This window comes from Paenibacillus sp. MZ03-122A, from assembly GCF_024213325.1.
In the GTDB taxonomy this organism is placed as follows: Bacteria; Bacillota; Bacilli; order Paenibacillales; family Paenibacillaceae; genus Paenibacillus; species Paenibacillus polymyxa_B.
The window spans coordinates 1-57,671 of the sequence record NZ_JANAVI010000002.1 but is presented as its reverse complement, the minus strand read 5'-3'; the positions used below and the strand labels follow the sequence as shown (position 1 = coordinate 57,671).

55 protein-coding genes, 1 tRNA gene and 1 rRNA gene (1 of these 57 running past the window's edge) are annotated in these 57,671 nt (G+C 46.4%); 12 read left to right on the top strand and 45 right to left on the bottom strand.

Translation table 11 applies throughout. The features are described from left to right. The 30 genes from NLX74_RS04255 to rpsF all read right to left on the bottom strand — a co-directional run. On the bottom strand, nucleotides 1-210 hold the start of the coding sequence (locus tag NLX74_RS04255; protein WP_254328010.1) for a YycH family regulatory protein. It extends 1,131 nt beyond the left edge of the window; only the first 210 of its 1,341 coding nucleotides appear in the window; it begins with the start codon at nucleotides 208-210; the stop codon falls past the left edge of the window. Beyond that, nucleotides 207-1,961, bottom strand: coding sequence for a cell wall metabolism sensor histidine kinase WalK (gene walK / locus NLX74_RS04250; protein ID WP_413466305.1), 1,755 nt, complete (start codon nucleotides 1,959-1,961; stop codon nucleotides 207-209). The genes NLX74_RS04255 and walK overlap by 4 nt, the downstream gene beginning before the upstream one ends. A 71-nt stretch (nucleotides 1,962-2,032) precedes the next feature. Next, complete coding sequence (yycF, locus tag NLX74_RS04245) at nucleotides 2,033-2,764, bottom strand: response regulator YycF (protein WP_023991124.1); 732 nt, start codon at nucleotides 2,762-2,764, stop codon at nucleotides 2,033-2,035. A 231-nt stretch (nucleotides 2,765-2,995) separates the two neighbouring features. Then, nucleotides 2,996-4,519: a M23 family metallopeptidase gene (locus NLX74_RS04240; protein WP_254328009.1), complete on the bottom strand. Its 1,524-nt coding sequence runs from the start codon at nucleotides 4,517-4,519 to the stop codon at nucleotides 2,996-2,998. A gap of 323 nt (nucleotides 4,520-4,842) precedes the next feature. Then, nucleotides 4,843-5,502, bottom strand: a complete 660-nt coding sequence (locus NLX74_RS04235) for a hypothetical protein (RefSeq protein WP_254328008.1) — start codon at nucleotides 5,500-5,502, stop codon at nucleotides 4,843-4,845. 147 nt (nucleotides 5,503-5,649) lie between these two features. Then, nucleotides 5,650-6,366, bottom strand: coding sequence for a GntR family transcriptional regulator (locus tag NLX74_RS25775; RefSeq protein WP_165178314.1), 717 nt, complete (start codon nucleotides 6,364-6,366; stop codon nucleotides 5,650-5,652). A gap of 27 nt (nucleotides 6,367-6,393) precedes the next feature. Beyond that, entirely contained in the window at nucleotides 6,394-7,401 is a 1,008-nt protein-coding gene (locus NLX74_RS04225; RefSeq protein WP_235306814.1) for a CehA/McbA family metallohydrolase, read from the bottom strand. After that, a complete protein-coding gene (locus tag NLX74_RS04220) occupies nucleotides 7,394-7,861 on the bottom strand; it encodes a hypothetical protein (protein WP_254328007.1) in 468 nt (155 codons plus the stop codon). Before NLX74_RS04220 ends, NLX74_RS04225 begins: the two co-directional genes overlap by 8 nt. Next, nucleotides 7,858-9,372 (bottom strand): hypothetical protein, encoded by a 1,515-nt coding sequence (locus tag NLX74_RS04215; protein WP_254328006.1) that lies wholly within the window; start codon nucleotides 9,370-9,372, stop codon nucleotides 7,858-7,860. Before NLX74_RS04215 ends, NLX74_RS04220 begins: the two co-directional genes overlap by 4 nt. Before the next feature lie 31 nt (nucleotides 9,373-9,403). After that, entirely contained in the window at nucleotides 9,404-10,246 is an 843-nt protein-coding gene (locus tag NLX74_RS04210; protein ID WP_069290739.1) for an ABC transporter permease, read from the bottom strand. Between the two features lie 2 nt (nucleotides 10,247-10,248). Further along, the gene (locus tag NLX74_RS04205; RefSeq protein ID WP_025723151.1) at nucleotides 10,249-11,418 is read right to left on the bottom strand and encodes an extracellular solute-binding protein; all 1,170 of its coding nucleotides are present in this window, start codon (nucleotides 11,416-11,418) and stop codon (nucleotides 10,249-10,251) included. Between the two features lie 98 nt (nucleotides 11,419-11,516). Then, nucleotides 11,517-12,548 (bottom strand): ABC transporter ATP-binding protein, encoded by a 1,032-nt coding sequence (locus NLX74_RS04200; RefSeq protein WP_254328005.1) that lies wholly within the window; start codon nucleotides 12,546-12,548, stop codon nucleotides 11,517-11,519. A gap of 53 nt (nucleotides 12,549-12,601) precedes the next feature. Further along, nucleotides 12,602-13,426: an ABC transporter permease gene (locus tag NLX74_RS04195; protein WP_254328004.1), complete on the bottom strand. Its 825-nt coding sequence runs from the start codon at nucleotides 13,424-13,426 to the stop codon at nucleotides 12,602-12,604. A 203-nt stretch (nucleotides 13,427-13,629) separates the two neighbouring features. Beyond that, on the bottom strand, nucleotides 13,630-14,916 hold the full coding sequence (locus tag NLX74_RS04190) for an adenylosuccinate synthase (protein WP_029518946.1): 1,287 nt from the start codon (nucleotides 14,914-14,916) through the stop codon (nucleotides 13,630-13,632). A 376-nt stretch (nucleotides 14,917-15,292) separates the two neighbouring features. Continuing rightward, nucleotides 15,293-16,651 carry a replicative DNA helicase gene (gene dnaB, locus NLX74_RS04185; protein ID WP_013373892.1) on the bottom strand — a complete coding sequence of 453 codons (1,359 nt, stop codon included), beginning with the start codon at nucleotides 16,649-16,651 and terminating at the stop codon, nucleotides 15,293-15,295. A 2-nt stretch (nucleotides 16,652-16,653) separates the two neighbouring features. Next, nucleotides 16,654-17,097 carry a 50S ribosomal protein L9 gene (rplI, locus tag NLX74_RS04180; RefSeq protein WP_013312788.1) on the bottom strand — a complete coding sequence of 148 codons (444 nt, stop codon included), beginning with the start codon at nucleotides 17,095-17,097 and terminating at the stop codon, nucleotides 16,654-16,656. Next, nucleotides 17,094-19,082: a DHH family phosphoesterase gene (locus NLX74_RS04175; protein ID WP_254328003.1), complete on the bottom strand. Its 1,989-nt coding sequence runs from the start codon at nucleotides 19,080-19,082 to the stop codon at nucleotides 17,094-17,096. Before NLX74_RS04175 ends, rplI begins: the two co-directional genes overlap by 4 nt. 11 nt (nucleotides 19,083-19,093) lie before the next feature. Beyond that, nucleotides 19,094-20,011, bottom strand: coding sequence for a DUF2232 domain-containing protein (locus tag NLX74_RS04170; protein ID WP_302058496.1), 918 nt, complete (start codon nucleotides 20,009-20,011; stop codon nucleotides 19,094-19,096). A 5-nt stretch (nucleotides 20,012-20,016) separates the two neighbouring features. Continuing rightward, nucleotides 20,017-20,319: a MazG-like family protein gene (locus NLX74_RS04165; protein ID WP_235308305.1), complete on the bottom strand. Its 303-nt coding sequence runs from the start codon at nucleotides 20,317-20,319 to the stop codon at nucleotides 20,017-20,019. Nucleotides 20,320-20,440: 121 nt separating this feature from the next. Continuing rightward, entirely contained in the window at nucleotides 20,441-20,869 is a 429-nt protein-coding gene (locus tag NLX74_RS04160) for a CBS domain-containing protein (protein WP_013312792.1), read from the bottom strand. Nucleotides 20,870-20,914: 45 nt separating this feature from the next. Continuing rightward, nucleotides 20,915-21,973, bottom strand: coding sequence for an LCP family protein (locus NLX74_RS04155; protein ID WP_039272111.1), 1,059 nt, complete (start codon nucleotides 21,971-21,973; stop codon nucleotides 20,915-20,917). A gap of 236 nt (nucleotides 21,974-22,209) precedes the next feature. Continuing rightward, nucleotides 22,210-23,151, bottom strand: a complete 942-nt coding sequence (locus NLX74_RS04150) for a D-alanyl-D-alanine carboxypeptidase family protein (RefSeq protein WP_061830438.1) — start codon at nucleotides 23,149-23,151, stop codon at nucleotides 22,210-22,212. 159 nt (nucleotides 23,152-23,310) lie between these two features. After that, the gene (locus NLX74_RS04145; protein WP_254328001.1) at nucleotides 23,311-24,276 is read right to left on the bottom strand and encodes an ABC transporter ATP-binding protein; all 966 of its coding nucleotides are present in this window, start codon (nucleotides 24,274-24,276) and stop codon (nucleotides 23,311-23,313) included. Continuing rightward, nucleotides 24,273-25,256 carry an ABC transporter ATP-binding protein gene (locus NLX74_RS04140; protein WP_149034876.1) on the bottom strand — a complete coding sequence of 328 codons (984 nt, stop codon included), beginning with the start codon at nucleotides 25,254-25,256 and terminating at the stop codon, nucleotides 24,273-24,275. Before NLX74_RS04140 ends, NLX74_RS04145 begins: the two co-directional genes overlap by 4 nt. A 13-nt stretch (nucleotides 25,257-25,269) precedes the next feature. Next, a complete protein-coding gene (gene opp4C / locus NLX74_RS04135) occupies nucleotides 25,270-26,193 on the bottom strand; it encodes an oligopeptide ABC transporter permease (protein WP_039272121.1) in 924 nt (307 codons plus the stop codon). Between the two features lie 11 nt (nucleotides 26,194-26,204). Beyond that, nucleotides 26,205-27,167, bottom strand: a complete 963-nt coding sequence (locus NLX74_RS04130; RefSeq protein ID WP_061830440.1) for an ABC transporter permease — start codon at nucleotides 27,165-27,167, stop codon at nucleotides 26,205-26,207. A 68-nt stretch (nucleotides 27,168-27,235) separates the two neighbouring features. Beyond that, a complete protein-coding gene (locus tag NLX74_RS04125) occupies nucleotides 27,236-28,975 on the bottom strand; it encodes an ABC transporter substrate-binding protein (protein ID WP_165178321.1) in 1,740 nt (579 codons plus the stop codon). A 526-nt stretch (nucleotides 28,976-29,501) separates the two neighbouring features. Beyond that, on the bottom strand, nucleotides 29,502-29,774 hold the full coding sequence (rpsR, locus tag NLX74_RS04120) for a 30S ribosomal protein S18 (RefSeq protein WP_013312800.1): 273 nt from the start codon (nucleotides 29,772-29,774) through the stop codon (nucleotides 29,502-29,504). A 21-nt stretch (nucleotides 29,775-29,795) separates the two neighbouring features. Beyond that, the gene (ssb, locus tag NLX74_RS04115) at nucleotides 29,796-30,287 is read right to left on the bottom strand and encodes a single-stranded DNA-binding protein (protein WP_013312801.1); all 492 of its coding nucleotides are present in this window, start codon (nucleotides 30,285-30,287) and stop codon (nucleotides 29,796-29,798) included. Between the two features lie 49 nt (nucleotides 30,288-30,336). Further along, nucleotides 30,337-30,621, bottom strand: coding sequence for a 30S ribosomal protein S6 (rpsF, locus tag NLX74_RS04110; protein WP_013312802.1), 285 nt, complete (start codon nucleotides 30,619-30,621; stop codon nucleotides 30,337-30,339). A 318-nt stretch (nucleotides 30,622-30,939) separates the two neighbouring features. On the opposite strand from rpsF, the gene NLX74_RS04105 reads away from it, so the two are divergent. Next, nucleotides 30,940-31,134 carry a YjzC family protein gene (locus NLX74_RS04105; RefSeq protein ID WP_013312803.1) on the top strand — a complete coding sequence of 65 codons (195 nt, stop codon included), beginning with the start codon at nucleotides 30,940-30,942 and terminating at the stop codon, nucleotides 31,132-31,134. Nucleotides 31,135-31,500: 366 nt separating this feature from the next. Next, a complete protein-coding gene (locus NLX74_RS04100; RefSeq protein WP_013312804.1) occupies nucleotides 31,501-31,818 on the top strand; it encodes a hypothetical protein in 318 nt (105 codons plus the stop codon). A 223-nt stretch (nucleotides 31,819-32,041) separates the two neighbouring features. Here NLX74_RS04100 and NLX74_RS04095 read toward each other — a convergent pair. The 3 genes from NLX74_RS04095 to NLX74_RS04085 form a co-directional block, all read right to left on the bottom strand. Continuing rightward, a tRNA-Ser gene (locus tag NLX74_RS04095) sits at nucleotides 32,042-32,132 on the bottom strand. A 77-nt stretch (nucleotides 32,133-32,209) separates the two neighbouring features. Then, nucleotides 32,210-32,434, bottom strand: a complete 225-nt coding sequence (locus tag NLX74_RS04090; protein ID WP_025723137.1) for a DUF951 domain-containing protein — start codon at nucleotides 32,432-32,434, stop codon at nucleotides 32,210-32,212. Beyond that, nucleotides 32,424-33,374, bottom strand: coding sequence for a mechanosensitive ion channel family protein (locus NLX74_RS04085; protein WP_254328000.1), 951 nt, complete (start codon nucleotides 33,372-33,374; stop codon nucleotides 32,424-32,426). Before NLX74_RS04085 ends, NLX74_RS04090 begins: the two co-directional genes overlap by 11 nt. 251 nt (nucleotides 33,375-33,625) lie before the next feature. Here NLX74_RS04085 and yyaC point away from each other — a divergent pair, with 251 nt between their 5' ends. Next, the gene (gene yyaC / locus NLX74_RS04080; RefSeq protein WP_254327999.1) at nucleotides 33,626-34,231 is read left to right on the top strand and encodes a spore protease YyaC; all 606 of its coding nucleotides are present in this window, start codon (nucleotides 33,626-33,628) and stop codon (nucleotides 34,229-34,231) included. Here yyaC and NLX74_RS04075 read toward each other — a convergent pair. From NLX74_RS04075 to rpmH, 11 genes are all read right to left on the bottom strand, one after another. After that, nucleotides 34,185-34,706 (bottom strand): DUF4446 family protein, encoded by a 522-nt coding sequence (locus NLX74_RS04075; protein ID WP_061830444.1) that lies wholly within the window; start codon nucleotides 34,704-34,706, stop codon nucleotides 34,185-34,187. The two genes, yyaC and NLX74_RS04075, sit on opposite strands and share 47 nt — an antisense overlap. A 198-nt stretch (nucleotides 34,707-34,904) precedes the next feature. Beyond that, entirely contained in the window at nucleotides 34,905-35,747 is an 843-nt protein-coding gene (locus NLX74_RS04070; RefSeq protein WP_254327998.1) for a ParB/RepB/Spo0J family partition protein, read from the bottom strand. Then, nucleotides 35,740-36,501: a ParA family protein gene (locus tag NLX74_RS04065; RefSeq protein WP_013312810.1), complete on the bottom strand. Its 762-nt coding sequence runs from the start codon at nucleotides 36,499-36,501 to the stop codon at nucleotides 35,740-35,742. The genes NLX74_RS04070 and NLX74_RS04065 overlap by 8 nt, the downstream gene beginning before the upstream one ends. Nucleotides 36,502-36,687: 186 nt before the next feature. Then, nucleotides 36,688-37,506, bottom strand: a complete 819-nt coding sequence (noc, locus tag NLX74_RS04060) for a nucleoid occlusion protein (RefSeq protein ID WP_235306826.1) — start codon at nucleotides 37,504-37,506, stop codon at nucleotides 36,688-36,690. A gap of 431 nt (nucleotides 37,507-37,937) precedes the next feature. After that, nucleotides 37,938-38,660 (bottom strand): 16S rRNA (guanine(527)-N(7))-methyltransferase RsmG, encoded by a 723-nt coding sequence (gene rsmG / locus NLX74_RS04055; protein ID WP_235306827.1) that lies wholly within the window; start codon nucleotides 38,658-38,660, stop codon nucleotides 37,938-37,940. Continuing rightward, the gene (gene mnmG, locus NLX74_RS04050; protein WP_235306828.1) at nucleotides 38,660-40,549 is read right to left on the bottom strand and encodes a tRNA uridine-5-carboxymethylaminomethyl(34) synthesis enzyme MnmG; all 1,890 of its coding nucleotides are present in this window, start codon (nucleotides 40,547-40,549) and stop codon (nucleotides 38,660-38,662) included. Before mnmG ends, rsmG begins: the two co-directional genes overlap by 1 nt. Before the next feature lie 97 nt (nucleotides 40,550-40,646). Further along, complete coding sequence (mnmE, locus tag NLX74_RS04045) at nucleotides 40,647-42,023, bottom strand: tRNA uridine-5-carboxymethylaminomethyl(34) synthesis GTPase MnmE (RefSeq protein WP_039272137.1); 1,377 nt, start codon at nucleotides 42,021-42,023, stop codon at nucleotides 40,647-40,649. A gap of 128 nt (nucleotides 42,024-42,151) precedes the next feature. Beyond that, a complete protein-coding gene (gene jag / locus NLX74_RS04040) occupies nucleotides 42,152-42,913 on the bottom strand; it encodes an RNA-binding cell elongation regulator Jag/EloR (RefSeq protein ID WP_235306829.1) in 762 nt (253 codons plus the stop codon). Further along, nucleotides 42,910-43,776, bottom strand: coding sequence for a YidC/Oxa1 family membrane protein insertase (locus NLX74_RS04035; RefSeq protein ID WP_254327997.1), 867 nt, complete (start codon nucleotides 43,774-43,776; stop codon nucleotides 42,910-42,912). Before NLX74_RS04035 ends, jag begins: the two co-directional genes overlap by 4 nt. 71 nt (nucleotides 43,777-43,847) lie before the next feature. Continuing rightward, complete coding sequence (rnpA, locus tag NLX74_RS04030; protein WP_254327996.1) at nucleotides 43,848-44,198, bottom strand: ribonuclease P protein component; 351 nt, start codon at nucleotides 44,196-44,198, stop codon at nucleotides 43,848-43,850. Nucleotides 44,199-44,461: 263 nt separating this feature from the next. Next, complete coding sequence (gene rpmH / locus NLX74_RS04025) at nucleotides 44,462-44,596, bottom strand: 50S ribosomal protein L34 (protein WP_007433250.1); 135 nt, start codon at nucleotides 44,594-44,596, stop codon at nucleotides 44,462-44,464. A gap of 1,071 nt (nucleotides 44,597-45,667) precedes the next feature. Here rpmH and dnaA point away from each other — a divergent pair. The 6 genes from dnaA (at nucleotide 45,668) to gyrB (ending at nucleotide 51,988) form a co-directional block, all read left to right on the top strand. Then, the gene (dnaA, locus tag NLX74_RS04020; RefSeq protein WP_254327995.1) at nucleotides 45,668-47,014 is read left to right on the top strand and encodes a chromosomal replication initiator protein DnaA; all 1,347 of its coding nucleotides are present in this window, start codon (nucleotides 45,668-45,670) and stop codon (nucleotides 47,012-47,014) included. A gap of 186 nt (nucleotides 47,015-47,200) precedes the next feature. Further along, nucleotides 47,201-48,343: a DNA polymerase III subunit beta gene (gene dnaN / locus NLX74_RS04015; RefSeq protein ID WP_029518977.1), complete on the top strand. Its 1,143-nt coding sequence runs from the start codon at nucleotides 47,201-47,203 to the stop codon at nucleotides 48,341-48,343. Nucleotides 48,344-48,390: 47 nt separating this feature from the next. After that, nucleotides 48,391-48,609, top strand: coding sequence for a S4 domain-containing protein YaaA (gene yaaA, locus NLX74_RS04010; RefSeq protein WP_023986416.1), 219 nt, complete (start codon nucleotides 48,391-48,393; stop codon nucleotides 48,607-48,609). Nucleotides 48,610-48,663: 54 nt separating this feature from the next. Next, nucleotides 48,664-49,779: a DNA replication/repair protein RecF gene (recF, locus tag NLX74_RS04005; protein ID WP_013308098.1), complete on the top strand. Its 1,116-nt coding sequence runs from the start codon at nucleotides 48,664-48,666 to the stop codon at nucleotides 49,777-49,779. Between the two features lie 16 nt (nucleotides 49,780-49,795). Beyond that, on the top strand, nucleotides 49,796-50,047 hold the full coding sequence (gene remB, locus NLX74_RS04000) for an extracellular matrix regulator RemB (protein WP_007433255.1): 252 nt from the start codon (nucleotides 49,796-49,798) through the stop codon (nucleotides 50,045-50,047). Nucleotides 50,048-50,077: 30 nt separating this feature from the next. Beyond that, nucleotides 50,078-51,988 (top strand): DNA topoisomerase (ATP-hydrolyzing) subunit B, encoded by a 1,911-nt coding sequence (gene gyrB, locus NLX74_RS03995; RefSeq protein WP_061830445.1) that lies wholly within the window; start codon nucleotides 50,078-50,080, stop codon nucleotides 51,986-51,988. Nucleotides 51,989-52,128: 140 nt separating this feature from the next. Here the strand turns inward: gyrB and NLX74_RS03990 are convergent, their stop codons facing one another. After that, complete coding sequence (locus NLX74_RS03990) at nucleotides 52,129-52,956, bottom strand: YheC/YheD family protein (RefSeq protein ID WP_103049701.1); 828 nt, start codon at nucleotides 52,954-52,956, stop codon at nucleotides 52,129-52,131. A gap of 464 nt (nucleotides 52,957-53,420) precedes the next feature. Here NLX74_RS03990 and gyrA point away from each other — a divergent pair, with 464 nt between their 5' ends. The 3 genes from gyrA to NLX74_RS03975 all read left to right on the top strand — a co-directional run. Further along, entirely contained in the window at nucleotides 53,421-55,985 is a 2,565-nt protein-coding gene (gene gyrA / locus NLX74_RS03985) for a DNA gyrase subunit A (RefSeq protein ID WP_254327994.1), read from the top strand. A gap of 215 nt (nucleotides 55,986-56,200) precedes the next feature. After that, complete coding sequence (locus NLX74_RS03980; RefSeq protein WP_254328326.1) at nucleotides 56,201-57,289, top strand: HD-GYP domain-containing protein; 1,089 nt, start codon at nucleotides 56,201-56,203, stop codon at nucleotides 57,287-57,289. A 318-nt stretch (nucleotides 57,290-57,607) separates the two neighbouring features. Continuing rightward, nucleotides 57,608-57,671: ribosomal RNA gene (locus tag NLX74_RS03975) — 16S ribosomal RNA — on the top strand; the annotation flags it as partial.

Sequence of the window (57,671 nt, the reverse complement as noted above, 5' to 3'; positions counted from 1 at the left end):
CTTCTTCTCACCTTGGTGAATGAGCATTTTATCAGGAAACACGAGGTTCTCAATTTTTTTCTCCTGCCCCATGCTTTCGGTTTTGACATAGTTCGTTTCTGAAGTGAGTACAGAATCACTGCCCGGAAGGCGGTAAATCAAAAAATAAGTCTGTACCAGGCTGGAAGCAACCAGCAAAATAAGCGTCCAGGACTTCAAACGTTCCTTCACTGTGCTTCCCTCCCTTCACTCGACATGGGTAGCGTAAAGGTCGTACAGGTTCCCTGACCGTATTCCGACTCCAGAAAAATTTGGCCCCCATGCGCCTTTACAATTTCCCGGGCAATCGACAGTCCCAGTCCCGTGCCACCCATATTGCGCGATCTCGCCTTGTCTACACGATAAAACCGTTCAAAAATCCGGTCCAAATCTTTTTTGGGAATACCAATTCCGGTGTCCTGTACCGAAATAGATAGCATCCCCTCACTGTTGCGGCGAGCTTCAATCCGAATACTCCCGCCATCTGGCGTATATTTCAATGCATTGGACATCAGGTTGTCCAACACCTGCTCAATTTGGTCCCGGTCGATCACGACCTTACCGATTCCCTGCTCTACGAACATCCCTGAGCGAATGTGCTTTTGCTTCATTTGAAAAGAAAACCGATCTGCGACCTCGTCCAGCATCTCCATCACATCTGCAGGCTGCATCCGCAAAGGTGCCTCATTGGAATCGAGCCGTGACAGATGCAGCAAATCCGTAACCAACCGGATCATACGCTCTGTCTCGTTGCGGATCACGCCTACAAAACGCTCCGCGAGCTGCGGTTCAGCCATCGCGCCGTCATCCAGTGCCTCAGCATAGCTGCGGATGGTCGTCAACGGAGTGCGTAGCTCATGTGATACATTCGCTACGAATTCCCGCCGTGTCGTCTCCATTTCCTCCTGCTCCGTCACGTCCTGGAGCACGGCAATCGTCCCCGTAATGCCAATTTCCCGCCGATGAATCGGCGTGAATGTCACACGGATGACGATGGGTTCATCCTGACCGGCTGGCTCCAGCTGCAAGAGCGTGGAGGCCGAAGATCCGCTATACAGGGCCTCGGTTTCCTCCGGGTCGATCCCCAGCAGTACCGCGATATGCCTGCCGGTCATTTCGTTTTCGTTCACGCCCAGCATGGCGCTGGCCCGACGGTTGACCAGAATGACCCGGCCGTTATCATCGGTAGCGACCACACCGTCGCTCATATTGGTCAAGATGGAGGAGAGCTTCTCCTTCTCCTCTTCATTTTGAGACAGTGCCTCACGCAGACGGCCTGTCATATAGTTAAAGGCCACGCTGAGCCTGCCGATCTCATCATCCCCAAATACAGGCATCTGCTGATCGAATTTGCCCTCGGCAACCTCTGTTGCATGACGTGTCATCACCTTAATCGGGTGCGTAATCGTGTGGGCCAATACCACGCCCAGCACAGCCGTTAGCGCCAGCGCAATGAGCATACCTGAGAGAAATACATTGTTAATGCGTTTCATCGTATCGTAGAGCTCGGTCATCGAAGCGGCGATGTACACTGCGCCGACAATCTTGCCTTGGCTGATGACGGGCTTGGCGACGACCTTCTTGCGGACGTTATCCTCGTCCACCATGTATTCCTCGTTATCACGGATACCTTGGAGTGCGCGGCTAACCACTGTCTGCGTATTTTTGCGTCCAACATAATCGGCGTGTGAACCTTGAGAAGTAATTAACACTTTGCCGCTGGCATCCAGCACCTGAATTTCCGCGCCGCTGAAATCAAACAAATTATTCACGCGTGCACGCAGGCTTTCCACGCTGTCTTCTTCCATTTTGCCGTCACTGCCACTCAGATCCTGCTCCGCCAGCACGGACAGCATTTCCGCCCGTGCTTGCAAATCCTGCGTAAAATTACTCGTGAGAGAGTTCTTCATCGAGCTGACAAAATAGACCCCAATCAGCTGCATAGCCACCAAGATAAGCAGCACATAGATAATAATCAGCTTTGCATGAATGGTACGAAAGAAAGACAGCCATCTCATGCCCGCAGGCCACCTTTGCCCCCGCTCACGATATATCCAAGACCACGGCGCGTCAGGATGGTCTCCGGCTTGCTCGGGTTCTCCTCAATCTTCTCGCGCAACCTCCGAATGGTCACATCTACTGTCCGCACATCCCCGTAGTATTCGAAGCCCCATACCGCCTGAAGCAAATGCTCCCGCGTCATGACTTTTCCAGCATTCTTCGCCATATAGTGCAATAGCTCATATTCGCGGTGCGTCAGGTCAAGCGGTGTTCCGTTTTTGTATGCTGTATACATATCTGTATCAAAAAAGAGGTCGCCCACGCGCAGCCCCTGCTTATCCTCCTGCGGTCGGCTTTCCGACGTGCCTGCCCCGCCACGTTGCTGTCTGCGCATCTGTGCCTTCACTCGTGCCAGCAATTCCCGTGTGCTGAACGGCTTTGTCACATAATCGTCCGCACCCAGCTCCAGCCCCAGCACTTTGTCGATTTCGCCGTCCTTGGCGGTCAGCATAATAATCGGCGTCTGGAGCTGATGCCCACGTACCTCGCGGCATACGTCCATGCCATCCATGCCCGGCAGCATCAGATCCAGCAGAATCAGGTCAGGCTGCTGCTTGACCGCGATATCCACCGCGCTGATTCCATCGAAGGCGCAAATCACCTGGTAGCCCTCTTTTTCCAAATTAAATTTCAAAATATCAGCGATGGGCTGTTCATCATCCACTACCAGAATCGTTCCCTGCATATAGCGTTCACCTCTCTTCACGGATCATAATCTATAATTAACTTTCGTTTGCAGTACCTATAAGATGTTTATTCTATTCTATCATACCCGTGCGCCATTCCCTTACTTCTCCAGACCCTTTTCTTTACGCAGAAAAAAACCATGTCTGCACCTACTGTTAAGCATGCAGAAAAACATGGCCTTTCCCCTTGATCTTCATAAATCATGTAACTCTCGATATAAACATCCAACCTATCTTAAATACGTCATTGGGTTGCGTGGCGTATTATCTTTACGAATTTCAAAATGCAGATGCGTTCCGGTCGAGCGTCCTGTGTTCCCCATGACCCCGATCGACTCGCCTTGCTGAACCACCTGTCCTACATGAACGCCAATGCTGCTCAAATGCCCGTACACGGTTTGGTAGCCGTTACGATGATCGATCATAATGACATTGCCGTATCCATTCTGCTGACCTGCAAATGTTACCACACCTTCATCTGATGCGTGAATGTCAGCACTACCGACCAAATCGACACCCTCATGCATACGTCCCCAGCGTGCGCCAAAGCTACTCGACATCGATGCACCGGACACCGGCCAAGCGAACTGTCCTGAGCCTTCTCCCACAACCTTCGTTCCTCTAAGAACCACCTCAGTAACAGACGGCTGCAGCACCTTTTGACCGAGCCATTCCTCTTGCACAACCTCACCGTTCTCCTTGGTCAAACGATAGTCCATCTCTTTAAGGCCTGCTTGTCCCGGTCTGACCACTTTGGTAACTCCTGCCTTCAGTTCATCGCTCTGGCGAATCTCAACCTCAGGCTCGATGGCAATCTGTTCGACGACCTTCTCTACTGTTCGCACTGTAACTGGAGCCTTCGGAGCAGTGAGCTTCAATTCGTCTCCAATTTGCAAATACAGCTCACGCGAGCCGGGATTGTTCTGCTTAATCTCCCAAGCGGTCATATTAAATTTAGTTGCAATCGACGACAAAGAATCGCCTTCTTGCACTGTATACGTGATAGGAGCCTCACGCCCCTCAGTCAACACTTTGACTGCTTCAGCCTCTGTCAGCACCTTGTTCGGGTCTGCTTTCACAGGCTCATAAGCGATTTTCTCACGGATACTGGCAGACTCCAGCCATGCCTTAGGCGTTTTAGTACTAGCACTCGCATGACTACTGCCCACAGATGTTTTGCGAACCAGCCCCTTGATGCCTGTAGATGTACCCTCACCCACAGGTGTGTACTTCTTCTGTACTTGCTTTAAAGCTGCCTGTGCAGTCGCTTTATCCTTTACAATGCCAACCGTCTGTCCGTTGACCTTCACTTCTACCCCTTTGGCATACGCTGTCAGCATACCATCCAGCTTCTTCAGCGTGGCTGCGCTGTCGATATCCGCTTTATATGCCTTCTCAATGTCTGTCGTTACCGCGCTCGTATTGAGCACCATATCGACGCCGGGATACTTATCCTTATACTGTTTGCTCTTCGTTGCGTACAGCTGTTTAAGTTGTTGCTCATTCAAGATATTTCCGACCTCGACGCCTTTTACATACACTTTATAATAAGGAACTGTGTTAGCTCCGACATACTGATTACTCGCAAAAATAAGACTGCCTGCAATCACCACACCGCCTGCCGTCCAGCTCAACCATTTTCTCCGACCGCTCCACCACTTTGCTATTTTCCCCGCTTCCACAGCAGGCTTGTCTGCAACGTTTGAAACTGCATTCCTGCTGCCTGGTGAATCCTGCTCCTTCAAAACCTTCATGACTCTCTCCTTTTCAGCATATCCTATCTCTATATAAATGCGTTCGTTATTGGTCTTTCACACTATGAATTTAGCCTGTATTCACAAGCATCTATGATATTAGTCGCTATCTACCATTGCATAGTTGCGTAAAAGGTTTCAAAAATTTAACCTTTTCACAACACTGTTTACTTTAACATAGCCTTTACAAAGAATTCAACTACACTCCAATTCCTTCCTGGCACGCAAAAAAATCCGCGCATGGCGCGGATTCTGCAGTCCTATTTTGAGCATAAACATTTCCCCTGAATTCAAGGTTATTTATTCAGGATTTTGCAAAATACTCATTTAAGCAAATCCATTAACTTGTTGTATTCCTCTTTGGTCAAATACTTCGCTAGCACCTGCTGAATATTCTGAAGCTCCTGCTCGGTGAGACCGCCTTCCATCGCAGCTGATATCTTCTGCATCTCCTCCGGCGGCAGCTTATTCATCAGAATCGCAAAAATCTCCTGCTTCTGTGCCGCTGGTAAATTGTTCTTCTTTTCCGTCAAATGGTCGGGCGTAATAACCAAATCATGGCCTTCAATACTCGTTTCGGGTGTAGCTGTTGTACCTTCTGCCTGCTTCCGAGACTCATTGCCTGATGTTCCCGCCGACGTGGCACCCTCCTGAGATGCCTTGCCATTGGCTGCGCCACCAGCCTCACTTCCGCTTTCTTCTAAGCCCTGTCCCATGACAGGCAACGCATCATCAGGCGGTGTTACACTTCCCGAGTCACTTCCCGTCGTCTTGTTCTTCCCCGTGTCTGTGCTTTGATCCGTACCCGCACTGCCCTTTAGCCAACCCAATCCCCATATGGGCTGATGATCAAGCTGAATGTTAAACTGCCGCAGCAGCGATTGAACATAAGCATTAACGACTACACCTGTCACTGCCAGCGTTAGTGCGCTAACCAACACGACCGTCATTCCTTTTTTGAGCAGCCATCCAAGCCACCTCATATCCCGTTACCTCCTTATACGCATCCTGCCATGTGTGTATCATCATGAAGTGCATATAGATCAGTATTGACGAGATATGACGATTTTTAACCCATGGAATATGTAAAACTAGCACAATTCAATAGGAGATGCCACCTTCTGATCGAATCAGCGCGTACGACGCACCCAGAAACGGAAAATGTCACTGCGGACGTAATCCAGAGAATACAGCACCTGCCTGTTCATTTCATCATAGTGAAGCTGCTTTAATAGTAATACCGTGGCCTGTGGATGCTTCAACAGACGCGTCATATGTGCATCGTCATAGTTGGGAACGGTAAGCTCGGAATACGCTCCGACAATTCGTACCCCCGCCTTGAACTCAAGACTCTGAAAAAGCGAGCCTGAAAAAGAGTCACCTTCCAGAATGGGTCCGGCTAATTTCTCTGGCATCCAGTTGATAGAGTGGGCTACAGCCTCTCCGTTGGCAGTGCGTGTACGCTCTAGAGCAATCATGGGCTCATTCTCGGAAAATCTCATCTGTTCGGCAATATCAGGAGGACAAACCGAGATTCTCTGAATGGATTCTAGCTGCTCGTCTTCCCGTAACCCTGCCGAACGAATCATGTCCCCGATGCTGTACAGGCGGTCGAGGGAGCTTGGAATACTCGGCAGCGGGCAAGTCGCAAACGTGCCACTCCCGTGTTTTACAAGCAGCTTACCTTCCGATTCCAGTTGGCGAATAGCTCCCCGTAGCGTCGTACGCGAGACACGAAACGATTGGGAAAGTGCAGTTTCCGACGGCAGCCGATCCCCCGGACCCATTTGATTAACCTTCATATATTCTTCTATACGCTGCTTTATGTTCTCTTGTTTTGTTGACACCGTCCGAAGCCCAGCCTTTCTATTGTGTTAAGCCATATAAATCGGATTCGTAAAAGCAATCATCATCACGCAGTCTTCCATGCAGCCGTAAAGCTCAGCTCGTATCCAGCCCTTACCTAGCGGATCTTGCAATGATAGCGTATATTCTCCTGTGTGAGCAGGGATCTGAATCTCGGAGCATATTCCGTGACTACTTGTCAGCAGAAGACGAAGATTCTGAGGCTTGAGGTTGTAATGGGCTGCTCTTGCTTCCACATCCAATTGAACCGTCACCGATAGTGAATCTTCTACAGTCAGCTCTATGCATTCGCCGATGTGATAACGATGTTCTCTGCCCTTAATCTGTGCCCACATCGTCAGTAACGGTCCCATCGTAACTGACACTGAACCGTGGCGAATCGCCTCAACTGCCCGGTCTGCTAAACCTTCTCGCTCTTCTGCCTCATCATGAACCCCCAGATACGTAACAGCCGGAAGCGCATCATCCGGTTTAGATACATGCCAGTCCCGACCGCTTACCGCAGTGATGCGATACCCCTGATTCAACAAGTCGGTCCACATGGCAAACGCCCGCTGGCTATCCCGCTTAATAGATGGCATAAGCGTTGACCAGACTTCTATATAATCCACCTCATGCCAATCCTGAATCGTGTATTCCCAAAAGCACCCCGTACAGATCGGACTTCCGATCCTGAACGGATGGGCAATCCCTGCAATGCCTCCCTGCTCATGCACCTGCCGAATCCCCTCATAGATGTCATCTGGTCCCAGCACACGCCAGTCGATAAAGCGGTCAACCCCAAGCGTTAGCATATGCCCGTAAAAGGTCGTCCACTCCATCCCTGAAATGATCGGGAGACCAAACTGCCGCTGAACCTGTTCCTGATCCGCAAATGCCGATTGCGTGTTGTGATCCGTCATAGCGATGCACTCAAGTCCCAGATTCACTGCGCTTTGAACAAGCTCCTCCAGCGTTTGCTTTCCGTCGCTGTGAAGCGTATGGGTGTGAAGCTCAGCCGGAATCCATTTAAGCATATGCTGCTTCCTCCCCCAATACATGAATTTGGTAGGCAAGCGTCTCGGTTACAACGGCATGCAGACTGACCGTAATCCGCCACACGCCCGCCGGATTATTTCCTGCGAGGAATCCTGGCGAAGCCGCAGACGAACCGAGCCAATGCTCCTGCTGCATCTCGGGACGGTGCGCATTTCCACGGTGACGGAGAGGATCATCGACAGACAGCGTTAATAAATTTTGCAGCGGGATATACTTCTTCCACAGATCGGATGAATGCCCCGGCTCATCGTATCCATATTTGCTCATGCTTTCCTCAATGATTCCTCGTGCTTGCTCTTGATCCTCCAATAACTTGGGCGTGTAAGAAAAGTGGATACGGATCGTTTCAGTCGGCTGTGGAATATGAAAAGAGTACGTAATATGGCTCTGGGTGCAGGTTCTGTCGACCGTTCCTTCCACATACAGTAGTCTGCTCATGACTTCCCATCCTGGCTAGACAGTTCATCCACAACATGCTTTACCATATCATTCACAGGATGTTCTTCATCACCCGACATGTCTTTGTCTGCCGCCCATAAAACACCCACGGGTTGAAGCCGCGTCAGCTCAATTACCCGGTCTGTACGAATACCTGGAAACTGCGGGAGATTATCCTCGTTTAACGTAAAGGCACACAGTCCGGCTACTTCCATGCTATCAGCACCGCCTTCAAGCAATACGGCTCTGATTTCAGCTATATCCTCAAGCACAGCCTCTCCAGACAGCTTGATCGTGGTGGAAAAATGTGACTCTGCCCCTTCATAAGCGGCTCTAAAATCCCCCAGTCTCAGATCATGATGGCACGATGAATACCACTGCTCCGAGCCGTGAAGGCGAAGCTGAACATCGACACAGGCATCTTCCTCGCGCCGATTGAAGCCCGACTTGAACCCTGGAGACAATTCTCTGTCTGAATCCCGTAAGGGGCGTTTGGAAGTCTGGATAAACACATAGCTACGCTGGTGTGCAAGTGCAATGGAAGACGCTTGTGACGGTATTTCCAGCTCCTGTTGACGTTCCATCTCCCACCCAGTGACCTGATAGGCAAAAGGAAAACGGCTCATGACCGCCTCACGTGGCTCTTCCTCTGGTTTCCACTCGAAAGCAGGCGGCAGCATAAAACGATAGTCCGATGAAATGTCATCCTTAAAGTTTCCGTTAGTTGTTGCGGATTGGAGAACAGGATGCCCACCCAGATCATAATTCCCATTAAACGCAGTCGTAATATGATGTGCCCCCTGGAAAACAGCTTCCAGAACATTGTCCTCTGCATCTAGCTCCACGCGGTACATCCATTCGATATCGGTGGTTCTTCCCCATTTGCTCATAAGCAGCGGCGCGGGCGTTCCCTCATCTTCATGACTGAACATCATCTGATATTCGATGACTGTCTTCTCCTCATTCCCTTCCACAGAATAGAACAAAACAAGCGGTGTATCCGTAAAGCGATTCTCATAGGGATGTGACAGATTGCGGCCATATAAAAGCGGGGTATGGCGATAAATCAGCGATCTTGGAGAGGAATCAGCCACGCAGCGCAGTTCAACCCCGTCGATCCATGCTCGAGATACAAGCGGAGCCGATTCCAATTCGCGAAATTCAGCATAGACCTCGTAATCGCCTGCTTGTAGATACCCCAACAGACGGGTGTACACTCCCTGACTGCTGCCATAGTACAAAATGACATCTTGATTATAGGCTTCATTCAGGTAGAGGCGTACGAAGGCAGATTCTCGATCTATCGCAGCCCAGTCACTGTCTGATCTGGCGAACAGATCAAGCTCCGCGTATCCGTCTTCTGGCATGGAGAACCTAAACCGGAACCCGTTTCCCGGGCTGAGCTCAACCTCCGCCTTGTGTAAGGCAATCCGATAACCGCAATCCAGCAGATCCTTTTCCCATACTCGCCCACTAAACCCGGTAATTTGCACCTCTGCTTGGCTGTTCATCCCTGTAACCTCCTTAGTGTATAACGGCCGTCTAGCTGGCATCCGCATCCTTCACCATTGTCCGAATATAAAAGTAGCCCATAAAAGAACACAGTAAAAACATAAACACTGCCATTGCACTGGCCGTACGCGTCTCCTGATAGCTGGAAAATACCTGCTGCATCGCAACACCCAGCACCTGCGGCGAGTTGGCACCGATCAGGAAGGGAGCCGTAAAGCTACCCATGATTCCCATAAAAATGAAGGTCACCGCAACCCACATCGTTTTGTAGGAAAGGGGTAAAATAAAGCGACCAAACAGCTGCATCGTGCTGGCTCCGGCATCTCTGGCGCTTTCGACGACAGCGTTTGGAATGCTGGCAAGTGCCGAGCTGAGCAGCATGGTTGCGAACGGAATGTTGAACCACAAATTAGCCAGCACCAGCCCTTTGTAGTCATAAATAATCCTCGGAATCGTCTCAATGCCGAGCGGCAGCAAAAGACGTGCAGCCCAACCGTGATTCCCATACATAGTAATAATCGCATACGTTGCAATTACACCGGGAACAAACATCGGAATAAAATACAAGCGGCCTATCCACTTTACGACAACCCCTTTGCCGAATCTCAGATAAATCGCCAAAGCATAGCTGATGACCAGAGTAAGGGCCGTCGAGACTAACGTGACATTAATCGTATACATGATATTTCTACGCATGGCAGGTTCCGTGAACAGCCGAATATAATTGGCCAGACCGTAGCCCGTTCCATATTGATCAATCAAGCTTTCCTTCACGGCATAAAGAATCGGAATAATAACGACGACCAGCAAAATGAGAAAAGACGGGATGACCAGAGCAAGCCCCAGCATCCCCCTTTTGGACAATGAACTCATGCTCAACCGCCCGCTACTTCACTTTGCCAGCGTTTGTAGATTTCCTGCTGAAGCTCTCCGCTGTTAAAGCTGCGGTATCCAGAAGATACACTGTTGAATTTCTCTTGCAGTTCCGTTGGCATCAGATTCCACTTAATCCCCGGATAGCCGTACATTTTATTAATAACCACCGTTTGCGCTTCAGGCGTCAGTATATAATTCAAGAATTCCTGGGTTGCTTCTTTTTTGGAGGAAAGTGAAGGAACCATCAGATAAGAGGGGCCACCTGTAAAAGCAGGGTCGATCTGTGTCAGCTTCACCGTGTCTGGAAGCAGCCCTTTAGCCAGTTGTTCGAGCGCCATATCAGACCAGGCTGGAACCATGTCTACCTCTCCACTTGCTAAAATATCAAGCGTACCTTGGTTCTTCTTAGGATAGACTCCTTTTTGGTACATTGAAGGGCCCAGTTCCTTGAGCAGTGAGAAACCTTGATCCCATTTTTTCATATTTGCCGGATCATCACTGTTCATCGCCTCTGGCGGAAGGAAATTATAGATAACCGTGTTCACAAATGAGCTGCCTGATCCACCTGTGGACGGATCATTATAGGCAAACTTGCCCGGATGCTGGCGAATCCACGTGTACAGCTCGTCGGCTGTTTTCGGAGGTGTCGCTACTTTTGCACTGTTATAGGCAAGGACAACCGAAGAAGCACGGTATGGAATGGCCTGATTGTTGACTTGCTTGAGATACGTTTCATCCACATTCTTCAAATTTGGAACCTTGGCAGCGTCCACCGTTTCCCACAGTTTCTCGCCTACCCCTTTGGTGATATCATCCAGACTGCCTTCGTACAGGTCGATATCTGTATCGGTTTGTCCGCTTTTCTTGGCTGCGATCAGACGGTCCAGTGTAGATGCACCTCCGGTTCCTGCTGGCAAATACACCAGTTTGACCTTAACGTGATCATTTTTAGCTTCAAAGTCCTTGATTAACGTTTCCCACAGCTCTTTAACGTTCAGAGACCCTCCAGTGTACAAGGAAATTTCCGTTGTTCCCGTAGCGGCTCCCGCTTTGGTAGACTTGGCTTCCCCTGTAGCCGTGGCGGCATTACCGCCGTTTCCACAGCCAGCCAACAACGATAAACTAAGTACCCCTGCCAAAACCAGACCCATATTCTTTTTCCCAAACACGTTGTTGCCTCCTTTAGATAGTTGCACAAGTTCGCAGCATCACCAGATGATGCGTTCGTGATGGACATTGATGCGATATAGAGGTTGATCGTGAATCTTCACTGTGCTGCTGGAAAAGTAACAATTTTACTGAAGCTGAATCTGATGTGCTCTCCACTGCGTAGCTCGGTCGCTCGTTCACGCGGCACAAACATTTTCAGATGATGGGTACCGCTATCCAGCGAAACTTCCGCATAATGCCCGAGAATCATCACTTGTCTGATCGTTCCGGCTAGAGAACCCTTTTCTTCCGTCGTCAGAACAATATCCTCTGGTCTTACACCAACCATAGATTCGCCTGTGTATTCATGCTCTTGTGCAAACGGTATTCCGCTCACAGAGACACTGCGACCTGTACTCACCCCCTTTAATAAATTGATCCGGCCAATAAAACCTGCTACAAAAAGTGACTGTGGTTTGTCATAGATCTCCTGCGGTGAAGAGAGCTGCTCAATCCGGCCCGCATTCATAACGACGATGCGGTCGGAAATGGACAGCGCCTCCTCCTGATCATGGGTGACGAATACCATCGTCATCCCCGTCTGGGTCTGGATATCGCGCAGCTCCTCTCTCATCTCCATACGCAATTTGGCATCAAGTGCGGAAAAGGGCTCGTCCAGCAGCAATACATCAGGCTTTAGCAGCAGAGCCCGAGCGAGTGCTACCCGCTGCTGCTGACCGCCCGAGAGCTGTCCCGGCGTTTTACGCTCTGCGCTCTCTAGCCGAACCAGCGCTAGCGCTTCCTTCACCTGACGGTCAATCTCTGTCTTCTTCACCTTTCGAATCTTCAAGCCGAAAGCCAGGTTGTCATACACGGTCATATGCGGCCACAAATTATAGCTTTGGAACACCATAGCCGTCGGACGCTTTTCTGGCGGCAGCTTGAGTACGCTATTACCCTGAATCTGAATGTCGCCACTGTCCGGGTCCAAAAAGCCGCCAATGGAGCGAAGCACGGTTGTTTTACCACAGCCGGAAGGTCCCAGCAGTGTCACCAGCTCTCCCTTCATCACGTCAAGTGAAATGCCTTTGACTCCGTCTCCTGTCTTGAAGCGCTTGGTTAACTCTTGAATGGATAATTGAATGGGCATTAGCTTAGGCTCCTTTTTCAGGATTTTACAAACTCCTCTTTTGACCAGTTACGTTATTTCACCTGAAATCCGCCTGCCAGTACATCCGCACTTACAAAACGCTTGGCTGCCAATAGCAGAATGATCGTTGGCAGGGTAAGAATGACTGAGAAAACAGCACCCGTTGTGCTTGGATAATCAGCAATGATGGAATACATGATGACTGGCATTGTTTTATAGTCCGGCGTTCCGACAAGGAGTGTCCCCTGTGCTTCATCCATTGAAGCAAGAAAGGTAAAAATGGAGGCGACCACAATGCCGGGCAGCGCCATAGGAAAGGTGATTTTCCAAAACACCCGAAATGGTCCGGCCCCAGCATCCCGCGCCGACTCCTCCTGTGCACGATGTACGCTACGGAAGGCAGAGGAAGGAATCCAGGTCATATACATGAGCGTGTTTACCATATGGATAAGCACAATGCCTGCAAAGGTGTTCATCAACCCGAATTGGTAGAATAGTACGGCAATAGACACATACAAACCCATTTTCGGAAAAGCATGCGTAAGTAGGAATGAGAAAAGGAACCACTTACTGAACGGGAAAGAAATTCGTGCAAAGGCATAAGCAGCAGGAATACATACGATAATGGAGCAGACCGTAACGGTAATCGCAATCAGGAAGGATAGAGAAATCGAGCTGAGTACATCATCCTGGGTAAGTACAAACTTCCACCATTCCAGTGACAAGCTTTGCGGGAGCGGTGCAGGATACTGCCATTTTCCCGAAACCGCCAAAAGGAGAAGATTGGTCAGAGGCCCCAGGAAAAAAATGACGAAAATGATAAGCACAATGAATTCCACAATTTTGCGTGTGCCGAGTGAGCGAAGATACCAGTTCATAATTCATCCCTCTCAAGACGTCTAGACGTCCGAATCTCTTTTCTATTTGGATTATAGAGAGGGTTTGTTATCACAAATCGACAAGGAAGATAAGATTATGTAAAGGGGAAGATACCATTTAACACTTCACAGAATAAAAAAAGAGAGAGGCTACTAACAGCCTCTCTCTTTGAACGTGTATCAATAGCTATATCATTCTTGTCCTACAAATAAATCGGAAGCACCTGATTCGTTTGATCGCGATTACGCCCAACCGAGAAAATAGCGATTGGGATACCTGTCAGATCAGACACACGTTGTACGTAATTGCGTGTAGTCTCAGGCAGTTCCTCCAGCGTTTTCACACCAGTGATGTCTTCGCTCCAACCTGGCATTTCTTCATATACCGCTTCGCATTCCGCCAGCATTTTCAGGCTAGCCGGATAATGCGTAATCACCTCGCCGCGGTACTTGTAACCTGTGCAAATTTTCACCGTTTTCAGGCCAGTCAATACGTCCAGCGAGTTCAGGGAAAGACCCGTTAACCCACTGACACGACGGGCATGACGCACAACGACGCTGTCAAACCAGCCCACACGACGAGCACGACCTGTAACCGTACCGTACTCATGACCTGTTTCACGAATGTAATCGCCGACTTCATCGTTCAGCTCAGTTGGGAAGGGGCCATCACCTACACGAGTTGTGTACGATTTAGCTACACCAATGACTTGTTGAATCTTGGATGGTCCCACACCGGAACCAATACATACGCCGCCAGCCGACGGGTTAGAGGACGTAACGTATGGATACGTACCTTGGTCGATATCGAGCATAACGCCTTGCGCACCCTCGAACAGTACCTTTTGATTTGCGTCAATCGCATCATTCAACACGACAGACGTATCGCCTACATAAGGACGGATAAATTCAGCATATTCCAGATACTGTTTCAGTATTGCTTCTACATCCAATGGCTCGCCGCCATATACTTGTTCAATCACTTGATTTTTCTCTTTCGTTTGGTGGCGCAGCTTCTTTTCGAATTCCTCTGCATCCAGCAAATCAGCAATACGAATACCGTTACGTGCAGCCTTATCCATATAAGCAGGGCCAATCCCTTTACGGGTAGTACCAATTTTGTTAGGACCTTTGCGGTCTTCTTCCAGCACATCCAGCGTCATATGGTACGGCATAATCACATGTGCACGGTCACTAATGACCAGATTTTTCGTGGAAAATCCATTATCATGAATGTAAGTAATTTCTTCAATAAGAGCGGCTGGATTGACTACCATGCCGTTGCCAATAACACACTTTTTATCTTCATAAAAAACGCCGGATGGAATCAGGCTCAGCTTGTACTTTTTACCGTCAATGAGAATCGTATGACCAGCATTGTTTCCGCCTTGGTAACGGGCCACCACTTCAGCGCTTTCCGCCAGATAGTCCGTGATTTTACCTTTGCCTTCGTCTCCCCATTGTGTTCCCACAACGACTACAGTTGACATGTTTCATTCCTCCGTGGAGTGCCCACAGACACTCTGATTTTGAGCTGACACACTACGCATATCCGACTTCAACCGCCTGAGCGAGCAGATATGGAGCGTTCTCGGACAGCAGGAAAAAACGTCCGTCGCAGACATTCCGTAGGTTCGGAAAGCCCCGGGCGTAATGATCTCCCCACTGCGTTGAAGCAGCACTATAAGTGTAACAGCACCATTTTTTAAAGTCAAATAAAAAGCGAACATTATATTACATGAAAATAGTATTGTTCGTAATTGAGAGTTTCATTCCTTATATGAAAATACGTGAATCCTATAAAAAAAACCCTTTCGAGATCGCGAAATCCGCGTCGAAAGAGCCTTTTCTAATGATACTAATATGTTATCCGGCGAACGCATCCGAATGGGCACGCTCGTAATTAGCGAATTTATTATAATTTTTGAGAAAGACCAACTCTACCGTACCGACCGGGCCGTTACGCTGCTTGGCAATGATAATCTCAATAATATTCTTCTTTTCTGTTTCCTGATTATAGTAATCATCCCGGTACAGAAACGCCACGATATCAGCATCCTGCTCGATAGAACCCGATTCCCGCAAGTCACTCATCATCGGCCGCTTGTCTTGACGCTGCTCCACACCCCGACTCAGCTGGGAGAGGGCAATTACAGGCACTTCAAGCTCACGAGCGATTTGTTTCAATGTCCGTGAAATTTCAGATACCTCCTGCTGCCGGTTCTCGCCTGCTTTACCTCGTCCGTGGATCAGCTGCAAGTAGTCAATTACGATCATACCCAGTCCCTTTTCCGCCTTAAGACGGCGGCATTTGGCACGGATATCAGCCACAGTGATGCCGGGCGTATCATCGATATAGATTTCCGCCTCTGACAAGGCTGCAATGCCCATCGTCAGCTTCGCCCAATCGTCGTCGCCTTTAAATTCACCTGTCCGCATGACGTTCGCGTCCAGATTGGCCTCGGCGCAAATCATCCGCTGCACGAGCTGAGCGGCCGACATCTCCAGACTGAAGATGGCTACTGTCTCTTTTGCCCGAACTGCAACGTTTTGCGCAATATTCAGAGCGAACGCTGTTTTACCTACGGATGGACGGGCGGCCACAATGATCAAGTCATTGCGCTGGAAACCCGCCGTCATCTTGTCCAAATCAACAAATCCAGACGGAATTCCGGTCGTATTGCCCTTGTTCTGATGCAGCAATTCAACGCGGTCAAACACTTCCATCACGACATCGCGGATGGCAATAAAGCCACTACCTGAGCGCCCGTTGGATATCTCCATAATCTTGCGCTCAGCATCGCTCAGCATACCAGCGACATCCTCGCCACTGCTATAGCCTTCGCTCACAATCTGTGTAGCTGCACGAATCAAGCGACGAAGCATCGCTTTTTCTTCAATGATCTGGGCATAGTAATCCACGTTAGCCGCTGTTGGCACCCCGTGAGCCAGCTTCGCCAGATAACTGACACCGCCGATATCCTCTAGCTGTCCCTTGTCCTGAATTTTCGAGGTCAGCGTAACCAAGTCAATCGGCTGTCCGGATTCACCCAGCTCAATCATTGCTTCGTAAATCATCTGATGAGCCTTATCATAAAAGTCCTCGGTCTGCACCCGCTCCATTGCGGTAATCAGTGCTTCAGACTGGAGCAAAATAGACCCGATAACCGCCTGTTCAGCCTCCAGATTTTGCGGAGGAATCCGATCAAAAAATTCGCCGCCCATAATTATTCTTCTGTCACCTGTACTTTCAGCGTAGCTTTGACCTCAGGATGAAGCTTAACGGTCATTTGAGTCACGCCCAACGTACGAATCGGTTCTTCCAGCTCAATTTTGCGTTTGTCCAGCTTGATGCCCGTTTTAGCTACTGCCTCCGCAATTTGCTTGCTTGTAATCGCGCCGAACAGCCGTCCACCTTCACCAGCCTTCGCCTTGAGCTGAACCGTTGTCTCTTCCAGCTTTTTGCCGAGCGCTTGCGCCTCTTCCTTTTCCTCTTGCTTGCGTTTTTCCTCAGCAGCATTCTGATTTTCCAGCGTCTTCATGTTTCCTTCTGTCGCTGGACGGGCAACACCACGCGGCAACAGGAAATTCGCTGCATAACCGTCCGAAACTTCCTTAATTTGCCCCTTCTTGCCTTGGCCCTTCATATCTTTAATGAATATCACTTTCATTCAAATAACCCCTCTTCCCCATCAATTTCGGCCAGCACGTCGACCACTCTGCGCTTAGCTTCCTCCAGCGGGCAATCCAGCTGAACCGCCGCATTCGTCAGATGTCCTCCGCCGCCTAGCCGTTCCATGACGACCTGTACGTTCATGCGTCCGAGTGAACGGGCGCTGATCCCCACCAGGCCGTCAGGACGTTCACTGACCACAAAGGAGGCCAGTACATCCGTCATATTGAGTAATGAATCCGCCACCTGAGCAATCAGGAGCTGCGGTATTTTCTGTCCGGGCTCTGTCACCGCAATTGCGATATGCCCATATATCATTTTAGCATGCTTAATAATTTCCGCCTTAGCAATATATTCATCCAGGTCCTCTTTTAACATGCGCTGGATCATAACTGTATCTGCCCCGCTACGTCGTAAAAAGCCGGCTGCCTCGAATGTACGCGAGCCTGTATGCAGGGAAAAATGCTTGGTATCCACCGTAATCCCTGCCAACAGTGATGTTGCCTCCAGCGGTGTCAGTTGGACCTTCTCATGGATATATTGCAGCAGCTCGGTCACCAGCTCACAGGCCGATGACGCATAGGGCTCCAAGTAGATCAGAACCGAATCGTTAATAAATTCCTCGCCCCGACGATGATGGTCGACAACCACCACCCGACTGGCCGTCTGCACTAGACGCGGCTCAATCGTCATGGAGGCCTTGTGCGTGTCCACCACGACCAGCAGACTGTGCTCAGTCATTAGCTGGAGCGACTGCTCTGGCGTCAGGAGCGCTTGCGATAACTTCTCATCCTTGTTTACCTGCTCCATCATTCGGTCGATAGACGGATTGGATTTATCCAGTACGATATGTGCCTCTACATTGTAAAGCGCCGCAGCCTTCCACACACCGATGGCCGCTCCCACTGCATCCATGTCCGGTATTTTGTGTCCCATAATCAGCACGCGGTCGCTCTCCTGCATCAGATCACGCAGCGCATGTGCAATGACTCGGGCACGTACCCTGGTACGCTTCTCGACAGCATTGGACTTGCCTCCGTAAAAGGACAGGCGTTGTCCCGCCTTCACTGCTGCCTGATCGCCTCCACGCCCAAGCGCCATATCTAGACTGGATTGGGCCAGCTCCCCTAGCTCCTTGATGCTCTCTGCACCGAAGGACAAGCCAATACTCAGTGTCATCGGTACTTTCAAATCCGCCGTCATTTCCCTTACGGTATCCAGAATGACGAATCGACTTTGCTCCAGCTCCTGAAGCGCTTTATGATTTAGCATAATGAGATAACGCTCAGAAGATAATCGACGCAAATAAATATTGTACTGATTAGCCCAGGATGTAATCTCGCTTGACACCTTCGCAATAAGCGCGGTACGCTGCTGATCGTCCATCCCCTGAGCAGCCTCGTCCATATTATCGAGCATGACGATACCGAGCGCTAATCGCTCGTTTTCATACTGCTTGCGTAGCACCGCCAACTCCGTGACTTCATACAAATATACCAGACGCTCATCGGGCACGATCAGAAACTGATAATGACGCTCATCATGCTGTAGCTCCACCTTCAGCTCACGAGCAGGCTCCTTTGTTTCCTTCTTGGTGCTTAGAGCACCTGCGAGTTGAGGAAACAAATCTTGAAGAGATTCACCAATCAGTGATTGCTCCTCGAACATCTCCCCGGCAAACCGATTGTGCCATTCTACCGTTCGATTTTCACTGTATAAAATGATGCCGAACGGCAAGGCACTAATCGCTTCCCCTTCCACCCGCTTGATCCGGAAGGAAAGACCGCTGATATATTGATTCAGTTCCCGACGAAAATCCAATTCCGTCTTCAGCATCAGCCCGCCGAGCAAGAATGACAGCAGCAGTCCCATCACACCCAGTTCCCAGTTGTACATGGAAATACATATGACAAGCACCAGCAGCAGTAAAAACGCCCAGACGGTCTGATAGCCGTGCCAGCGTTTTTGTAGAAATTTAGGCATGACTGTTCACCCTATTTCTTTGATCTTGTAATAGCTTCACGCAGCGGAAAGGCCAAATCAATAATACCTATAATGCGGAGCGGCTGGAACACCAGAACGACGAGCGACAGCAGCAACGCAATCACCGGGCTCATTTTACGGCTATGCGTCCAGAAGTATACAAAACCAATCGTCTGGATAATAAAACATGCATGAATCAGCGGTAGCATACTAATGGAAACCATTTGAATCCAGCTGCTATCAGAAGACCCTGCTATCCATTCAATTACAATTGCCAGCAGATAATACCAGATCAGCGCGCGCGGTAGCCTCCACTCGCGGGCAGGCTTCATTTTGCGTACCGGTACGTCGAGACTGCTCAATGCCGGACGTGCCAAAGCATGCGTAATCACCGCCAATATGAACGAGGTCACGATCAGCACATACGGAATTTTTCCAATCAGCATTGTGCCGAGTTTCTGCGTGTCCTCTGCCGTCCAATTCATGTTTGAAAACATCGGATTAGCACTCAAAACCTGCTGTACAATACTTGCCGATATCGCAGCCTGATCACGAAGGTACTGCGAAAGATCAAATCCAAAGGCATACGTAGCGATAAACAGAACAACCAACAACTCGGCTAAAATAATGCCCATTCCGGTCATCAACGCTTGAAAAGCAGGTCCTCCCTTTTTATAAATCCGTCCCATCATTATTGAAGGAATCAGAAAATAAATCGCGGGGAGCAGCGAATACACATCGAGTAGCGCTATAATTAACAGCACCGGTATGACGTGGACCAGAAATCCTTTGAAAGGCAGCGATGAAAACAATACAGCGCCAGGCACAATCAGCAAAAATACGGTAATGATTCTTAATGGTGTCAATAGAGTCAGCAGCAGAAGCAAATAAATGACGCTCCATGCTACAGTTGCCAAGCGGAATTTCAACGTTTTCACCTCTTACGCATATGTTCTTCCAGTGCGGAAATGTCCTGATACCAATCCTCCAGCTGGTGTCCTTCTTTTCTGTGCTTTCTTAGCTTGTCGATGAGTAGATCATCCAATTCACGGTAAGGCACTCCAAGGCGCCTCCCCAAAATATAACTGCTCATCACCAAACTCGCCAAACAATCACCGATGCGGGCTGTACTGCCTTCCCACATCGCCTTAAACAGACGGGAGACTTGGTCAAGCACCTCTGTTTTAAGCCATTCAATAACCTTGGCTCTTTTAACTACATCCATTTCTTTAGGCATATGATGAAGAGTCACACCCCTCTGAAAAAGCTTTATTCTCCATTATAGCATATCCTATTCTGAAAATAACTGTTACCCCATAGGGTAAATCGTTATTTTCGGACCAGCTTTGCTGCTTATTTTAGCTTGAAGTATTTAGCGATTCCCTGGACACAAATTTTTCACAATACTCAATAATCTGGCTGCGACGTACAATGCCAATAAACCGTTCCATATCATCTACAACGGGCACAAAGTTCTGCACCTTCGCCAAATTAATTAAATCCTCCATGTTCGCGTCAATGGATACGGGCTTCATCGTAACCCGCAACGGAACGTCCTTAAGCATGAACTTAGAAGCGTTTTCAAAGGTGATTTTCCCCTCAGACTCTTTCATATGCCACAACAGATCACCTTCTGTAACCGTACCTGTATATCTACCTTCTTTATCCAAAATAGGAACCGCTGTAAAACGGTGATATTCCATCCGTTCCAACGTTTGCCGTAAAGTAGCATCCGCCGTTACACAAGCAACTTCCTGTTTGGGAAGCAAGAAAAAAGCGATATTCATGAGAAACGAATCCCCCTCAAAATCAAATATAAATCCATTGATTATTCACTGAATGTCCTGCTTGTCGGGAAGCCTCAGCGTCTGCGGGGTTGTATCGGAATCTAGCCAGTTGGCAATCATGAGTCTGGCATATTCAAGTTCCTGTTCATTAGCCCGGTCATAATACAGGCCCTTCTTCTTGAACCCTTCCCCCGTAATCGTAAAACTTGAAATTTGTGGATTCCCCTGCGAAATAGCTTGCTTGCCAAGCCCAGTAATAAAAGTGGGTTCCATATCGGTTTTAAAGTTGGCTCCCATAATATCGAGCAGCTCCGGGATCTTGGTAATTCCGTTGATATTCAGCAGCTTATCCGCCATAGCGTTCAAAAATATTTGCTGCCGTTTTGTACGGTTGAAGTCGCTATCTTCCCGATACCTAACATAATACATGGCTTCCTCACCATTATAAAGCGGCTTGCCCGCCTCAATACGGAACTTGATATGCAGCGGGTTCTTATTCTCAATGGGCTTGTCGATTGGAAGCACAACTCCACCCACTGCATTCACCGCCTCCTGAATACCCTGGAAATTAATCGTAGCATAATAATCGGCCTTATGCTCCATCAACTTCTCTACTGTAGCCATGGACATATCTTCGCCTCCGAACGCATAAGCATGCCCCAACTTATCAAAATCATCCTCGCCATCGCGATTCGGATCATGTCCGGCAATCTGTACGTACGTATCCCTTGGAATGGAAACCAAAAGCACACGCGATTCCGCGGGCCGTACTACTGCATACATAACCGTATCCGAACGACCACGCGCCTTTTCATTTGGCCTTTGATCCGTACCCAGTAACAGCACCGAAAAGGGTTCCTTACGGTAAGCTACTGTCTCTTGCTGCTGCTGTTCCCCGGATTGTCGCGGCTGATAGGATTTCTCCAGCTTGCTTTCCAACGTCGGTGATACAAACCAATCAAAAGCCACCAGTGTCAGCTGTTTGCGGAACAGGTAGCCTCCCACTGCAATCAAAAATAAAACAATACATGAAATATATAGAGCGGTAAACCTCTTTTTCTTTTTGGGCTTTCCACTGGTCCTTCTCTTATGTCTTCTCTCCATAACAGGTACCTTCCTTCTTTCCGTCACAAATCCCATCTCTTCATTAAACCAAATTGGTCCCACATGAAGCTGAAACTTCCCCTCAAAGCATAAAAGGTCTACTACCTTGTTGTCAAAAGTGTCATGGCGTGGTCAGCTCCTCGAATTCATACCAAAAAAGGCTTCGACCTCACGGTCAAAGCCCCAATTCATGTTTATATTCGTATCCTATGTAGCTTTCAAAATCATTTTTTGCATTAATGTGGAGCCAGTTTCACCAAATTTTGCAGTCTCACCGGGAAAGAAGTCGACAGGGAAAAACCATAATCGAACAACTTCCGTGTCTGCTCAAAACGCTCTTCCTTGCTCGGTGCACCCAGCACCACAGCAACTAGCCGTCTTCCATGCTGCTCAGCTGTGCCCGTGAAGCAGTATCCAGCATCGCTTGTGTACCCTGCTTTCAGTCCGTCCGTTCCCGCGTAAGAGTACGGTCCAGCCAAGGAAGGCAGCATCCAGTTCGTATTACTAATGTAGATGCCTTTATCCTTCAACTCCATCTGCGTGCGGCTAGACGTTCTCAAAATCTCCGGGTGTGACGTAATCAAATAGGAGGCTAACTTTGCCGTGTCGCTTGCTGTCATTTTCGTTTCTCCCTGAATATCCTCAGGGTGATTCGGCCCCAGTTCACTCTGACCTGCCCCAGAGGCATTGCTAAAGCGACTATCGGATGACAACCCGATTTGGGCAGCTTTCCCATTCATACGCTTCACAAAAGCTGATTCGTTCCCTGCTGAACGCTCCGCTAACGCGACAGCGGCATCATTCGCTGAATACACAACCATACTCTGGAACAATTCGGATACGGTCATCCTTTCACCATACCGGAGGGAGAGATTTACACCGCCCACTGTACTGGCGTAACGGCTAATTCGCACTTCATCATTCCAGCCTAACCGTCCGGCCCGAATATCCTCTAGCACCAATAGCTCAGTCATGAGCTTGGACATATTTGCGGAAGGCATAGGCGTATCACCATTCACATCCATCAGCAATTCCCCAGTATGCATGTCCATCAGCACCGCAGCCTCTGCATCCACATTCGGCTTTCCGATCAATAGGCGGGGTCCAAGCGTAATAAAAATCAATATAATAAGTACCGGGACGACAATAGCCCAACGTAACCAATGTTTTTTCATCATCGTAATAACCTCCATACTTTATTAGACGATGAAAAATCCATTTTGTCTGCAATTTTTCGAAAAAAAGATACAATTTTTTTACCTTTTTTATTCCACGCCAAAATATCCGTCAATTATGCTTTCAGAATGACGGATATTTTGCTTCCTAATTATTATATTTCAGGCAAAGTGACAGGCTACAAAATGCTGATCGCCCGCATCGCGATATACCGGAGTCTCTGTTTCACAACGTGCTTCTGCCATAGGACAACGTGTATGAAACTTGCATCCTGAAGGCGGATTGGCCGGAGATGGGATGTCTCCTTTCAACACAATCCGTTGTCTCTTGATCGTGGGATCGGGAATCGGTACTGCCGATAGCAGCGCCTTCGTGTACGGATGAAGCGGATTACTGAACAGTTCCTCCTTGGAGGAAAGCTCTACCATTGAACCCAGATACATCACACCAATCCGGCTACACAGATGCTCGACTACACTTAGATCATGCGAGATGAACAGATAGGTCAATTGGCGTTCCTGCTGCAAATCACTTAACAAGTTAATGATCTGGGCCTGAATAGACACATCCAGAGCAGATACCGGCTCGTCAGCCACAATAAAATCAGGATTCAAAATCAAAGCCCGTGCAATCCCGATCCGCTGGCGCTGACCGCCAGAGAACTCATGCGGATACCGATCATAATGATACGAGGACAGCCCGCAAATGTTCAGCGTTTCATTGACCTTCTTCCGCAGCTCACTACGATCAATCAACCCGTGATCCAGCAACGCCTCTCCAATGGCTTCACCGACCTTAATTCTCGGATTCAGTGAGCTAAAAGGGTCCTGAAAGACGATTTGCAACTTCGGACGAAGCGCACGGATCTGCTCTTTGTTTAACGCGTGCAAGTCCTCGCCTTTATATCGTACCGATCCCTCTGTCTTATCCATCAATCTGAGAATCGTACGTCCAATCGTACTTTTGCCGCAACCCGATTCTCCTACCAGACCGAAGGATTCACCCTTATGAATGTTAAAGGATACGTCATCGACTGCTTTCACATGTCCGACAGTACGCTGAAAAATTCCGCCTGTGATCGGGAAATACTTTTTCAGCCCTTCCACTTGAATCAAAGGCTCGCTCATATCCGTTGCCCTCCTTCTTTCTCATATAGCCAGCAGGCAACCTTATGACCATTCTCCTTTTCATTCAAGGGAGGAGCCTGATCCTTGCAAATTTGCATACAATGGGCGCACCGATCATGAAAATGACAATTTTCTCCCAGCTCAATCGGGTTTGGAACCTGTCCTGGGATGGAATAGAGTCGATCCATTTTCTGATTAATGACGGGCTTCGCCTTTAATAAGCCTTGAGTATATGGATGTTGCGGATTTTTAAACAGCTCAATGACAGGCGCCTCTTCAATGACGTTTCCAGCATACATAACAACCACATAATCAGCCATTTCTGCCACGACGCCTAAGTCGTGCGTGATGAGCATAATGGACGTTTTAAGCTTATCCTTCAAATCCCGCATCAAATCCAGAATCTGTGCCTGAATCGTAACATCCAGTGCCGTTGTTGGTTCATCCGCTATTAATAGCTTCGGATTACAGCTTAATGCGATGGCAATCATGATCCGCTGGCGCATACCGCCACTCAATTCATGAGGATAGGAATGGAATATTTCTTCCGACCGCGAAATCCCTACCAAATTAATCAACTCAATTGCCCGAGCATGTGCTTCTTTTTTACTCATTAATGTGTGCATCAGCAATGGCTCCGTGATCTGTTCCCCAATCGTAAGCACGGGATTCAGAGAAGACATGGGCTCCTGAAAAATAATCGAGATGTCATTACCGCGAATCTGCTGCATTTGACCTTTATTGAGTTTTAGGAGGTCCTTGCCCTCAAACCAGATTTGTCCGTCTGAGGTGTGGGGAGAATCAATCAACCGCATCATCGTCATCGCTGTTACACTCTTACCGCAGCCTGATTCTCCTACCACACAGAGCGTTTCACCCTCACGAATTTTAAAACTGACGTCATTGACCGCTTTGACAGTTCCGTTAGAGGTATGAAAGTGGGTTTTCAGGTTACGAAATTCAATCAAAGCATTTTCCATAAACGTTCGTCTCCTACTTCTTCATTTTAGGGTCCAGCGCGTCACGCAAACCGTCGCCAATCAGGTTAATCGCTACAACTGTAATGAGAATACACATTCCCGGTGGGACCCATATCCAGGGCCGTTTGCGGAAGTCAATCAGGTTATTCGCAGCTGATATCATGTTTCCCCACGAAGGTGTGGGCGGCACAACGCCAATCCCCAAGTAACTGAGCGCAGATTCTGTAATAATCGCACCCGCTACTCCAAGCGTAGCCGTAACAATAATGGTAGGAATCGTGTTCGGCAGCAAATGTCGGAATATTTTGCGGCGGTCTCTCAAGCCTAGCGCTTCCGTCGCCTGCATAAACTCCTGTTCACGCAGCGTGAGAATCTGCCCTCTGACCAGACGGGACAAGCTCGTCCAGCTCAGAATCCCGATAATGAGCATCAGAAAATAAATGCGATTCGACGGATCGACCTTCAAATCCGACAGAACAGCACCTAAAATAATAAGCAGCGGTAATGTAGGGAGTGCCATGAAAATATCGGCAATCCGCATAATAACCGTATCCACGCCTTTACGATAAAATCCCGCCAACGCACCCAGCGTCGCCCCAATCATGACCGAAATAAACGTGGCGACCAGCCCCACCGTCAAGGAAATACGGCCGGCCAGCATCGTACGCAGCAAAATATCTCTACCAAACTTATCCGTCCCAAGCCAGTACTTAGCATTAGGCGATAAATTTTTGTCAGCTAGCTTGTAATCGTCTAAATGATAAGGTGAAATCATCGGTCCAAAACTACAAATGGTAACCATCAGAATTAATATAACGAGACCAGCCAAAGCCAGACGGTTTTGGTTAAAACGGCGAACGGCGATTCTCCATGGAGACGCTTCAGGACGGATCGCCGCCTTTTGATTCGTTTCAATCGTGACTGTTTCTGCGGACAATAGTATCCCTCCTACTTCAAGCGAATTCTTGGATCTGCCATGCCATACAATACATCAGAGAGCAAATTACCGATAAGCGTAAGTACCGCTAGGAAAATCGTGAAGCCCAACATAAACGGATAATCACGCATACTAATCGACTCCAGATAGACCTGACCCACACCAGGCCACACAAATACCTTCTCCAGAATCATCGCTCCACCAAATAAGGCCGGAAGCTCGAAGCCGAGTAGTGTGATGGCTGGAATCAGTGCATTGCGCAGTGCGTGCTTGAAAATAACCGTACGTTCCTTCAGGCCTTTGGCGCGTGCGGTACGAATATAATCCTGACGAATGACCTCCAACATGCCTGTACGGAAATACCGGGTCAGACTTCCTGTGCTCAGCATCGTAAGTACGAGTGTCGGCAGGAACATATGCTTGAGAACATCCACCATATAAGCCCATGAGCCTGGCTCCATCCCTGCTGTGGTCATGCCCCCAACCGGGAGAATTCCCCACTCCAAGGCAAATATTTTGATGACCAATAGACCAATAAAAAATGAAGGTAGCGACATACATAAGAAAATGAATAATGTGACAAACTTATCGAATAACGAATATTGAAACTTGGCTGAAAATACTCCTGCAATAACCGCAATCAACCAGCTAAATATAAGACTAAAAAAAGCGATAATAAATGAGTTCCATACATAATTGCCAATGACCTTCGTTACCGGCTGCTTATGCTGTAATGAATCCCCCATATTCCCCTTTAACATATTACCGGCCCATATAAAATAGCGTTGGTATTCCGGTTTATCCAGCCCGTAGATATGTCGTAGCTGCTGCGCCTTTTCGGCCGTCATATTCGGGTTCTGCTTGGCTGTAATATAATCACCCGGCACCATGGCTGAAATCGCAAATACGATAATGGATATGCCAATAAGTGTGGGGATGAGTTGCAGCAGTCTTCGAATAATGTACTGCTTCATATTCATTCCTCCAGACGAATAAAGTGATATGCCCAGCTCGTGAGAGCTGAGCATACGTTTGGCACCCCTTATTGAGCGATCTGAGCGTTATGCAGAGTGAACTCAAAATCTTTGTATGGTGTAATTTCCAAGCCGGTTACACGTCCATTAACTGGCCACATATCTCTGCGTTGGTACATAAAAATAGTTGGCAGATCCTTGTTCAACTCTTGATAGAGCTGTTTGTAAATCTGTTTGCGTTTCTCTTGATCCAGCTCATGCTTACCAGCAAGCGTTAGTTCATCGACCTTTTTATTGGAGTAGCCGATATCATTTTGTGCACCATTCGTAATAAAAGTCGTTGTATCCGGGTCTGGAGTTAAGCCCCAAGCCGCGAAGAACATATCAAACTTGCCTGTGTCCTTTTTATCCATAATGGCGTTAAAATCTAAAGTTTCGGAAGTCAGCTTGATGCCTAGCTCCTTATAGTTATTGGACATGATCGGTAGCAAGGCCTCTACTACTGGATTATCAGCGGTCGCAGAGAAGTTGATGGTCAGCTTTTCTCCATCCTTTTCACGAATTCCGTCAGCACCAACCTTCCAGCCTGCCTCATCCAGCAAGGCCTTCGCCTTAGCTGTATCAAATTCGTATTTGTTGATACCTTCATCCGTATAAGACCAAGATTCTGTAGATTGTGGAATGTTAATAACATTCGCATATGGACCATATACACCCTGCACAATCTCCTTGCGGTTTAAGCCAATCGTTAGAGCCTGACGTACTTTAGGGTCCTGAAATTTCTTTTCCTTGTGATTAAACGCTATATATCCATAGCCATTTGTCGGCATAATATTCACGTCCAAGAAGCCTAGAGCCTTTAATTCCTCTACATTGTCTTCCGTAACTGTGATGTTGTCCATGTCCGTTTCGCCTGTTTGCAGCATAGACAGGTTCGTTTCTTCTGTTGTTGTTTTGAAAATAACCGATTTCACCTTAGGTGCGCCTTTAAAGTAGTTTGGATTCGCATCCAATACGACTTGTTGACCTGGGGAGAAGCTCTTCAGTACATACTGACCAGAGCCGATCGGCTTATTATTAAGCGCCTTGATGCTGTCCAGGTTACCCTTTTTGAACCCTTTTCCGTAATAAGCTTCTGGCATAAAGTATTGCTCACCCAGAAAATCCTTCGTATACGCTGTTGCTTCTGTAACGGTGACCTCTACTGTATTATCATCAATGACCTTGATCCCCGAGATATCATTTGCTTTGCCATCGTGATATTCTTTACCGCCTTTAATCTTAAAAGACAATACATCGGTTTCTCCATCATAATTCGGATCATGCAGCACCTTAAGAACAAAAGCATAATCCTTCACGGTTACTGGAGTACCGTCACTATACTTCACACCTGGTTTCAGATGGAATGTGTATTTTAGACCATCCGGCGATACATCAACCTTTTCAGCCAAACTATTTTCATATGTACCATCCGCCTTCACCTGTAAGAAGGAATCAAATACTGTTCTGACTACATATAAATCGTAAGTCGTTTGCCAGAATAGCGGGTTGAATACCCCTTTAGGTGATGTCATACCTACTACAATGTTATCTTTCCGATTAGTCGCTCCCGGAGGGTTTTGCGACAGATCAGTTGCTTTAATAACGCCCTCCGTAACAGGTGCACTTGCTTCATTTCCCTCTGTTTTATTGCCCGCATTGCCTTGCTGTGGCTGTGCCTCATTGGCACCTCCGCTACATCCTGCAAACAGAACACCAACGATCGTAAGCATCATAAGCAAAGAAACCCATTTCTTCGTCTGCATCATCCTGTTAATCCCCCTTAGTCGGTTCTTTATTTAACAGCCTGTCTCATTCCTGCGGTGATTCGTTAAAGCTTGAGGTTTGAAAATGAAGTTTGCACATCCTCCTTACTGTCTTTAATAGCGTAAACACGTGTTTTAGACCTCTGGTCAATTTTGTGCGTTAACAACCATTACATTTTTATTAAGGTTTATCTTAAGTGTAAAATAATATCACGTCAATATCTTTTTTTATGTAATATAAAAATGCAAAATATCTATTTATGTAAACTTTATGAATTTTACTTGTGGAAAATGACAAAAAACAAGATTACATGTAATATAAAATAACATTCCGGAAGGCCGAAATGTTTACTCTGGCGAGTCGAGGAGCTTGCAATTTCACAAGCCATTAAAAGGTATGCTATGGTTTATGGGTAAACATGGATTGTATTATTAGTAAGTTACAATAGATGGCACTTGTTGTCAATATAAAAGATCACAAAAAAAAGACATTCCCGGGATCGGGAACGTCTCTTTTTTCCGCCCACTACTATTCAGTAGTGTAAGGAAGCAATGCGATTTGACGGGAACGTTTAACAGCGATTGTCAACATACGTTGATATTTCGCGCTTGTTCCAGTCACACGACGAGGAAGAATTTTCCCACGTTCGCTGATGAATTTTTTAAGCAGGTCTGTATCTTTATAGTCAATGTGAGTAATTTTGTTCACAGTGAAGAAACATACTTTACGACGTTTGTTGCGACCACCACGACGAGCTGGTCTTTTGTTATCGTCTCCGCCTTCTCTTTGTCTGAAGCCCATTCTTTGTCAGTCCTTTCCCAATTAAAATGGTAAATCATCATCCGAAATATCGATCGGTTTTCCGTCATCGGAAAAAGGATCCTGATTGTTTCGCGAGTTATTATTCCCGCGTCCACTATTGCTGTTACCGCCTCCGAAAGGAGACTCCTCACGCGCAGCTCCACCGCTATTGCCGCCACCGTTACCGCCATCGCGGTTAGATTCCAAGAAACGCACATTATCAGCTACAATTTCAGTCACGTATACACGTTTTCCTTCATTGTTCTCATAATTACGCACCTGGACACGGCCTTCAACAGCCGTTAAACGACCTTTGCGAAGATAGTTAGCGCATGTTTCAGCAAGCTGACGCCAGGTTACGATCGGCAAGAAATCCGCTTCCCGTTCGCCGCCTTGACTCGTAAACGGACGGTCTACAGCCAGGGTGAACTGGGTTACTGCTACACCAGACGGTGTATAGCGCAGCTCTGGATCTTTGGTCAAACGACCGATCAGAATGACACGGTTCAACAATCCAATCCCCTCCTTTGAGCGTTGTTCATTACATAATCACGTACAATAATTAAGCTACGTCGTTCGTAATGAGATAACGAATTACTTCGTCAGAAATTTTCATGATACGCTCAAGCTCAGTAACAACAGCAGGTTCTGCTGTGAAGTTTACCAGAACGAAAGAACCATCACGGAATTTCTTGATCTCATACGCAAGACGGCGTTTAGTTACATCGTGACTCGTAATTTCGCCACCGCCGTTAGAGATGATACCTTGGAATTTATCGACTGTCGCTTGAACAGCTTCTTGTTCAATGTCAGGACGAATAATATACATCGCTTCATATTTGCGCATTCTTTACACCTCCTTATGGACATAAGGCCCTCAATCTCAGTTGAGAGCAAGGAACGAGCCTAAGCTCGCACTAAAACAGTTTACCAAATCGAACAACTGAATGCAACCTACAAATTCAATACACAAGCCTAAAACGGTTAAATACACTGCATATCATTAGCTTTATACAATTTTATAGAACATCAAAAATTTCGCATATATAAAGGAAATCATTTGATTCACTCACTATCTGTATACCCGATTTCGCATGTTTCTGTTCAAGACAGCGCACAATAACCGTTGCAGTTCAAATTCATTTATCTAAGGAGGCACCACTGTATGGGTGAAAAGACTGAGTTCGAACCAGGGGATAAGGTCCCAAACGACGGCGTATACATGGAGGTCGGAGAAAAGAGCTTCCATACTGAAATCCAAAACCCACAGCAAGTAACGCTGGAAAGAGGCGATTCTTTTCCCGAGACCGCCAACCATAATCGCAAATGGAAGAAAAAAACGAAAGCTCGTGTCCACTAATGTATATTTCCTCGGAATCCTGGCCATATTATGATTAGGCGATACAACAGAGAGGTGTGGTTCCGTTGGACGACGTAGCCGGACAAACTGTTAGGAGATCCATTCCGGGCATTAGAAGCGTTAGGTTTGTGTAAAAGGACACTGTCTTTTCAACACGGTATTGCTTGTCAGTACACCGAGTTTCATGATGTGATTGGACAGATCGTATCCTGTTAAAAATGTATCGCCTACGATGGAGGACCTTTGTGGTCCTCCTTTGTTGCATTATCGGACTTTTTGCATATCCTGGTAAAATGCAGATTAATTCAGCTCCTTCTGCTAGAATATATCCAAGTACAAAGACCTACTATCTACGGAGGTTTAAAGATGAGCTATTCTCGAATATTAAAGTGGATATCAGGTATATTCGAATTGGTGCTTGCCGTACCGATTGTGGGGGGAGCTATTGTCATGGGGACCGGCTACTCGGCTCTGGGATTTATGCTTGTCCTGCACGCAGTAACACTTATCCTGTCGTTACGCAATCAGGAGGCGATCTACGGCTCCGTATGGGGAGTACTCACTTCTTTGCTGGCCTGGATACCCTTTGTAGGCTGGGCTCTCCATTTGATTGCAGCGATCCTTCTGATGATCTCTGGCTCAAAAAAAACAAAACGCTATCATTACCCGCCTAACCAGCTATAACAAAAAAGTGCTCCTAACGGCAATAATTTCCCCGCTGTTAGGAGCATTTTTTTGTTATAACGCCTTATTCATTCCCAATAGATTTGTAATCGTTTCTTCCATCTTACCCTCATGGTTTATCTTAGTGCTTTTCACTTTATCACAGTCTGTTGATCTTTTATTCCACAAACAAAAAATCCCCTACGTCACAGACGTAAGAGATTGGTTTATTTAATGAAGTTAGTGGCGGAAAGAGTGGGAGTCGAACCCACGCACGCCTTGCGACGCCTAACTGATTTCGAGTCAGCCCCCTTAGACCTCTTGGGTACCTTTCCGCAGCAAGGATAATTATATCATCATTGCAACTGTGACGCAAGCTGATTCTGGTTCATCGCCATTCATCTTTCTTGGCTCAATTTGCTTCTGTGTTTTGCTCGTCGGCATTAGCCTTTGATCGCAGCACTTTCTTCATATTCTTTTCGAACTTGGCACGCGGAATCAGCACACTATGCTGGCAACCGACACATTTGATTCGAATATCCATCCCCATGCGGATAATTTCCATTTCATTCGTTCCACACGGATGAGGCTTCTTCATCTGTACAATGTCCCCTAGTTCAAATGACTTACGCTCCACCCTTCTCTCCCCCTTTTCTTCCTTGTTCATCTTCTTTTTCTAGGGTTATCGCTGTCTCCAAAGCGGCTTGACGATGTTCCTCATCCTCTAGGGCCTTCTTGATGTTATTCTGAATATCACGCTCTACCACGGCCCCTGTATTCGGCATACATTCTGCCACAACACGCACAATATACTCTGAGGTAGTCATGGACTGAACCCCTAACACATCCGGTATATTAAGTATCTGTACATTGGACTCTTCAATACCTTGAATTGCCTGTTTTACCAAACCTACCGCTTCCTCCAGGCTACGCTCTGCCTTCATTGGCACATCCACTACCGCTAACGCGTTGGACATAGAGAAGTTCGTTACCGTTGTAATTGAGCCGTTTGGTAAAATGTACACCTCACCCTTCCAGCTCACCAGTCTGGTTGTACGCAGCCCGATCATTTCCACTGTACCCTTGAAAGTACCTGTCTGAATGACATCTCCTACGGCAAATTGATCTTCAAAAATAATAAAGAATCCGGTAATTACATCCTTAACCAAACTCTGTGCCCCAAAACCAACAGCCAATCCAAGCACTCCAGCTCCAGCAATCAGAGGGCCGAGATTAATACCCATTTGCGATAGCACCAGCATAATCAAAATGAAATTAAATACAATATTGGTTACATTTTTCAGCAGTTCCCCAACAGTCGTTAAGCGTCTTGTATTCAATCGGAACCTGCCGTTATCTCCTTTTTGTTGCATCGACTTATCTATAATTTTATTAATAACTCGAATAAAGATACGTGTGATGATAAAAATAATCCCAATTTTCAAAATCACAAACAAAAAGGTTGACCACATCGTACTATCAGTGAGCCATTTCCATACAGCATCCTTCCATTGAATCGCATCTTTCACTACGTCATCCGTACCTACATTACCGGCCAACCAAGGTATTAAGGTCATGCTGTACTCCTCCTTAAACAAGGGAACTACTCTTCCTGCTTCCCGAATTCTATTTCCTACTATATAAGCTTATCTACTGACTTCAAACATATGGCTATGAATAATCTACTTCCTTCGAGTATAAAAGCACAAGTTTATCCATATACTAGCTACTATCTTGAGCATAAATGTTACCCGCAGGCTAATTGTTATTCTCCAAGGTACAGCGAGCGTAACCCGCACACTCCATTACAGAGCGAAAGGAAGATTCCATGACTCATCCATCTGACTTCATTCCGGGGCAAGAACCCCTAAGCTTAAAAATATCACACACAGACCCCGGGATCCAATCAGCCATCATCCATCGTCTGCTGTTCCATCTGCACCAGGCGCCGAGTCTGCAAAATATCGTCATTATTTGCATCGGCACCGACCGTTCTACTGGAGATTGCCTGGGTCCGCTCGTAGGTACGCATTTAGCACGCTACAAAAGCCCTCTGTTTAACCTATACGGTACATTAGAGGAGCCTGTACATGCCATGAACCTGCAAACGACGCTGAACAGCATACAAGACCGGTATGAACAGCCTTATATCATTGGTATAGATGCATGTCTTGGACAAACCTCCAGTGTTGGATGCATTCAGGTTTCAGAAGGCCCTCTCAAGCCAGGAGCAGGTGTAAATAAAGAATTACCGCCGGTCGGCGATATCCATTTGACTGGTATCGTTAACGTCGGCGGCTTCATGGAATACTTCGTGCTACAAAATACAAGACTAAATTTGGTAATGAAATTATCAGATATCATTGCTGGTAGCCTATACTCCGCGATTAAGGAGTGGCATTACCGTTCTGTCCTGCTTGCTGCGCAAGAGTAACGGCTTCTTTTTCTTCAGGTGATAAGGAATAGGTGGATTGTCCCGCTTCTAGAGGCTTGGCATACACATATGAACCATCTCGGTTATAAATGCCGGTTAATACCATACCATCCTGATTGTCGTCTACAATAGCCAGAGAGAAGCTTAAATCACTTCCTCTCTCACCAAAGGCATTATAGCGTTTAATGCCTATATGTCCCTTCAAGCCAGTCAGTTTGCTGCGTAGTGATTTCATACTTGCACGATGGGTTTCCTGCTCATCCTCAATCGAATCCATCTGTACCTTCAAATCAATCAGCAGCGTTTCCAAATTCTCGACACCGCTGCCTGCCATCATGGTTTCATACTTTCGCCGCATCTTCTTCAGCTTTGCACCCTGCACGATAATAACAATCAACAGGATGAGCAAAATAAGCACGATCCCTGCAACGATTCCGGCAAGCTGTTCCATGATTAGTCCATTCAATTCAGCCATATGCTTGCTTCTACTCCTCTACCTCAAAAATCATGTACCTGCATACTTATATTTTATACGTTTGAGAACAGCGAAACAAATAACACAAGGCTATTAGTTTATCCATCAAAACCATTCTAATTCCTGCAATTCCAGACAAAGCAAAGACATATCTCACTTTCCATTTTGCTCAAGGAGACATGTCCATATTTCAACAAACTACTGTAATAGCTCCAGTAATCTTTCCAAATCCTGCTGGCTGTAATAATTCAATTCAATTTTGCCTTTATCCTTATTGTGCTTGATCTTAACAGTTGTTTTAAAGCGTTCACGCAGGGACTCTTCCATATGGTCAATATAGGGGTCCTTTTTCCGTACCTTTGCTTTGGCTTTCGCCTCACCAGGTTTATGATCCAACTGCTGTACAGCTTCCTCCAGTTCGCGAACACTCCACTGCTGTTCAATACATTGCTGTGCTAACTGTTTCACCCTGTCTGGATCTTTGAGCCCAACAATAGCCCTAGCGTGTCCCATAGACAATGTTCCACGTGAAACATGATCTTTAACTTCTTCAGGCAATGCGAGCAAACGAAGGAAATTGGCAATATGAGAACGTGATTTTCCCACTTTCATGGACAACTCTTCCTGAGTTAAAGAAAATTGATCCATCAATCCCTGATAAGCCACTGCCACTTCCATTGCATTCAAATTCTCACGCTGCAAATTCTCAATCAGGGCAATCTCCATCACTTGCTGATCCGTAAAATTGCGAACAACTACAGGTATAGTCGGATTCCCACAAAATTGAGACGCCCGAAACCGCCTTTCCCCGGCTATGATTTCATATCCTCGCAATACACTACGTGCAATAATAGGTTGGATAACACCGTGCTGACGAATGGATTCGGCTAATTCTTTAATGGACTCTTCATCAAACGTTTTGCGAGGCTGGTACGGGTTCGCACGCAACTGGCTGAGCGGAATGTCAACAACTTTATCTTCTTCATTGACCATAAGGGAGGGAATGAGTGCATCAAGTCCTTTTCCCAACCGTTTACTCATAAGATACCACTTCCTTTGCCAACTCAATATATACCTCTGCCCCACGGGAACGGGGATCATACGTAATAATGGACTGGCCATGTGATGGTGCTTCGCTGAGTCTCACATTGCGTGGAATAATCGTCTGATAAACCTTGCTTTGAAAATACTTTTTCACTTCTTCAATCACCTGAATACCCAAGTTCGTGCGAGCATCAAACATGGTTAACAACACACCTTCAATTTGCAGTGAGGTGTTCAGATGTTTTTGCACTAATCGCACGGTATTCAACAATTGACTTAATCCTTCTAATGCGTAATATTCACACTGGATTGGAATAATGACTGAATCGGAAGCCGTCAATGAATTAAGCGTCAAAATACCCAGCGATGGCGGGCAATCAATTAATATATAATCATAATTATGCTTAACGAGTTGAAGCGATCTTTTTAATCTCAATTCGCGAGAAATAGTCGGCACCAGTTCAATTTCCGCGCCTGCTAACTGAATGGTTGCCGGAATAATATCCAATCCCTCAACCTGTGTACTCATAATAGCTTCGCTAGGATCAACCTCGTTAATGAGTACATCATAAATGCAATTTGCCACGTCCGCCTTATTGATACCCACACCGCTGGTTGTATTACCTTGCGGGTCGATATCCACGAGCAATACCCTTTTGCCGAGGGAAGCAAGTCCGGCGCCCAAATTAACGGAAGTAGTTGTTTTGCCTACTCCGCCCTTTTGATTGGCTACGGCTATTATTTTTGACACTTCATTCACCTCATAATTTAATCGGAATCCTGCTACACTCCATAACTACAAAACGCTCTATGGAGACGTTACTTAGTCCTTAACTTACGGATAACGGCAATTTCAGAATAGAATTGAGTATGCTGCGGTTTTATTCGGCGTTAGACAGAAAAAGCGGCAATTGCTGCCGCCTGTACGCTTCATCCCTTACTTACGTTTGGGAATTTGAATGACAATCTCATAGTGATCCTCATGATCAGATTCCTTGGTTTTGATATCCAAGCCTGAGCCAGACACCATATCAATGGATTGACGAATCGTATTCAGCGCAAGCCGGACATCCTTGGTAAAGGAAATCCGCTTCGATTTCTTATTGGTGGATACTTGTTTATAAAAGGCAACTCGTGCCTCTGTCTGCTTCACATTGAGTTCCTTGGCAATGACTTCATCTAAAACCTTGTACTGTAGTTCTTCAGTCTCTAATGACAATAATGCACGAGCATGACGCTCGGACACCTTCCGTTCCATTAGAGCCTCTTTCACTCTCTCCGGCAGATGAAGCAGCCGTATCTTGTTAGCAATAGTGGATTGGCTTTTGCCAAGTCGTTGAGCGAGGCTTTCCTGGGTGAGCTGATGTAGATCAATCAGCTTTTGGTAAGCTACAGCTTCTTCAATCGCAGTTAACCCTTCCCGTTGAAGATTTTCAATCAACGCGATGGATGCAGCTTGTGAATCATTAAACTCACGAACAATGGCTGGAATAGTTTCCATACCCAGCTTGGTGACAGCTCTCCAACGACGTTCCCCTGCTATAATCTCATAATGTCCATCACGGAAACGAACGACAATCGGTTGAATTACACCATGCGTCTTAATGGTCTGGCATAGCTCATCAATCTTCTCGTCGTCAAATATGGTACGGGGCTGATAAGGACTGCTGACAATATCCCGAACTGGAATTTGTTTTATTTCGTCCCCAGTAGATCGCTCCGTCAAACCAAATAGCTTGGAAAATTGTTCTTTCATTCCGTATAATACCACCTAATTTCATAATAGCACCATACTAACAGCGCTTCGTGAAAAACAGTTCCTTACGCGGATCGTAGACCCTTTTATATGAAACAGCGCCGTAAGCGGGTACACTCCACGTACACCCCTGACATTTGTTATCCCACTGCCCTATATGTATATCTGAATTCATGGGTACGGGAGCAGTCAACTTACATTAAAACGATTATCTCTATTCTATCACTTTTCCAGCCATAATCCTATCGTCTCTATCAGCTTTTCGGAAGGATCAGATAATAAATTATGCATCCTCTTTGACAACTATCTATCCATCTTCTTCCCCCATGTAAACAAGAACGCATGTTAGCAAAGTGTCTTTTATGTAAAGAGTCTGTCAGCCATAAAAAAAGTGAATGTTTCACGTGAAACATTCACTTTCTTTCAAACAATTACACTAACGGCGTCTTCAAAGGAGTACCCGGCTTACGTGGATATTTCCGTGGTGTAGCCGCTCTTTTCTCAATAATAATCATATGTCTGGCTGCATCTTCAACAGGTAGCTGGAAAGCCTGAACATGTTTGATTTTTCCCTTTAGCTCTTTCAAACTGTAGGAGGCTTCCTTGATTTCCTCCGTAGGATCACTACCCTTCATCGCGGCAAAGTGTCCCCCTTCACGGACAAACGGCAAACAAAATTCATTCAATACGGCGAGACGAGCAACCGCTCTGGCTGTCACTAGATCATAGCTATCGCGGTATCCTGGTTTACGCCCCAATTCCTCTGCCCTGCTGTGAACCAGTTCAACATTTTCCAAACCCAACTGCTCTACTACATGGGCCAAGAATTGTATACGTTTGTTCAACGAATCTACAATAGTCAACTGAATCTGCGGAAAGCATATTTTCAAAGGAATGCCTGGAAAACCTGCACCTGATCCAATATCAGCCAAGCTTCCCACATCATTTAACGGAACATAAAAGGCCAGGGAAAGAGAATCATAAAAATGCTTGGTGTACACTGCATCGCGCTCAGTAATACCCGTCAGGTTCATTTTTTCATTCCACTCAACCAGCACACGGTAATATGTTTCAAACTGCTCTAACTGACTGTCATTAATCACAATACTATGCTCTGCCAGCCGCTGCTTAAATTGCTGTTGTATCGCGTCCATTATGATCCCCTTGCTGCTGTTACGCGGTTATAATGCTCCAGATAAACCAGCAAAATGGAAATGTCCGCAGGAGTTACACCCGAAATACGGGATGCTTGGCCAATCGACATCGGACGGATCTTTTCAAGCTTCTGCTTGGCCTCAATGGCCAGTCCTTGAACTTCATTGTATACAATATCCTCTGGGAGCTTCTTCTTCTCCATCTTTTGCAGACGCTCCACATGCATCAATTGCTTTTCAATGTAGCCCGCATACTTAATCTGGATTTCCACCTGCTCCTGTTCTTCCTCAGTAAGAGCTATAGGTGAAGGTGAGATTTGTGCTACTTGCGCATAACTGATCTCTGGTCGACGTAGCACCGTTAACAAATTACTGCCATCCTGTATTGGTGCAGATCCGCCTTGCTCCAGCATCTCATTTATATCAACCGGACGAACCTTCGCCAAGCGCAAACGCTCAATCTCTTGCTCTACCTTTTGCTTTTTATCCAAAAAGCGCTCGTATCGTTCATCCGTAATTAGGCCAATATCATGCCCGATCGGAGTCAATCGCAGGTCCGCGTTATCATGACGCAATAACAGACGGTATTCTGCACGCGACGTCAGCAGACGATAAGGCTCATTCGTCCCCTTCGTCACCAAATCATCGATCAGAACCCCAATGTAGCCTTGCGAACGGTCCAATACGACAGGCTCTTTGCCCAGCACCTTACGAGCTGCGTTAATCCCTGCCATAATTCCTTGGCCCGCAGCTTCTTCATAACCAGAGGTACCGTTAATCTGACCTGCTGTGAACAAGCCAGGAACTTTCTTCGTTTCCAAAGTAGGCCATAACTGCGTAGGTACCATTGCATCATATTCAATAGCATAGCCATTGCGCATCATCTCTACCTTTTCCATTCCCGGAATCGAACGCAGCACAGCTAATTGCACATCCTCTGGCAAGCTGGTCGACAAGCCTTGAACATAGTATTCAGATGTGTTTTTACCTTCAGGCTCCAAAAAGATTTGGTGCTTAGGCTTATCACTGAAACGTACCACTTTATCTTCAATAGATGGGCAATAACGTGGTCCCGTCCCTTCAATCAAACCAGAGAACATGGGCGCACGGTGCAAGTTATCATTAATAATCTGATGCGTTTCTACTGAAGTATATGTCAGCCAGCAAGGAAGCTGTTCATTATCCGAAGACTTCGTTTCATAGGAGAAGAACTTCGGTTGATCATCACCCGGTTGTATTTCCGTTTTGCTAAAATCAATCGTGTCCTTGTGCACACGTGGTGGCGTTCCTGTCTTAAATCGAACCAGATCAAAACCCAGTTCTCTCAAATGCTCAGACAATCTCAACGAAGGCTGTTGATTGTTCGGACCACTCTCATACATCAGCTCGCCCATAATGATTTTTCCGCGCAGATAAGTGCCTGTGGTTAGGACAACTGCTTTACTTCGATACTCTGTGCCCGTCTTCGTAATTACACCTACGCAATGGCCGTCTTCCATAATCAGCTCTTCCACCATACCTTGGCGTAAGGTTAGATTCGGTTCCTTTTCCATCGTTTCCTTCATCGTATGCTGATAAGAGAACTTGTCTGCTTGTGCACGCAATGCATGAACCGCCGGACCCTTACCAGTATTTAACATTCTCATTTGGATAAATGTCTTATCAATATTCCGACCCATTTCGCCGCCCAGTGCATCAATTTCTCGCACCACATGCCCTTTTGCAGGACCGCCAATAGACGGGTTGCAGGGCATGAACGCGACCATATCCAGGTTAATTGTAATCATCAACGTGCGACAGCCCATCCGTGCTGCTGCCAAGGCTGATTCTACGCCCGCATGGCCCGCGCCTACGACAATTACGTCATAGTCGCCTCCTTGGTAACCCATACCTTTCTTACCTCCTTATACATTCCGGTCTTCACACCGAATATGCTCTTGTATATCTATAACGATAGCAGGCTTATACCAGCCATTCTTAATTGTTCTATTTACCCAGACAAAATTGTGAAAATATTTGATCTATCAACGCATCATGCGCAGTATCGCCTACAATCTCACCCAAATGCTCCCATGCCAGTCTTACATCAATCTGGATCATGTCGATCGGTACAAATTGATCAGCTGCTTCATAGGCATCTACCAGCGATTGGCGCGCCTTCTTCAACAAAGCAATATGCCGTACGTTGCTGACATATGTCATATCCGCTGATTCCAGCTTGCCACTAAAGAATAACTTGGATATCGCCTGCTCCAGTCGGTCCGCTCCCTCATTTTCCTTCACAGACATCGGTACGATAAGCTCTTCGGGAACATAACGGAGCAACAAATCCCGGTCTACTTGAGCCGGTAAGTCCATTTTATTCATAATGACAATCGCTTGTCTACCGCGGATTTGTTCCATTAATGCCATTTCATCCTCATGCAGTGGTTCGTTGGCGTTAATAACGATGAGCAGCAGATCCGCTTCACTAACTGCCGTTCTCGAACGTTCTACTCCGATCCGTTCCACTACATCCATCGTTTCACGAATCCCTGCTGTATCCAGCAACTTGAGCGGAATACTATTAATCGTCACATATTCCTCAATAACGTCACGAGTTGTGCCCGGAATATCGGTCACAATGGCCCGCTCGCCCTGAGCCAATGTGTTCAGCAGTGACGATTTGCCCACATTTGGCCTTCCGACAATCGCTGTAGTCAGCCCTTCGCGCAAAATCTTTCCCTGCTCCGCCGTATGCAGCAGCCGATCAATTTCCGTCATGACCTGACTGCTTTTATCCTTGATTAAGTCAGATGTAAAAGATTCAACATCATGCTCAGGATAATCAATATTCACTTCAATATGAGCAAGTGTCTCCACCAAGACATGACGCAGACGACGAATATTCTGGGACAGTTGTCCATCTACCTGCTTCAAAGCCACCGAAAAAGCTTTATCTGATTTGGAGCGGATTAAGTCAATGACACCCTCCGCCTGACTCAGATCAATACGACCATTCAGAAAAGCACGTTTCGTAAATTCACCTGGCTCAGCCAGACGTATATTTTGCAGCAATAGTAAATCCATCACCCGTTTGACGGCTACGACCCCGCCATGAGTGCTGATTTCTACGACATCTTCTGTCGTAAAAGAGCGTGGCGCCCGCATCACTGTAACTAAAACTTCCTCCACCTTTTCCTGGCTTTGAGGATCTATAATATGTCCATAATGTACTGTGTGAGTTGGAGCCTTGCTTAGAGGTGTTTTACTACGGAACAAAGCCTCCACTTCTGTGACCGCTTCTGGACCGCTGACTCGTACAACCGCAATGCCGCCCTCGCCGACAGCCGTTGCAATGGCAGCTATAGTATCACTCAGCATAAAGTTTCTACCTCCTATCAAGTAGAAACGACATTGCCGTCCTTCATCAAGGACGGCAGCCGTTTCAGCGAGAAATATAAGAAAAAAAGCAATGGCTTCTGCATCTTGCAGAGAGCCATTGCGTCGGATTATTTTTTAGCAATGATGACGCGCCGATTGGGCTCGTCCCCCTTGCTGTATGTTCTAACCAGCGCATGCTGTTGGAGCTTGGCATGAATCAGCTTCCGCTCCTGTGACGGCATTGGCTCCAGTACCACTTCCTTGCCATAACGAATAGCCTGGTTCGCCAACCGATCTGCCAAATCCTCCAGCGTTTTTTGCCGACGTGCACGAAATTGCTCGGCATCCAGCACAATTCGGATGAACTTGTCAGAATGACGGTTGGCAACGATATTCGTCAGGTACTGCAATGCATCCAACGTCTGTCCTCTGCGGCCGATCAACATACCGAGCGACGGACCGGAGATATCCAGTGTACTTTCATCCTTGCGGTGGCGGACATCGACTTTAACGTCCAGTCCCATTCCTGCTGCTGTTTCACGGATGAAACGCACCGCCTCTTCATAAGCATCTATATGTCCCGAGGGTGCTTCCATGTTCATCTGTGCTTCCTGTGCAACAGGCCCAGTTTCTTTTGATAAAGCCTGTCCCACGCTAGAAGGTGCTTGAGCCGATACATGAAGTTCAGCCGCGTGTGTGGTTTCAGGAGACGGCTCAGAGAGCAGCGTAAGCTCCACCTTCGCCTTCTTGACCCCGAGCCACCCCAGGAATCCTTTTGACGGCTGTTCCAACACGCTTACGGTTACCCGTTCACGGCTTACTCCCAACTGGGAGAGTCCTTGTCTTACAGCATCTTCAACGGTTTTTCCTGATGTCACGACTTTGGTCATCTCGACTTTTTAGCCCCCTTCGTGTTTTTACCACCTTTTTTCTTACTATTGGAGGAACCTGTTTTCGCGAGACTGGCTGTTTTCACATTCGCCAGTGCTGCTTCTTTATCCTTATTCCGATAAAGGAAATAGTTTTGAATGATCGTGTAAATATTACTGTAGAACCAGTACAACGGCAAAGCGGATGGGAAGTTGTACGACATGAACAGAATCAGCACCGGATAGACGTACAGCAAAAATTGCATCGGTCCCTGCTGCGGCGTCGGATTCATTTTCATCATCATCCAAGTTTGGACAAATGTCGTAATCGCTGCCAAAATCGGCAGGATAAACAAGTGATCCGGTTTACCTAACTGGAGCCACAAGAAGTCATGATCCCGCAATGCCGAGTTATAATAAATGGCATTATAAAGCGCGATAAAAATTGGCATCTGTACTACCAAAGGAAGACAGCCAGCCATCGGGTTGACCTTGTTTTCCTGGAACAACCTCATCGTCTCTTGCTGGACTTTTTCAGGCGTATCCTTGTATTTCGCTTGGATTTCTTTTAATTGCGGCTGAATGGCCTGCATAGCTTTGGAACTACGTACTTGCTTGAGTGTAAGCGGCAAAATAATGGTTCGCACGATAATCACCAGAATCAGTACGGCCAGGCCATACTCTCCAGAGAACCATTGGGCAAATGTATCTAACGCATACGAAAACCAGTAAACGACATATCTTTGCCAAAACGATCCATTGGCCAAGTCTGCCGTCGTGTAAGAATTGTGGGCCGTCTGGGCACATCCGGACAGCACAGCAACAAGTGCCAATAAGGCAATCAGGAGGAACCATTTTCCTCGTTGAGTCTTCAAACGCGACACTTCATAACCCCTTTCTTAACCAATCCATTCCAACGTAAATCATACCATATCCTGTAGGACAAAGATACTGACTATCGGCGTGAAGACTTGAGCAGCGAGGCTTTGCGTAGAACGTGCAGCACGCTTTTCTCCAGCTCTTGATACGACATTGTAACCGCACCTTTACGAACGATAAAAATCAGGTCAATCTGCTCCACCAATTCATGTTCATGATGGCGCACAATTTCCTTAACGATTCTGCGCATCCGGTTGCGAACTACTGCATTGCCGATCTTCTTGCTGGCCGAAATTCCGACGCGGAACTGCTCTACCTCTCTGCGGCGGAACCAGTACACCACAAACTGATGGTTGGCAAAAGATTTGCCATGGCGGTATACGCGCCCAAAGTCCGCCCGGTGTCGTAGACGCAATTTTTTTTGCACGGCGCTTCTCCTTGCTCATCTCTTTTACACATGTCGGTAAGCTTACCCTTACCCTTTATATAGTAAGAAGTATGGACAACATTCCAACATGGTAATCTCGCTTATTTTATATCCGTTTTCAAAAGCTTCATCTAATATAGGACAGGATGCTGGACTTCTCCCTCTTCTTTCACTACATTATTACAACAATAGAAGAAGGGATCCGATCCCTGAATACCTCAATTATGAAAAAAAAGACCACCGTAGTGGTCTTTATGCACGCATTACGCACTCAATACTTTTCTACCTTTTTGGCGACGAGCTGCCAAAACTTTACGGCCATTCTTCGTGCTCATTCTTTTACGGAAGCCGTGAACTTTTTTACGTTTGCTGACATTCGGTCTGAAAGTCGGTCTCATTGTGCTGCACCTCCTTACAAGGAATACGTTTTATATGGAATATACCTAACGTAGCAATCTCCACAAAAAACACCTTTGTACATTTAACCACAAATAGCGGCCAAAGTCAATGTACTTGTGAATCCTCTCCCTCTTTTTCGAATCAGGAAGCCTCCTCCCCTTCCCCCGCTCACTCACTTCGCTCTTTTATTCCCTTATTTCAAAAAATTTCTTTCGCCTCTCCTCCATCATCAGCATTCTATTGGTAGTTTTCACTCCTCCAAAAACTGCTCTTTTTAATTCCTTCATTCTTTGATTTGAATCCATCCTATTTTCAGATCGACGTTATCGGGTTCGTTCAAAAATAATGTCGGAAACGTTACCGGAAATTTTCAACAGAAAAATAAGCCTCTGTGACCAAAAGGCAACGGCTGTTATACACAGATCCACAAAAAGAACTGAATTGTGATTTAAATGGTCATAACCTGTGCATAACATTTTAGAGTAAAAAAGAGTTATTGTCGAAAACTGAACAAATTATAAACAATATCTTGTGTTGTGAATAAAAATTGTACACAACAGATTGAATTTGTGGATAAATAACCACCAGTCATTGAAATACAAGGCTTCTTTTGCTATGATGATATTACTTTTGAATGTGAATATGTTGTTTTACCCTCCATATTATCAACACCCTGTGGATAAAGTTGTGAACAAGTTCAATTTATCCATCTTTTTATTTTTGTGCGGATTTGGGATTCTGGGGATATATTCTACATTTTTCATTTGATTTCGACATATTGCAGTCCCGTTTTGGCCTGCGGGATCAAGAGAACGGATCGTGCCGCACATTCCCTCCTGAGAAATATCGCCTCTCTTCTGCTGATCAGCAGCGGAATTTCCATTAGCTATTTTTCAGGGTCATTTTGTGCTGCGTTCTCTCACCACACTGCCGCATGATTTAGGCGGCGGTATGTCTTTTTATGGCCTTCAACAACATTTTTGGGATTTTAGGCGTTTTGCCGAAGCGCCGAGAGCAGCTCTCTGCAGCTTAATTCGGTAAAATGTCAGGATTTAAAAGGAGTGACGTCTGTGGACAGCCATACCTCTGAACTATGGCAGCAAATTCTATCCATTATACAAACCAAGCTGAGTAAGCCGAGTTACGACACTTGGTTTAAGGCTACCAAGGCAGCGAAACTAAATGACCACTCCATTGTGATTTCTGCACCGACAACTTTTGCCGTGGAATGGCTTGAAAGCCGCTATACCAAGCTAGTCGGAGCAACGGTTTATGAAATTTTGGGCAAACAGCTAGAGGTCAAGTTCGTTATTGAAGAGAACAAGCCCGCCGAGGTCGACCTTCAGCAACAACCTCAGCAGCAGCCGGTCGTTCATGAAGAAGCTGTGTCCCATATGCTGAATCCCAAATATACATTCGATACATTCGTCATTGGATCGGGGAACCGTTTTGCCCATGCGGCATCGCTGGCCGTCGCCGAGGCGCCGGCCAAAGCTTACAATCCGCTGTTTTTATACGGTGGTGTGGGGCTGGGAAAAACGCATCTGATGCACGCTATCGGGCACTATATTTTGGAGCACAATCCGACCAGCAAGGTCGTTTATTTATCGTCGGAGAAGTTTACGAATGAATTCATTAATGCCATCCGGGACAACCGCGGGGAAAGTTTCCGGAATAAATATCGCAACATTGATATTTTGCTCATTGATGATATTCAATTCATTGCGGGCAAGGAATCGACGCAGGAGGAATTTTTCCACACGTTCAACGCGCTTCATGAGGAACGCAAGCAGATTATAATCTCAAGCGATCGGCCGCCTAAAGAAATTCCAACGCTGGAAGAACGGCTGCGCTCTCGCTTCGAGTGGGGACTTATTACGGATATTCAGCCGCCGGATCTGGAGACGAGAATTGCTATTCTTCGGAAAAAGGCGCGGGCGGAAAACCTGGATATTCCCAATGAGGCCATGATGTATATCGCTAATCAAATTGATACGAACATCCGTGAGCTGGAAGGGGCGCTAATACGCGTTGTCGCCTATTCTTCCTTAACAAATCAGGATGTAACAAGTCATCTTGCGGCTGAAGCGTTGAAGGACATTATCCCGTCCAGCCGTCCAAAAATGATCACGATTCAGGATATACAGCATCAAGTCGGGGAATTTTACAATCTACGGCTGGAGGATTTTAAAGCGCGTAAGCGGACGAAGGCTGTAGCTTTTCCACGACAAATTGCCATGTACCTGTCTCGTGAGCTAACCGACTATTCTTTGCCGAAAATCGGCGAAGCTTTCGGTGGGCGTGATCATACGACTGTCATTCATGCGCACGAAAAAATCTCCACATCCATTCAAGTGGATCAGGATCTGTTTAAAGTTATCAACAACCTAATAGAAAAAATCAAAAATCCAACCTGAACAAGTTCAGAGCCTATACACAATTTATACACATGTGGATAGGCTTGATTTTATTAGGGTTACAGTGACTTATCCACATATTCAGTGCGCCTATTACTATTACTAATATATTTTAAAGATATACATCACCTAAATAAGGCCCGCGTCAACGCGTGCTTGAAGGATTAAAACCCGTAGGAGGAACTTATGAAGATCAGCATTCTGAAAAACGTTTTGAACGAGGCTATACAACATGTATCCAAAGCGATATCAAGTCGGACTACGATTCCAATTCTGAGCGGTATTAAGCTGGATGTGAATCACCAGGGAGTAACGCTGACCGCCAGCGATACAGACATCTCCATTCAATCCTTTATTCCGATGGAGGATGGTGACCAAACGGTTGTTCAGGTTGAACAACCCGGTAGTGTTGTGCTGCCAGCCAAATTCTTTGTCGAAATTATCAAAAAGTTGCCGTCTCAGGAGATCCGTATGGAGGTAAAAGACCAATTCCAAACCTTTATCTCGTCGGGTGCAACTGAAATTCAGATTGTTGGCTTGGACCCTGAAGAATTCCCAGTGCTTCCCAACATTGAAGAAAATCAAGTCATCTCTGTGCCAGGAGATTTACTTAAAAATATGATTAAACAGACGGTGTTCTCCATTTCCACCCACGAAACGACACCGATTTTAACCGGCGTGTTGTGGAATCTGGCTGAGGGGGAACTGAAGTTTGTGGCAACGGACCGCCACCGCCTTGCCACCCGCAGCGCTCATTTGGAGACGTCTGAAGGCTTGCGCTTTAGCAATGTTGTCATTGCGGGCAAAACGCTGAATGAGCTGAGCAGAATTATTCCAGACCAAAATATGCTTGTGGATATCGTAGTAGCGGACAATCAGGTATTATTCAAAGTAGATCGGGTGCTATTTTATTCCCGCATCTTGGACGGCACCTATCCTGATACTTCTAGAATTATTCCGACCTCCTACAAAACAGAACTGATTGTGGATACAAAAAGTTTAAGTGAGTCAATTGACCGTGCTTATTTGCTGTCCCGTGAGGAAAAAACGAATATTGTAAAAATGCAGTCGTTGGAAAATGGCGGCTTGGAAATTTCCTCTAGTTCCTCTGAACTTGGCAAAGTGCGTGAGGAAGTAACTGTGTCCAAATTTGAGGGAGAGCCGCTCAAAATTTCGTTCAACTCCAAATACATGCTCGACGTGCTGAAGGTGATTGACAGCGAGCAGCTGACGATTGCTTTTACCGGCATTATGAGTCCCATTATTTTAAAACCGGCAGATTCCAGCAATGCGCTGTATATCATCCTGCCATATCGCACAACCAACTGACGTTTAGCTTTAACCCACCCGAGGACAAGCGAAAGGATGAATAAGCCTTGAAACAGATATCTATACAGACCGAATACATCAAGCTCGATCAATTTTTAAAATTAGCCGATTGTGTATCCACAGGAGGCATGGCTAAAGCCCTTCTGCAAGAGGGACAAGTCCGTGTGAATGGTGAACCGGAAGAACGTCGTGGAAGAAAACTGTACCCGGGTGATACCGTAGAAGTAGAGGACAACGGAAGTTTCGAAGTTACAGCAGGAGCATGATCGCCTGGGTGGCAAGGACTCCTTTTAGGTACGGAGTAACAAGGGGGACCCTATGTGTTTGTGAACAACATTGTTTTGCAGCAGTACCGGAACTATGAACAGCTGGAGCTGAATGAATTTGGTCCCGTTAATTTGCTAATCGGACAAAATGCGCAGGGCAAAACGAATCTGGTAGAGGCGATTTTTGTACTGGCTTTAACCAAAAGTCATCGAACGTCCCGCGACAAAGAGTTAATCTCTTTCGGGGCTACTTCCACTCACCTAGCTGCGGATGTGGATAAAAAATACGGGAAAATCAGACTGGATCTCGCGTTATCCACACAAGGCAAAAAAGCAAAGATCAACGGACTGGAGCAGCGAAAACTGAGCGATTTTATTGGTTCGTTAAATGTGGTCATGTTTGCACCTGAGGATCTCGAAATTGTCAAAGGAACACCGGGGGTTCGCCGCCGGTTTCTTGACATGGAAATTGGACAGGTTGCGCCAGGATATCTGTATCATTTGCAGCAATACCAGAAAGTATTGGTGCAGCGAAATAACCTGCTCAAGCAAGCTTGGGGTAAGGATATGGCTTCAGTACAGCTGATGCTGGAGGTATGGAATGAGCAACTTGTTGAGCATGGTGTTAAAATTGTTAAAAAGCGGAAACAATTTATAACAAAGCTACAAAAGTGGGCTCAGGCCATTCATGAAGGGATTGCAGGTGGGACAGAAGAGTTAAAATTAACCTATGTTCCCTCCTTCAGTGAGCCAGAGGAAGAAGATGAAGCTGTCTTATTGGAGCGATTTATGATAAAGTTATCCCAAATGAGGGAACAGGAAATCCGCCGTGGCATGACTTTGGCGGGACCCCATCGTGATGATTTGGCCTTTGCCATTAACGGCAGAGAAGTGCATACGTATGGCTCGCAGGGGCAACAGCGGACGACGGCCCTGTCCTTGAAGCTGGCCGAAATAGAGTTAATTCATGAAGAAATTGGTGAATATCCTGTCCTGCTGCTGGATGATGTTTTGTCCGAGCTGGACCCCTATCGTCAGACTCAGCTGATCGAGACTTTCCAAAGCAAGGTACAGACCTTTATCACGGCAACCGGGGTTGAGACTTTGAACGCAGAACGACTCAAGGATGCCAATATTTATCACGTCCACGACGGGCATGTGGAACACTAAGGAGTGAGTGACCGCTATGTATATTCATCTGGGTGGAGAAAAAATCATCCGCTCTTCAGAGCTTGTGGCTATTTTCGATATCTCGATTGAAAAATCCTCTAAAATCTCCAAGCAATACGTGAACCACGCCCAACAGCAGAAGCATGTCGAGATGATTGGCGAAGAGGAAGCCAAGTCCATCGTAGTGACTCAGAATACGGTGTATTATTCCCCCATCTCCTCAACAACACTCAAAAAGCGGGCAAACCAGTTTGTTGCCAATGCTTAACCATAGAATCTATAGAAGTAGGTGAAAGGCATGTCTATGAATCAACCGTCTTATGATGCGGGCGAGATTCAGGTCCTTGAGGGCCTGGAAGCGGTTCGGAAACGTCCCGGGATGTATATTGGCTCCACGAGCGCCAAAGGTCTCCATCATTTGGTCTGGGAAGTTGTGGACAACAGCATTGACGAAGCGCTGGCGGGTTACTGTGACAGCATTCAAGTTGTCGTTCACGAAGACAATAGCATTACCGTTACAGATAACGGTCGCGGTATTCCAGTAAGTGAACACGCCAAAATGAAAAAATCTGCGCTGGAAGTCGTTATGACCGTGCTTCACGCAGGTGGTAAATTTGGAGGCGGAGGGTACAAGGTATCCGGTGGTCTGCACGGGGTTGGTGTATCCGTAGTAAATGCCCTCTCCAGCAAAATGATCGTGCATGTTAAACGGGACGGACATCTGTATGAGCAGGAATATCATCGTGGTGCTCCGCAGTATGATGTCAGAGTCATCGGTGACACAGACGAGACGGGTACCCAAACGACTTTTTATCCTGACGATCAAATCTTTACAGAAACGACCGTATATGACTATGATACGCTCCAGACACGGATTCGTGAGTTGGCTTTCCTGAACAAAGGTATTGCAATCAGCTTGACTGATGAACGGACGGGCGCCAGCGATACATTTCACTACGAGGGCGGAATCAGTGAATATGTGCAATTTTTGAATCAAAAAAGAGAAGCGCTGCATGAACAGCCGATTTATGTCGAAGGCTCGCGTGATATGATTCAAGTCGAAGTGGCATTGCAATATAACGACAGCTATACCGAGAATATTTATTCTTTTGCCAACAACATCAACACCCATGAGGGCGGAACTCACGAATCAGGTTTCAAGAGTGCATTAACCCGGATTATTAACGATTATGCACGTAAAAATGGCTTGATTAAGGACAACAACGCCAACTTGACCGGTGACGATGTGCGTGAAGGATTGACGGCGATTATCTCCGTCAAAATTCCAGAACCACAGTTTGAGGGTCAGACCAAGACAAAGCTTGGTAACAGTGAGGTGCGAGGGATTGTCGAATCCCTATTCGCAGAGAAACTCCAGGAATTCCTAGAGGAAAATCCGTCTGTTTCCCGCCGGGTGGTTGATAAATCTTTACAAGCAGCACGTGCCCGGGAAGCAGCGCGTAAAGCGCGTGAGCTTACACGTCGTAAAAGTGCGCTGGAAATCAGTTCGCTCCCAGGCAAACTGGCGGATTGCTCCTCTAAGGATGCTTCGATTAGTGAACTGTACATCGTCGAAGGTGACTCAGCAGGAGGATCGGCCAAGCAGGGTCGTGATCGTCACTTTCAAGCTATTTTGCCGATTCGCGGTAAAATCCTGAATGTTGAAAAGGCACGCTTGGACCGTATTTTGTCCAGTGATGAAATCCGGTCGATGGTAACAGCAATGGGTACAGGGATCGGAGACGACTTTGACATCGCCAAAGCCCGTTATCACAAGGTCATTATCATGACAGATGCGGATGTCGATGGTGCCCATATTCGTACGTTGTTGCTGACGTTCTTCTATCGGTACATGCGTAAAATCATTGATGCAGGCTATATTTATATTGCTCAGCCACCACTATTCAAAGTGGAGCGTAACAAAGTTGTACGTTATGCGAACTCCGAGGCGGAACGTGATGAGATCATCAGGGAATTTGGAGAAAACGCGAAATACAATGTACAGCGCTATAAAGGCTTGGGTGAGATGAATGCGACCCAACTTTGGGAAACTACGATGGACCCTGAGAGTCGTACTATGCTTCAGGTAACTGTCAGTGACGCGATGTTGGCTGATACACTGTTCAATACCTTAATGGGTGATAATGTAGAACCTCGCCGCGACTTTATCCAAGAACATGCGAAGTACGTGAAAAATCTTGATTTTTAATGTTAACGTTCCTTCCTAGTGACTGTTTTATGTGCTCATTAGGTAGTATTTTGTAGGAGTTCACAAGGGGCGCCCAAATGGGCGTCCCTTTTCTTCTCATTAACCAGCCCGGGTGTATTTGAATATTTGAACTCATTGTTTTAGGCTTTTTTCTTAGAGCGTATGGTTTTACCCGTGGATGAAGAGTACCGGCCGTAGCCTACTGCATATCTGAATATTTTATGATAGAGGCTCTTGTTTGGAAGGGAAGAGAACACCTTAATTGCTGGTCTCGTATTAACCTCCAGAATCCACGGATAATTTTGCTGATCCAGTCCCACATCTAATCCAATTTCCCTTAAACGTGGGTATCTTTTTTGCAACTGCCAGGCTACCCGTTCGCCCATTTTTGATAATTTTTGCTCCAGTCGTACAGCTTCCTTTACATCCATGTATGGAGCGACCAGCTCATTGAAAAAGCGCGTTGTTCCACCGCTGTGATGATTGGTGACGACTTTGTCAGGAGCAGCTACGCGTCCTACAATAAGCGTTGTTTCCCATTGGTGTCTCAAATTCATCTGGGTTAATACCCTCAGATCGAAAGGGCGTGCTTCATGCTGAAGAAGTGGAATTCCACGCTGGATCAGATATGGACGTTTTCGTATGCGGGAAGAAACCACTTTATGCAGATCTTCTAGACTTTCGAAGGTGAAGGTATCTACTTCATAGCGAAGCACATACCAAGTTCTCTCTTCGATAATTCCTTCTTCTGTCGGTGGAAGCGGCTCTGTCAGCCTCTCTGCCCGCATAACCCCTTTTCCATAAGTACCGTTATCCGGCTTAATATAGACAGTACCATACACGGCCAACATTTCGTTCAAGTGATCAAATGTGTACAACCGTGTTTCTGGTACATAAGCCGCCAATGTCGGATTGGGGAGAATGGCATTTGTTTTGGTCCACTTACTGGATACTCGCTGAATAGACAAGTAATCTCATCCCTTTCTTTTCGAAATATGAGTCATGTACTTGGAATCCGCAACACTTTGACAAAACAAGGGAAACTAAAGGACAAGCGCGTAAAACAATGATATAATAGAGAAATACGGCGTTTTTCGGAATTTTGCTAAGTGAACCCTGACCGTATACGTATTGTATGTGGAAAAGGCCCTTAGGGTGGGGGCTAATCCCCAGCTCTGGGGAATTTGTTATGATCAGGGCTTGTGAGTTGTACAAGAGATAGCAATCTGCTACACGCAGAAAGAGAATGACGAGGGATTTACGCTGTAAAGAGGACAATGCGTTTAATTGTGCTCTTTTTGTGAAAGTAATATAATTACACAGATGAGGATTTCAGCCAAAATCCTGCGCAGAGAGCGGAGTGTATAGGCAGTATCTTGTTAGGCTTTTCACATAGAGAGCATTGTATTGAAGGATAAGAAGGAGGACCAGCATGGCGGATCAAAATAACTCGCAAATCATCAATAGGGATATCGGAGTGGAAATGCGCGAATCCTTTATGGATTATGCCATGAGTATTATTGTTAGCCGTGCCTTGCCTGATGTGCGGGACGGACTGAAGCCGGTACACCGTCGTATTCTGTACGCGATGTCCGAGCTAGGCATGTCGCCAGATAAGCCTTACAAAAAATCGGCAAGAATCGTCGGCGAAGTTATCGGTAAATATCACCCTCATGGTGATACGGCTGTATATGATACGATGGTACGGATGGCGCAGGATTTTTCCTTGCGTTATATGTTGGTGGACGGACACGGTAACTTTGGCTCCGTGGATGGAGATATGGCGGCTGCGATGCGTTACACCGAAGCACGGTTGTCCAAGATTGCCATGGAAATGCTACGTGATTTGAACAAAGAGACCGTTGATTTTATGCCGAACTACGATGGTGAAGAGAGCGAGCCCGTTGTATTACCTGCACGTTATCCTAACTTGCTGGTGAATGGCGTCGGCGGAATTGCAGTCGGGATGGCTACCAATATTCCTCCGCATAACTTGGGAGAGGTTATCGATGGTGTACAAGCACTGATCGAAAACCCTGACATTACGCCGATGGAACTTATGGATTATATTCAAGGGCCGGATTTCCCGACAGCAGGTTATATTTTAGGACGCTCTGGTATTCGTCAGGCGTACCAGACTGGTCGCGGATCTGTGACCATGCGTGCGAAGACCACCATAGAAGAGATTGGCAATAAAGCACGGATTATCGTGCATGAGCTGCCTTACCAAGTGAATAAGGCTCGTCTGGTCGAGAAAATTGCCGAATTAGTACGTGACAAACGTATTGAAGGCATTACGGATCTTCGGGATGAATCGGACCGTACGGGTATGCGTGTCGTTATTGAGTTGCGTAGAGACGTGAACCCGAATGTCGTTCTGAATAATTTGTTTAAACATACGGCCATGCAGTCGAATTTCGGTATTAATATGCTGGCCATTGTAAACAACGAACCGAAGATTTTGAACCTGAAGGATGTCTTGTATCATTATCTCAAACATCAGGTCGAGGTTATTCGTCGCCGGACGGAATTTGATCTGAAAAAAGCCGAAGCTAGAGCACACATTCTGGAAGGCTTGCGCATTGCCCTTGATCATCTGGACGAAGTTATTGCCTTGATTCGTTCTTCCCAAACTGCAGAAGCAGCTCGTGAAGGACTGATTGAGCGTTTCTCGCTCACTCTTGAGCAGTCTCAGGCTATTCTGGATATGCGTCTGCAACGCTTAACCGGTTTGGAACGTGAGAAGATCGAGAACGAATATAATGAACTAATACAAAAGATTGCGGAATACCGTGAGATTTTGGCGAATGAGCATCTGGTACTCAACATTATTAGCGAAGAGCTGAATGAACTTAAAGAACGTTTCGCTGATGAACGTCGCACTGAAATTACAGTGGGTGAAGAGAGTATTCTGGATGAGGATCTCATTCCGCGTGAAGATGTTATTATTACTGTAACCCATACGGGATATATCAAACGCCTTCCTGTTACTACCTATCGCAGTCAAAAGCGCGGTGGTCGTGGTGTAGTAGGTATGGATACCAAAGATGAGGATTTCGTAGAGCATCTGTTCATTACGAATTCACATCATCATTTGTTATTCTTTACCGACAAGGGTAAGGTGTATCGGATTAAGGCCTATGAGATTCCTGACCTTAGCCGGACAGCCCGGGGGACACCGATTATTAACCTGATTCAGATTGAACAGGGTGAGTCGATCAATGCGGTAATTCCAATCGAGGAATTTGTGGAGGATAGCTATCTATTCTTTGCGACCCAGCATGGAATCATTAAGAAGACACCACTTGACGACTATGCAAATATCCGCAAAGGTGGCTTGATTGCCATTAACTTGCGTGAAGATGACGCCCTGATCGAAGTGAAGCTGACGGACGGACAGCAGGAAATGATTATTGGTACAGCACAAGGCATGTCTATCCGTTTCCCTGAAAGTGATGTACGGTCTATGGGCCGTAGCGCTACAGGGGTTAAAGGGATCAACCTTGATAAGAGTGATGCTGTAATAGGTATGGATATTGTAGATACCAGCCTGGATATCCTGATTGTAACGGCCAAAGGTTATGGCAAGCGTACCCCTGTTGTGGATTATCGTATCCAAAGCCGTGGAGGTAAGGGGATCAAGACGATTAATGTTACGGATAAAAATGGTCCGGTTGTCGGTCTCAAGGTTGTAAAAACCGAAGAGGATCTGATGATCATTACAGCTAGTGGCACCTTGATTCGGACTAGCATGGGGGAAATCTCCACGATGGGTCGGAATACACAAGGGGTAAGGCTGATTAATATTCGCGATGATGATTCGGTTGCAACTGTTTGTCGAGCGAACAAGAATGAGGAGCAGGATGAACTGCTTGAAGAATTATTAGAGGATGGGGAAGCTGGAGAGGGCTCCTCTCTATCATCTGTTGAACCAACTCTCGAAATGAATACAGAAGATACGGAAGGTAACGACCCAGAATCTTCTGAGGGCGAATAAGAGCCTGCATATGGAAACAACAATAGTTATTAAATTTTAGATGGAAGAGACTCTCTGACTATTTGGTCGGGGAGCCTTTTTCTTTTTCTGGATAACGAATTCAGACAAGTATGCTTTAAATGGCATAAAATGAATGTACAGGATCAATCCCAAGTAATATAATGACATCATAACTGGCAGCTGGAGCAGCTGTTGTGAGAACAGAGAGGTTGACCATGACAACTGTACCCGTATCCGAATTAAAAGCAGGACTTAGATTGCAAAGCGATGTATTTACAGAAATGGGCAGCTTGCTGCTACCAAAAGGGCGCATTCTGCTACCGCGTGACTTGGAGATTTTACAGGCGTTCCTGATCCAGCAAGTTGAGGTAGGAATGGATGATCTTACAAAATCCAGTGGTGAGTCTACGACTGTTCGATCTGGAATATCTGAATCGCAAGGACCTTCGTTAGATGGGCGAGATGAATCTGAACAATTTCAGGATGAGTATGACAAAATGGTGATGCTCGTTAAGAACGCATTTCAATCGGTACTTGTCTCTAATTTATCTATATATGAACTGCGAGGACAATTGGAGTCCTTACTGGTGCACATTCAGCGCTATAATGTAATGACCTATACTCCGCCCGCCATGATCGAAGTGGACTATATTTTTCACAACGCCGTGCTAACCTCCCTTACTTCCTACTCCATTGCACAATGGATCGGATTACCTCAAAAGGATTGGATGCAAGTGGCTTTTGCTGGATTGCTTCACGACATAGGGAACGCTAAAATGGACCCGGCCATTCTGTACAAGCCCTCCAAACTAACGTGGGAAGAGCAAGAAGAAATACGTAGTCATACATCACTAGGATACCAGTTGCTTAAAAATGTGAAAGCTATTAACGAAGGTGTGCGTTTGGCAGCTCTTCAGCATCATGAGAAAGTGGACGGTACTGGATATCCACTACGTCTAAAAGGAGAACAAATCCACATTTACGCTAAAATCGTCGGAGTGGCTGATGTATTCCATGCCATGACTCTGGAGAAAACATACCGACCTGCTCAATCACCGTATCTGGTTCTAGAGCAAATCAAGTCAGAATCATTTGGAAAGCTGGACCCAAGTGTCGTACAAGTCTTTATTCATAAGTTAACCCAATTCAATAATGGAACTAAGGTGCGCCTCAATGATAACCGTACAGGGGAAATTATATTTGCTGATCGAGATCATCCGACTCGTCCGTTGATTCAAGTAGATGGGGAAATCATTAACTTAATGCTGCAAAGAGAGCTTTATATCGAGTGTATTGTTACTTAACTAAGTATTTTAAAAAAACAGTTGCACAATATAAAGAAAGTATGATATATTATTTCTTGTCGCTTCAAGTGTTATCAAAAAGAGCGAAAAACACTTTTGAAAAAAAGTGTTGACATGACTCTAGAGAATATGATACACTATAAAAGTTGCTGAGGGGTTGAAAGAAACACCGAGGCTGACAATGAATGTTTGATCTTTGAAAACTGAACAACGAGTGAGTAAAACGATTTTGTTCGCAAAATCAAACAAGAAATATTTTATCTCGTCAGTTTCAAAATGAGCTTATCGCTCTTTCTATAAACCAACTTCGGTTGGTCTTTAATGGAGAGTTTGATCCTGGCTCAGGACGAACGCTGGCGGCGTGCCTAATACATGCAAGTCG

Excerpts from the sequence above, each read along its gene's own strand:
- walK (WP_413466305.1), bottom strand. The coding sequence starts at position 1,961 with ATGCAGCTGATTGGGGTCTATTTTGTCAGCTCGATGAAGAACTCTCTC.
- yycF (WP_023991124.1), bottom strand. The coding sequence starts at position 2,764 with ATGCAGGGAACGATTCTGGTAGTGGATGATGAACAGCCCATCGCTGAT.
- NLX74_RS04240 (WP_254328009.1), bottom strand. The coding sequence starts at position 4,519 with ATGAAGGTTTTGAAGGAGCAGGATTCACCAGGCAGCAGGAATGCAGTT.
- NLX74_RS04235 (WP_254328008.1), bottom strand. The coding sequence starts at position 5,502 with ATGAGGTGGCTTGGATGGCTGCTCAAAAAAGGAATGACGGTCGTGTTG.
- NLX74_RS04225 (WP_235306814.1), bottom strand. The coding sequence starts at position 7,401 with ATGCTTAAATGGATTCCGGCTGAGCTTCACACCCATACGCTTCACAGC.
- NLX74_RS04220 (WP_254328007.1), bottom strand. The coding sequence starts at position 7,861 with ATGAGCAGACTACTGTATGTGGAAGGAACGGTCGACAGAACCTGCACC.
- NLX74_RS04215 (WP_254328006.1), bottom strand. The coding sequence starts at position 9,372 with ATGAACAGCCAAGCAGAGGTGCAAATTACCGGGTTTAGTGGGCGAGTA.
- NLX74_RS04210 (WP_069290739.1), bottom strand. The coding sequence starts at position 10,246 with ATGAGTTCATTGTCCAAAAGGGGGATGCTGGGGCTTGCTCTGGTCATC.
- NLX74_RS04200 (WP_254328005.1), bottom strand. The coding sequence starts at position 12,548 with ATGCCCATTCAATTATCCATTCAAGAGTTAACCAAGCGCTTCAAGACA.
- NLX74_RS04195 (WP_254328004.1), bottom strand. The coding sequence starts at position 13,426 with ATGAACTGGTATCTTCGCTCACTCGGCACACGCAAAATTGTGGAATTC.
- NLX74_RS04190 (WP_029518946.1), bottom strand. The coding sequence starts at position 14,916 with ATGTCAACTGTAGTCGTTGTGGGAACACAATGGGGAGACGAAGGCAAA.
- dnaB (WP_013373892.1), bottom strand. The coding sequence starts at position 16,651 with ATGGGCGGCGAATTTTTTGATCGGATTCCTCCGCAAAATCTGGAGGCT.
- rplI (WP_013312788.1), bottom strand. The coding sequence starts at position 17,097 with ATGAAAGTGATATTCATTAAAGATATGAAGGGCCAAGGCAAGAAGGGG.
- NLX74_RS04175 (WP_254328003.1), bottom strand. The coding sequence starts at position 19,082 with ATGCCTAAATTTCTACAAAAACGCTGGCACGGCTATCAGACCGTCTGG.
- NLX74_RS04165 (WP_235308305.1), bottom strand. The coding sequence starts at position 20,319 with ATGCCTAAAGAAATGGATGTAGTTAAAAGAGCCAAGGTTATTGAATGG.
- NLX74_RS04160 (WP_013312792.1), bottom strand. The coding sequence starts at position 20,869 with ATGAATATCGCTTTTTTCTTGCTTCCCAAACAGGAAGTTGCTTGTGTA.
- NLX74_RS04155 (WP_039272111.1), bottom strand. The coding sequence starts at position 21,973 with ATGGAGAGAAGACATAAGAGAAGGACCAGTGGAAAGCCCAAAAAGAAA.
- NLX74_RS04150 (WP_061830438.1), bottom strand. The coding sequence starts at position 23,151 with ATGATGAAAAAACATTGGTTACGTTGGGCTATTGTCGTCCCGGTACTT.
- NLX74_RS04145 (WP_254328001.1), bottom strand. The coding sequence starts at position 24,276 with ATGAGCGAGCCTTTGATTCAAGTGGAAGGGCTGAAAAAGTATTTCCCG.
- NLX74_RS04140 (WP_149034876.1), bottom strand. The coding sequence starts at position 25,256 with ATGGAAAATGCTTTGATTGAATTTCGTAACCTGAAAACCCACTTTCAT.
- NLX74_RS04130 (WP_061830440.1), bottom strand. The coding sequence starts at position 27,167 with ATGAAGCAGTACATTATTCGAAGACTGCTGCAACTCATCCCCACACTT.
- NLX74_RS04125 (WP_165178321.1), bottom strand. The coding sequence starts at position 28,975 with ATGATGCAGACGAAGAAATGGGTTTCTTTGCTTATGATGCTTACGATC.
- rpsR (WP_013312800.1), bottom strand. The coding sequence starts at position 29,774 with ATGGGCTTCAGACAAAGAGAAGGCGGAGACGATAACAAAAGACCAGCT.
- rpsF (WP_013312802.1), bottom strand. The coding sequence starts at position 30,621 with ATGCGCAAATATGAAGCGATGTATATTATTCGTCCTGACATTGAACAA.
- NLX74_RS04105 (WP_013312803.1), top strand. The coding sequence starts at position 30,940 with ATGGGTGAAAAGACTGAGTTCGAACCAGGGGATAAGGTCCCAAACGAC.
- NLX74_RS04100 (WP_013312804.1), top strand. The coding sequence starts at position 31,501 with ATGAGCTATTCTCGAATATTAAAGTGGATATCAGGTATATTCGAATTG.
- NLX74_RS04085 (WP_254328000.1), bottom strand. The coding sequence starts at position 33,374 with ATGACCTTAATACCTTGGTTGGCCGGTAATGTAGGTACGGATGACGTA.
- yyaC (WP_254327999.1), top strand. The coding sequence starts at position 33,626 with ATGACTCATCCATCTGACTTCATTCCGGGGCAAGAACCCCTAAGCTTA.
- NLX74_RS04075 (WP_061830444.1), bottom strand. The coding sequence starts at position 34,706 with ATGGCTGAATTGAATGGACTAATCATGGAACAGCTTGCCGGAATCGTT.
- NLX74_RS04070 (WP_254327998.1), bottom strand. The coding sequence starts at position 35,747 with ATGAGTAAACGGTTGGGAAAAGGACTTGATGCACTCATTCCCTCCCTT.
- noc (WP_235306826.1), bottom strand. The coding sequence starts at position 37,506 with ATGAAAGAACAATTTTCCAAGCTATTTGGTTTGACGGAGCGATCTACT.
- rsmG (WP_235306827.1), bottom strand. The coding sequence starts at position 38,660 with ATGGACGCGATACAACAGCAATTTAAGCAGCGGCTGGCAGAGCATAGT.
- mnmG (WP_235306828.1), bottom strand. The coding sequence starts at position 40,549 with ATGGGTTACCAAGGAGGCGACTATGACGTAATTGTCGTAGGCGCGGGC.
- mnmE (WP_039272137.1), bottom strand. The coding sequence starts at position 42,023 with ATGCTGAGTGATACTATAGCTGCCATTGCAACGGCTGTCGGCGAGGGC.
- jag (WP_235306829.1), bottom strand. The coding sequence starts at position 42,913 with ATGACCAAAGTCGTGACATCAGGAAAAACCGTTGAAGATGCTGTAAGA.
- rpmH (WP_007433250.1), bottom strand. The coding sequence starts at position 44,596 with ATGAGACCGACTTTCAGACCGAATGTCAGCAAACGTAAAAAAGTTCAC.
- dnaN (WP_029518977.1), top strand. The coding sequence starts at position 47,201 with ATGAAGATCAGCATTCTGAAAAACGTTTTGAACGAGGCTATACAACAT.
- remB (WP_007433255.1), top strand. The coding sequence starts at position 49,796 with ATGTATATTCATCTGGGTGGAGAAAAAATCATCCGCTCTTCAGAGCTT.
- gyrB (WP_061830445.1), top strand. The coding sequence starts at position 50,078 with ATGTCTATGAATCAACCGTCTTATGATGCGGGCGAGATTCAGGTCCTT.
- gyrA (WP_254327994.1), top strand. The coding sequence starts at position 53,421 with ATGGCGGATCAAAATAACTCGCAAATCATCAATAGGGATATCGGAGTG.
- NLX74_RS03980 (WP_254328326.1), top strand. The coding sequence starts at position 56,201 with ATGACAACTGTACCCGTATCCGAATTAAAAGCAGGACTTAGATTGCAA.